The 57,671-nt window shown below is 61.2% G+C and carries 40 protein-coding genes and 2 pseudogenes (2 of these 42 cut by a window edge); 16 read left to right on the top strand and 26 right to left on the bottom strand.

What is annotated here, in order from left to right:
- Positions 1-75 carry the beginning of a cbb3-type cytochrome c oxidase subunit 3 gene (locus BK667_RS16505; RefSeq protein WP_123514936.1) on the bottom strand. Its footprint begins 147 nt before the window's first position, so only the first 75 of its 222 coding nucleotides appear in the window; it begins with the start codon at positions 73-75; its stop codon lies off the left edge, out of view.
- An 8-nt stretch (positions 76-83) separates the two neighbouring features.
- Entirely contained in the window at positions 84-1,511 is a 1,428-nt protein-coding gene (gene ccoN / locus BK667_RS16500; protein ID WP_123598402.1) for a cytochrome-c oxidase, cbb3-type subunit I, read from the bottom strand.
- A 378-nt stretch (positions 1,512-1,889) separates the two neighbouring features.
- Between ccoN and nirA the strand changes: the two are divergent.
- The 3 genes and pseudogenes from nirA (at position 1,890) to BK667_RS16480 (ending at position 5,295) form a co-directional block, all read left to right on the top strand.
- Positions 1,890-3,563 (top strand): annotated as a pseudogene (nirA, locus tag BK667_RS16490) (nitrite reductase NirA).
- Positions 3,560-4,039 carry a DUF934 domain-containing protein gene (locus BK667_RS16485; protein WP_123598272.1) on the top strand — a complete coding sequence of 160 codons (480 nt, stop codon included), beginning with the start codon at positions 3,560-3,562 and terminating at the stop codon, positions 4,037-4,039. The pseudogene nirA and the gene BK667_RS16485 overlap by 4 nt, the downstream one beginning before the upstream one ends.
- Positions 4,040-4,326: 287 nt before the next feature.
- The gene (locus BK667_RS16480) at positions 4,327-5,295 is read left to right on the top strand and encodes a hypothetical protein (RefSeq protein ID WP_123598271.1); all 969 of its coding nucleotides are present in this window, start codon (positions 4,327-4,329) and stop codon (positions 5,293-5,295) included.
- A 150-nt stretch (positions 5,296-5,445) separates the two neighbouring features.
- On the opposite strand, the gene BK667_RS16475 is transcribed toward BK667_RS16480, so the two are convergent.
- Entirely contained in the window at positions 5,446-7,800 is a 2,355-nt protein-coding gene (locus tag BK667_RS16475; RefSeq protein WP_123598270.1) for a tetratricopeptide repeat protein, read from the bottom strand.
- A 206-nt stretch (positions 7,801-8,006) separates the two neighbouring features.
- Between BK667_RS16475 and BK667_RS16470 the strand changes: the two genes are divergently transcribed.
- Entirely contained in the window at positions 8,007-8,678 is a 672-nt protein-coding gene (locus BK667_RS16470; RefSeq protein WP_123598269.1) for a DUF3313 domain-containing protein, read from the top strand.
- A gap of 163 nt (positions 8,679-8,841) precedes the next feature.
- On the opposite strand, the gene BK667_RS16465 is transcribed toward BK667_RS16470, so the two are convergent.
- The 14 genes from BK667_RS16465 to BK667_RS16400 form a co-directional block, all read right to left on the bottom strand.
- Positions 8,842-11,355, bottom strand: a complete 2,514-nt coding sequence (locus BK667_RS16465) for a fused MFS/spermidine synthase (RefSeq protein ID WP_123598268.1) — start codon at positions 11,353-11,355, stop codon at positions 8,842-8,844.
- A gap of 178 nt (positions 11,356-11,533) precedes the next feature.
- Positions 11,534-13,123 carry an arylsulfatase gene (locus tag BK667_RS16460; protein ID WP_123598267.1) on the bottom strand — a complete coding sequence of 530 codons (1,590 nt, stop codon included), beginning with the start codon at positions 13,121-13,123 and terminating at the stop codon, positions 11,534-11,536.
- 74 nt (positions 13,124-13,197) lie between these two features.
- Positions 13,198-14,220, bottom strand: a complete 1,023-nt coding sequence (locus BK667_RS16455) for an HAD family hydrolase (RefSeq protein ID WP_123598266.1) — start codon at positions 14,218-14,220, stop codon at positions 13,198-13,200.
- Positions 14,217-15,635: a BatD family protein gene (locus BK667_RS16450; protein WP_123598265.1), complete on the bottom strand. Its 1,419-nt coding sequence runs from the start codon at positions 15,633-15,635 to the stop codon at positions 14,217-14,219. The genes BK667_RS16455 and BK667_RS16450 overlap by 4 nt, the downstream gene beginning before the upstream one ends.
- Positions 15,632-17,200 carry a VWA domain-containing protein gene (locus BK667_RS16445; RefSeq protein ID WP_123598264.1) on the bottom strand — a complete coding sequence of 523 codons (1,569 nt, stop codon included), beginning with the start codon at positions 17,198-17,200 and terminating at the stop codon, positions 15,632-15,634. Before BK667_RS16445 ends, BK667_RS16450 begins: the two co-directional genes overlap by 4 nt.
- Position 17,201: 1 nt before the next feature.
- Complete coding sequence (locus BK667_RS16440) at positions 17,202-18,194, bottom strand: vWA domain-containing protein (protein ID WP_123598263.1); 993 nt, start codon at positions 18,192-18,194, stop codon at positions 17,202-17,204.
- Positions 18,181-18,756, bottom strand: coding sequence for a DUF4381 domain-containing protein (locus BK667_RS16435; RefSeq protein WP_123598262.1), 576 nt, complete (start codon positions 18,754-18,756; stop codon positions 18,181-18,183). Before BK667_RS16435 ends, BK667_RS16440 begins: the two co-directional genes overlap by 14 nt.
- Positions 18,753-19,688, bottom strand: coding sequence for a DUF58 domain-containing protein (locus BK667_RS16430; protein WP_123598261.1), 936 nt, complete (start codon positions 19,686-19,688; stop codon positions 18,753-18,755). Before BK667_RS16430 ends, BK667_RS16435 begins: the two co-directional genes overlap by 4 nt.
- Positions 19,685-20,665 carry an AAA family ATPase gene (locus BK667_RS16425; protein WP_123598260.1) on the bottom strand — a complete coding sequence of 327 codons (981 nt, stop codon included), beginning with the start codon at positions 20,663-20,665 and terminating at the stop codon, positions 19,685-19,687. Before BK667_RS16425 ends, BK667_RS16430 begins: the two co-directional genes overlap by 4 nt.
- A gap of 75 nt (positions 20,666-20,740) precedes the next feature.
- Entirely contained in the window at positions 20,741-21,640 is a 900-nt protein-coding gene (locus BK667_RS16420) for a transporter (RefSeq protein WP_123598259.1), read from the bottom strand.
- A gap of 39 nt (positions 21,641-21,679) precedes the next feature.
- Entirely contained in the window at positions 21,680-23,086 is a 1,407-nt protein-coding gene (locus BK667_RS16415) for a DUF1254 domain-containing protein (protein WP_123514966.1), read from the bottom strand.
- Between the two features lie 12 nt (positions 23,087-23,098).
- Positions 23,099-23,323, bottom strand: a complete 225-nt coding sequence (locus tag BK667_RS33280) for a hypothetical protein (RefSeq protein ID WP_185058225.1) — start codon at positions 23,321-23,323, stop codon at positions 23,099-23,101.
- Between the two features lie 10 nt (positions 23,324-23,333).
- Positions 23,334-24,125, bottom strand: coding sequence for a hypothetical protein (locus tag BK667_RS16405; RefSeq protein WP_123514968.1), 792 nt, complete (start codon positions 24,123-24,125; stop codon positions 23,334-23,336).
- A 401-nt stretch (positions 24,126-24,526) separates the two neighbouring features.
- Complete coding sequence (locus BK667_RS16400; protein WP_123509665.1) at positions 24,527-24,952, bottom strand: YciI family protein; 426 nt, start codon at positions 24,950-24,952, stop codon at positions 24,527-24,529.
- 106 nt (positions 24,953-25,058) lie between these two features.
- Between BK667_RS16400 and BK667_RS33580 the strand changes: the two are divergent.
- From BK667_RS33580 to BK667_RS16355, 8 genes and pseudogenes are all read left to right on the top strand, one after another.
- Positions 25,059-25,148, top strand: a pseudogene (locus BK667_RS33580) (polyketide cyclase); the annotation flags it as partial.
- A gap of 248 nt (positions 25,149-25,396) precedes the next feature.
- Positions 25,397-25,897 (top strand): thiol peroxidase, encoded by a 501-nt coding sequence (gene tpx, locus BK667_RS16390; RefSeq protein WP_008030203.1) that lies wholly within the window; start codon positions 25,397-25,399, stop codon positions 25,895-25,897.
- A gap of 176 nt (positions 25,898-26,073) precedes the next feature.
- Complete coding sequence (locus BK667_RS16385) at positions 26,074-27,384, top strand: MdtA/MuxA family multidrug efflux RND transporter periplasmic adaptor subunit (RefSeq protein WP_123509663.1); 1,311 nt, start codon at positions 26,074-26,076, stop codon at positions 27,382-27,384.
- Complete coding sequence (locus BK667_RS16380) at positions 27,381-30,476, top strand: MdtB/MuxB family multidrug efflux RND transporter permease subunit (protein WP_123598258.1); 3,096 nt, start codon at positions 27,381-27,383, stop codon at positions 30,474-30,476. Before BK667_RS16385 ends, BK667_RS16380 begins: the two co-directional genes overlap by 4 nt.
- A 157-nt stretch (positions 30,477-30,633) precedes the next feature.
- Complete coding sequence (locus BK667_RS16370) at positions 30,634-33,741, top strand: efflux RND transporter permease subunit (RefSeq protein WP_123598257.1); 3,108 nt, start codon at positions 30,634-30,636, stop codon at positions 33,739-33,741.
- Positions 33,738-35,219, top strand: a complete 1,482-nt coding sequence (locus BK667_RS16365) for an efflux transporter outer membrane subunit (RefSeq protein ID WP_123598256.1) — start codon at positions 33,738-33,740, stop codon at positions 35,217-35,219. Before BK667_RS16370 ends, BK667_RS16365 begins: the two co-directional genes overlap by 4 nt.
- 295 nt (positions 35,220-35,514) lie before the next feature.
- Positions 35,515-37,596 (top strand): putative bifunctional diguanylate cyclase/phosphodiesterase, encoded by a 2,082-nt coding sequence (locus tag BK667_RS16360; RefSeq protein ID WP_123598255.1) that lies wholly within the window; start codon positions 35,515-35,517, stop codon positions 37,594-37,596.
- Positions 37,597-37,699: 103 nt separating this feature from the next.
- The gene (locus BK667_RS16355; RefSeq protein WP_123598254.1) at positions 37,700-38,446 is read left to right on the top strand and encodes an SDR family oxidoreductase; all 747 of its coding nucleotides are present in this window, start codon (positions 37,700-37,702) and stop codon (positions 38,444-38,446) included.
- A 119-nt stretch (positions 38,447-38,565) separates the two neighbouring features.
- Here BK667_RS16355 and mapR read toward each other — a convergent pair whose 3' ends face one another.
- The 3 genes from mapR to BK667_RS16340 form a co-directional block, all read right to left on the bottom strand.
- Positions 38,566-39,975 (bottom strand): GntR family transcriptional regulator MpaR, encoded by a 1,410-nt coding sequence (gene mapR / locus BK667_RS16350; RefSeq protein ID WP_123509657.1) that lies wholly within the window; start codon positions 39,973-39,975, stop codon positions 38,566-38,568.
- Positions 39,976-40,106: 131 nt separating this feature from the next.
- Positions 40,107-41,519, bottom strand: a complete 1,413-nt coding sequence (gene ccoG / locus BK667_RS16345; RefSeq protein ID WP_123598253.1) for a cytochrome c oxidase accessory protein CcoG — start codon at positions 41,517-41,519, stop codon at positions 40,107-40,109.
- 195 nt (positions 41,520-41,714) lie between these two features.
- Positions 41,715-41,948, bottom strand: coding sequence for a DUF3203 family protein (locus BK667_RS16340; RefSeq protein ID WP_123509655.1), 234 nt, complete (start codon positions 41,946-41,948; stop codon positions 41,715-41,717).
- Positions 41,949-42,070: 122 nt separating this feature from the next.
- Between BK667_RS16340 and BK667_RS16335 the strand changes: the two genes are divergently transcribed.
- On the top strand, positions 42,071-42,577 hold the full coding sequence (locus tag BK667_RS16335) for an MgtC/SapB family protein (RefSeq protein WP_123598252.1): 507 nt from the start codon (positions 42,071-42,073) through the stop codon (positions 42,575-42,577).
- Positions 42,578-42,686: 109 nt separating this feature from the next.
- Here BK667_RS16335 and BK667_RS33275 read toward each other — a convergent pair whose 3' ends face one another.
- Complete coding sequence (locus tag BK667_RS33275; protein WP_185058224.1) at positions 42,687-42,854, bottom strand: hypothetical protein; 168 nt, start codon at positions 42,852-42,854, stop codon at positions 42,687-42,689.
- A gap of 216 nt (positions 42,855-43,070) precedes the next feature.
- Here BK667_RS33275 and BK667_RS16330 point away from each other — a divergent pair, with 216 nt between their 5' ends.
- The 3 genes from BK667_RS16330 (at position 43,071) to glgB (ending at position 50,778) form a co-directional block, all read left to right on the top strand.
- Positions 43,071-45,065, top strand: coding sequence for an alpha-1,4-glucan--maltose-1-phosphate maltosyltransferase (locus BK667_RS16330; protein WP_123598251.1), 1,995 nt, complete (start codon positions 43,071-43,073; stop codon positions 45,063-45,065).
- A gap of 137 nt (positions 45,066-45,202) precedes the next feature.
- Positions 45,203-48,544 carry a maltose alpha-D-glucosyltransferase gene (gene treS / locus BK667_RS16325; protein WP_123598250.1) on the top strand — a complete coding sequence of 1,114 codons (3,342 nt, stop codon included), beginning with the start codon at positions 45,203-45,205 and terminating at the stop codon, positions 48,542-48,544.
- A gap of 2 nt (positions 48,545-48,546) precedes the next feature.
- The gene (gene glgB / locus BK667_RS16320) at positions 48,547-50,778 is read left to right on the top strand and encodes a 1,4-alpha-glucan branching protein GlgB (RefSeq protein WP_123598249.1); all 2,232 of its coding nucleotides are present in this window, start codon (positions 48,547-48,549) and stop codon (positions 50,776-50,778) included.
- 113 nt (positions 50,779-50,891) lie between these two features.
- Here the strand turns inward: glgB and BK667_RS16315 are convergent, their stop codons facing one another.
- From BK667_RS16315 to BK667_RS16295, 5 genes are all read right to left on the bottom strand, one after another.
- Positions 50,892-51,959 (bottom strand): autotransporter domain-containing protein, encoded by a 1,068-nt coding sequence (locus BK667_RS16315; protein WP_123509650.1) that lies wholly within the window; start codon positions 51,957-51,959, stop codon positions 50,892-50,894.
- A 321-nt stretch (positions 51,960-52,280) separates the two neighbouring features.
- On the bottom strand, positions 52,281-54,986 hold the full coding sequence (locus BK667_RS16310; protein WP_123598248.1) for an autotransporter family protein: 2,706 nt from the start codon (positions 54,984-54,986) through the stop codon (positions 52,281-52,283).
- Between the two features lie 194 nt (positions 54,987-55,180).
- Positions 55,181-55,981 carry an endonuclease/exonuclease/phosphatase family protein gene (locus BK667_RS16305; protein ID WP_123598247.1) on the bottom strand — a complete coding sequence of 267 codons (801 nt, stop codon included), beginning with the start codon at positions 55,979-55,981 and terminating at the stop codon, positions 55,181-55,183.
- Between the two features lie 79 nt (positions 55,982-56,060).
- A complete protein-coding gene (locus BK667_RS16300; protein WP_123509647.1) occupies positions 56,061-57,095 on the bottom strand; it encodes a D-cysteine desulfhydrase family protein in 1,035 nt (344 codons plus the stop codon).
- 137 nt (positions 57,096-57,232) lie between these two features.
- Positions 57,233-57,671, bottom strand: the 3' portion of a protein-coding gene (locus BK667_RS16295) for an Lrp/AsnC family transcriptional regulator (RefSeq protein ID WP_123509646.1). 32 nt of this gene lie beyond the right edge of the window; the window shows 439 of its 471 coding nt (coding positions 33-471); its start codon lies off the right edge, out of view; it ends in the stop codon at positions 57,233-57,235.

The following is a 57,671-nucleotide window of genomic DNA, read 5'->3' as shown; positions in this document are numbered from 1 at the left end:
CTGATGCTTCAGGCAATACTCGATCGCCAGCCAAAACCCCACGACGCCAAACAGATTCAACAGCATCTCCATCATCCCGACCCTCACGCAATCTGCGCTTCGTGCTCAGCCATGGACACGTCCGCCACCCGCACGGTGCGCCAGGTGTTGTACGCCATCAGCAGCATGCCGCTGAGGAAGAACACGCCACCGGTAAACCGCACGACAAACCCCGGATGGCTGGCCTGCAAGGCTTCGACGAAGGAATAAGTCAGCGTGCCGTCGTCGTTGATCGCGCGCCACATCAGGCCTTGGGTGATGCCGTTGACCCACATCGACGCGATGTAGAGCACGGTGCCGATGGTCGCCAGCCAGAAGTGCGCGTTGATCAGGCCGACGCTGTGCATCTGCGGCCGGCCGAAGACTTTCGGCACCATGTGGTAGATCGCGCCGAAGGTGATCATCGCCACCCAACCGAGGGCGCCGGCGTGGACGTGGCCGATGGTCCAGTCGGTGTAGTGGGAGAGGGCGTTGACGGTTTTGATCGCCATCATCGGCCCCTCGAACGTGGACATGCCGTAGAACGCCAGGGACAGTACGAGGAAGCGCAGGATCGGGTCGGTGCGCAACTTATGCCACGCGCCCGAGAGCGTCATCATGCCGTTGATCATCCCGCCCCAGCTCGGCGCCAGCAGGATCAGCGACATCGCCATGCCGAGGGACTGCGCCCAGTCTGGCAGCGCCGTGTAGTGCAAGTGGTGCGGTCCGGCCCAGATGTACAGGGTGATCAGTGCCCAGAAATGCACGATCGACAACCGGTAGGAATACACCGGCCGCCCCACTTGTTTGGGCACGAAGTAATACATCATCCCGAGGAACCCGGTGGTCAGGAAGAAACCTACCGCGTTGTGCCCGTACCACCACTGCACCATGGCGTCGGTGGCCCCGGAATACACCGGGTACGACTTGAACCAGCCCACCGGAATCGACAGGTGATTGACCACGTGCAGCATGGCGATCACCACGATAAACGCGCCGAAGAACCAGTTGCCGACATAGATGTGCTTAGTCTTGCGCTGCACCACGGTGGTGAAGAACACGATGGCGTAAGCGACCCACACCACCGTCATCCACACCGCGCCGGAGAACTCGATCTCGGCGTATTCCTTGGTGGTGGTGTAGCCCAGCGGCAGGCTGATCAGCATGATCACGATCACCGATTGCCAGCCCCAGAAGGTGAACGCGGCGAGCGTGTCCGAGTACAGCCGCACCTGGCAGGTGCGCTGCACCGCGTAGTAACTGGCGGCGAATTGCGCGCTGCCGGCAAAGCCGAAAATCACCAGGCTGGTGTGCAGCGGGCGCAAGCGGCCGAAGGTGGTCCACGGCAGGTCGAGGTTCATCTCGGGCCACACCAGTTGCGAGGCGATCCACACGCCCATGGCCATGCCCACCACACCCCAGACAATGGTTGCCACGATGAATTGGCGGACGACCTTGTAGTTGTAGGCCTGTCCGATTGTTGCTGTGCTCATGGTCAGTTCATCCATGCAAAGTCTTGCCAGGCCACCCGGTCTGGCATGGGATGCACTGTAGGAACCTTGCCGGAAACAAAACAGACTCAGGAAAACTCGATTTATGCGGATCAGATATGGAGCATGCCTGCGGCCATCTGCCGCGCTCTGATACGGTTTTTTAGGTTTCAGGTGGGTCTGTAACGCGCTGCGCCGCAGGTTCATAGTCGCCCCATCGAAAACGGGCCGCAGAGCCCGACTCCCGGCGCAATCCCTGTGGGAGCGGGCTTGCTCGCGAAGAGGGCGGCACAGTCAACATGGATATCGCCTGACCCACCGCTTTCGCGAGCAAGCCCGCTCCCACAGGTTTTGTGCTCAACCCTGATGAGAGGCCACCACATGTATCAGTACGACGACTATGACCGGGCGCTGGTGTTCGAGCGGGTCGCGCAGTTTCGCGATCAGGTCGAGCGCTTCATGGCCGGTGAACTGAGCGAAGAAGAGTTCCTGCCCCTGCGCCTGCAAAACGGCCTCTATATGCAAAAACACGCCTACATGCTGCGGGTCGCCATCCCCTACGGCACCCTCGGCGCCGGGCAAATGCGCACCCTGGCGAGCATCGCCCGGGATTACGATCGCGGCTACGGCCACTTCACCACCCGGCAGAACATGCAGTTCAACTGGATCGCACTGGCCCAGGTGCCGGACATCCTCGAACGCCTGGCCCAGGTGGAAATGCACGCGATCCAGACCTCCGGCAACTGCGTGCGCAACATCACCACCGAAGCCTTCGCCGGGGTGGCGGCGGACGAGCTGATCGACCCGCGCCCCCTGGCGGAAATCCTCCGGCAGTGGTCGACCATCAACCCGGAATTCCTGTTCCTGCCGCGCAAGTTCAAGATCGCCATCTGTTCGGCGGAACAGGACCGCGCGGCGATCATGATGCACGACATCGGCCTCTATCTTTACCCCGGTGCCGACGGGCAAATGCTACTGCGGGTGATCGTCGGCGGTGGCCTGGGGCGCACACCGATCCTCGGCTTGCAGATTCGCGAAGGCTTGCCGTGGCAGCATTTGCTGTCCTACGTTGAGGCGGTGCTGCGGGTCTATAACCGCCACGGTCGGCGGGACAATAAGTACAAGGCGCGGATCAAGATCCTGGTCAAAGCCCTGGGCATCGACGCCTTCGCCTAGGAAGTGGAGGAGGAGTGGCAGCACCTCAAGGATGGCCCGGCGCAGCTGACCGACGTCGAGTACGAGCGGGTGGCGAGTGCCTTCGTTCCCCCGGTTTATCAGGCGTTGGCCGACACCGACCTGGATTTCGGCACGCGCCTGGCGCAGAACCCGGCGTTCGCCCGCTGGGTCGCGCGCAATGTGCAACCGCACAAAGTGCCGGGTTATGCCAGCGTCGTGCTGTCGACCAAACCGGGGCTAGCCTCGCCACCGGGGGACGTCACAGCCGAGCAGATGGACGCGGTGGCGGGTTGGTCCGAGCAGTTCGGTTTCGGCGAGATTCGCATCGCCCACGAGCAGAACATAGTGCTGCCAGACGTGACCAAAGCCGACCTGTACGCGCTGTGGTGCCTGGCCTGCGATCAAGGGCTGGGCAGCGCCAATATCGGCTTGCTGACCGACATCATCGCCTGCCCCGGTGGCGATTTTTGCGCACTGGCTAACGCCAAGTCGATCCCCATCGCCCAGGCCATTCAAGGGCGATTCGAAGACCTCGACTACCTGCATGACCTCGGCGACATCAGCCTCAATATCTCCGGCTGCATGAACGCCTGCGGCCATCACCACATCGGCAACATTGGCATTCTCGGCGTGGATAAGAACGGCAGCGAGTGGTACCAGATCACCCTCGGCGGCGCCCAGGGCAAGCGCAGCGCGTTGGGCAAAGTCATCGGCCCGTCCTTCAGCGCCGCCGAAGTGCCCGACGTGATCGAGGGCATCATCGGCACCTTCGTGCGTTACCGCGAGACTGAAGAACTGTTTGTCGATACGGTGCAGCGCATCGGGCTGGAACCCTTCAAGGAACGGATTTATCCGAAAGCGCTGGAGGTGTCGGCGTGAACAATCTATTGCGGCTGGAGGAGGGCGTGGCGCGGATTGATCTTGAGGATCCGTGGACGCTGGTGCGGGAGGTTGACGCTGAATTGCCTGCGGGACGATTGATTCTGCCGTTGGCCCGTTGGCTTGATCACCCGGCTCGGCACGGGGTGTGGCTTGGGCCGGACGATGAGGTTGAAAGCCTGCAATCCTGTTTCAACCTGTTGCCGTTGATCGCCCTGGATTTTCCGAGTTTTCGCGATGGTCGCGGGTACAGCCAGGCGTATCTGCTACGCACGCGGCTGGGTTGGGTCGGGGAGTTGCGGGCGATTGGGGATGTGCTGCGTGATCAACTGAGTCATATGCGCCAGTGCGGGTTTGATAGTTTCGCGGTGCGCGAGGACAAGTCGGCTGAAGATGCGCTCAAAGGGTTGGCGGGGATGAGCGTGTTGTATGGGCGGTCAGTGATCGAGCCGCGCCCATTATTCAGACGCCGCTGATTTTTGATGTGGGGAAGCTTTTGTGGCGAGGGGGCTTGTCGGAATGCCGCATCACCCCGTTCGGCTGCGAAGCAGGCGCAAAACCTGCACGCTCGGTGTAACTGAAAGAGTGCTGGGGCCGCTTCGCGCCCCAACGGGGTGATGCGGCATTCCGACAAGCCCCCTCGCCACAGGGATCTTCTTAGCCACCTCATTTTGCTTGGGCCAGTACTGGCCTTTTGGTAGAGTCCGCGCATTCAGCTGTTTTTCTGGCTACATGGACGAAATCAAGAAGGGAGTCTGGCGTTGTGAGTTTCGGCAAAAAGATTTTAGGGCTGACGGCATTTCTGCTGATGCTGACCCTGTGGGCTGGCTACTTTTACGTGTTCCAGGAAAACCGTGGCGGGCAGTTGGGGGGCGCTTACGACAGCACCGCCTGGTGTGGCACGCCACCGTCGGCCGACGCGCTGTCCCTGGGCAAGGATCAACTGACCCTGCGCGTCACCAACAACCTGCGCGGCGAGTTCATGCTGGGTGGTTCGGTCATCGTTTCCGAGCGCACCTTCAACCGCTACGACCTGGGCCGCAACGCATTGCGCCTGCGCCTGGAGCCGTTGCAATGGTCGTTCGGCGCCACGCCGATTTTCCTCGAACAGGTGCGGATCAAACCCCTGAGCCGCAACCTCGCCGCCGACAATAAAAGCGCCTACGCCGAACTGGAGCCGCGACCGATTGGCGTGCAGGGCCGGGCCACCGAGTTTCCCTTCGACACTTACCGCTACGGCTACAAACCGGTGCTGTATTACCTCAAGGGCAATGAGCGCATCGATCTGCGTTTTCGCCACGTCACCACCGTGATGGACATGTCGAACACCTTCACGCCGATCCAGAAATACAACCGCGCCGAGTACATCAACGAGAAAAGTCCGCTGGTGCGCGATGAGGATTACAAACCTTACGCCACCACTGAATGTGCGTTCAGCGTCGAGCGCAAAGGCTCGTTCAAGGTCATCGTCCTGCTGCTGTTGCTGGTGATTTGCCTGCCGCTGATGCATGTGTTTTATCGCGATGAACCGGGTATCGATTTCCTTGCGACGCTAGTGGGAATTGGTGCGGTTCGGGTGATGCTGGTGGGGCCGTTGCAGGATTTTCAGTTGTACAACATCGACTTCCTGTTTGGCGCGGCGATTCTGTTGGTGGGGACGGTGTCGTTGATCAAGGCGATGCGGGCCAATAGTCGGCGGGCGTTGGCGGCGCAGAGTGGGTCGTCCTGGTGATGATGGGTCCAGAGATTTGGGTTGGTTGAGCTGACGTCTTCGCGGGCAAGCCTCGCTCCTACAGGTCCGGGTCGTACGCATTAATTGTGTCCGACCACAATCCTGTAGGAGCGAGGCTTGCCCGCGAAGAAGCCCTCAGATCAGCCCCAATCATTTCAACGCCGGATCCCCCATGTTCATTTTCTTCCAACCCTGCAACAACACCTGGGCCTTCGTCTCCTGCCCGTTCTCCAGGTAGTACTGGATCAGCGACAACCGCGCATTACGATTCGCCGGTTGCACTTTCAATAGCCTTTCCAGTTCAAGGCACGCCTCATCCACCTTGCCGCTGTCATGCAACGCCACCGCCAGCACATACCCGTACTGCGCACTCTGGGGTTCGAGCGTGGCGGCTTTGCGCAGCAAGGGCATGGCTTGCGCGGTTTTTCCGGTCCGAATCAGCGACAGGCCCTGGGTATGCAGCAATAGCGCCGCGTCCGGGTGATCCTTGACGCTCTGTTCCAGCAGCGCTTGCGCCTCCTGAGCGCGGCCACTGGCCTCCAACCATTGCACCAACGTCACCAGCGCCGGGTAGAAGTCAGGGTCACGCTTGAGCGCGGTACGCAGCAGTGGCTCGACTTCCGCCGTGCGACCGCTGGCCTGATAGAGCATCGCCAGGTTGAGGTTGGCTTCGGCCCGTTCCGCCAGGCTTTTCTGCACATCCTCGTACTCGGCGATGGCCGCGTTCCAATTGGCCTGGGCGCTGCCAAAACCGTTGTGGGCCACGCTCAGCAGATCCCGGGCGGCGACGATCCGCACGGCTTTCACCGAGTCCCCGAGCAACGGCATCAGCAGCGGCGCGCGCTCCGCTGGCGGCAGGAATGCACTGATCGCCCGCACCGCGCTTTCGCGCACTTGTGGCGCCGGGTTGCTCAGGTCCTGGGTCGCCAGTTTCAGCGCTTGCTCGCTCGGGTACAGCGGCAGTTCGGCCAGCAGGGTCGCTCGTTGAATCGCCGGCAGGTTGCTGCGCTGCAACTGCTCGTACAAGGCGTGTGCCGCGCCCGGTTGACCATTGCGGATCAGCCACAGGCTTTCGTCGTAACGGGGCGCCTGAAGCGCGGTAGCAGTGTTCCAGAGCTTGAACTGCTCGGTGACCTTGTCCCCGGCCTTGCCCTGGTGACAGGTCAAACAGGCGTCCGGCGTGCCGAGCCTCGAAGCCCTCTCAGGGTTGGGAATGCTGAAGCTGTGGTCATGCCGGAAATCGTTGCCCATGTAGAACTTGCCCGGCATGTGGCAATCGACGCATTGCGAACCCGGCTGGCCCAGGGTGTGGCGGGTGTGTTCGATGGAATCGTAGTTCTTCGCTTGCAGGCCCTTGCCATCGACGCCTGCCACCGCCGTCTTGCCAGCGGTGTTGTGGCATTGCAGGCACACGCCATTGCCCGGGGCCTTGAGTTCGGTGCTGTGGGGGTTGTGGCAATTGCTGCAACGCACACCCTTGTCGAACATTTTGCTCTGGGCGAAAGAGCCGTGTTCGAACACTTCGTCCTTGATCTTGCCGTCCAGTGCATACAGTTCACGGGTGAGGGGGCTGGGCAGATAGTCGTCCATCATGCGCTTGCCAACGGTATAGCCATCGCCCAACGGTGCGCGGCGCGAATGGCAGCGGGCGCAGGTTTCCAGTTCGACGGTGGCGTTCTTGTCCTTGAGATCGACGGCAAAACCGGCGTGGATCAAGTCACCTTTTTTCGCCGTCCATTCCAGATGATTGGACGCTGGCCCGTGGCACGCCTGGCAGCCGACGCCGAGGCTGTTCCAGTGACTTTCAAAGCTGTTTTTCGCCGCATCGAAATTACGCTTGTAGCCCGTGGTGTGGCATTCGACGCACATGAAATTGGCATTCTGGCTCGGCTTGCTCCAGTGCAGCGGGTTCTTGAAGTTCACGCCCTGGCCCGGATACAGATGAAACCAGCGCTGCTTCTCGGTATCCCAGGCCACGCCCAGGGCTTGCAACCGACCTTCGCCGACCTCGATCAGGTATTGCTGCAGCGGCGCGATGCCGAAGGTGTAGGCGACCTTGAAATCTGCATTCTTGCCGTCGATCCCCGGCGTGTGGACCCAGAAGTCCTCACCCTTGCGCGAGAACACCGTGGTCTCTTTTTCGGCCTTGAACGTGACGTTGTTGAAGTCCCCGAGCATCGTCTCGGCGGTGGCCGGTTGCATCGCCAATTGATGATGGGAACCTTGCCAATCTTTGACTTGCTCGGTGTGGCAACCCTGGCATTGCTGCTCATCGACCATCGTTGCCGGTGCCGCGTTCACCATCGGTTTGGCCGGTTGAGCGATGGGCGTGCTGACGGGGGCAGGCTTCACAGACACCGGCGCGCTGCTACTGAACAGAAACCCGCCAATCGCCGCCACGGCCAGCAGCAATACACCGATGGTGACGGGAAACAGGTAGCGGTTAATCAGGGTCGGTTGCGCATCAGGGTTTAGGTTTACACCTTTATTTTTATGCTTCGGCATTGCGACTTCCGTAGTCCGAGTGCGTTGGCCGTTCAGGGCGCGCTTTGAAGCTCGATGCAGCTTTGCCGGATGGCAAGCGTCTGTCAAATAGGCGTTGTGCGCTGAGCCACCGGCTTGGATGAACCTTCGATGATGATGACGGCAAAATATGGATATTTGGCTATAACTACCTAGGCGCGTTTTCGACCTCTTACAGGAGTTACAGCATGAAGCTTGCGTTAATGATGAGCACTCTGTGCATCGCCTCGATCGGGGTGGTCGGCTGCTCCAGTAAAGTGGTCGAACCTGACCAGTATTCCGGGTTCCTCAAGGACTACAGCCAGCTCAAGGAAGCCAAGTCGCCGTCGGGCGCCGAAGTGATGCGCTGGATGGACCCCAAACTCAAGATCGATAAGTTCACCAGCGTCTACATCGAGCCGACCCAGCTCTATCCCAAGCCGCAACCGACCGTGAAAATCCCCCAGGCCACGCTTAACGGCATCACCGGTTACTACGACCAGGCGCTCAAGCGCGAACTGGGTAAATCCCTGCCATTGGCCACCGGTCCCGGGCCTGGTGTGATCGTGGTGCGTGCGGCCATTACTGCGGTCAGCAGCAAGACCGAAGGCCTCAAGCCTTATGAAGTGATCCCGATTGCGTTGGTGGCGGCGGCGGTCAGCACGGCCAGCGGGGTTCGTGATCAGGAAACCACGTTGGCGACGGAGGCGGTGTTTCTCGATGGCGGCAACAACAGCGTAGTGGCCCAAGTGGTGCGCAAAGGCACGGGCAAGCCGCTGGAAAATGATACTCAGGTGATGAAGGCCGATGACGTCAAAAGCGTGATCGATGGCTGGGCTTCGGATTTGCATCAGTCGTATCTGAAACTCAAGTCCAAGTAGCCCCCACCGATCGTTCCCACGCTCTGCGTGGGAATGTCTCAAGGGACGCTCCGCGTTCCAATGGGACGCAGAGCGTCCCGGGCTGCATTCCCACGCAGAGCGTGGGAACGATCAACCTGTAGGAGCGAGGCTTGCCCGCGATGGCGGGCTCACAAGCGCCACATCACTGCCCGACAAACCACCGGTAATACGGATTCCCCCCATCCCCACGCATCACCTCGCCAATATCCCGCGCCCAGGCATCCCGGTCCCCGTCATAGGCATGCAAACTCGCCCGATAAAACTGCATCAAGCGCTGGCGATGGGCGTTCATTCGCTCATTGAATCCCGCATCGGCATTCACCAGGGGTGGCGCGACATGCAAGTCCAGCAGCGCGGGTAATACGCGGCTGATTTCCTTGGCGCGTACCCACGGCGCGTACTCGATTCGCGGCTGATCGTCGGTCACCGGTTGTGCGTCCGCAGCAAAACGTTCAAGTCCTGCGCGATCAGTCACCCAGGTCGCAAGCAACGCCGCAGCCGAGCCAATCCCCACATCCTGCAAGGTGCTGCGAACGCTGTCCTGCTGGAAGCGTTGGGTGATTTTCGCCGCGTCCAGCTCAATCGGCTCCATCGAGCCCACCAGCAGCATTTCGTGGAACTCGCTGGTCCACAGGGTGGCGTAGGGGTAGACATCAAGGAAGCTGCGCACCAGCGAGCGCGAGTCGTCGATGTTCTGGGTCGGCAGCGGCAGCCATTGGGCGACCAGGCCATTTTTCTCCAGGCGACTGGCAGCTAATTGGTAGAAGTCCCGGGAATACAGATTCACCACCCCGGCGGCGGAGGGCGGTGGTGGTTCGAGGGTGATCAGGTCGTACGTCTGCGGGTTGCGCAGCAGTTCCTGGCGGCCATCGCGCAAGCGCACATCGACGCCCGGATCGCTGGCGGCATTGAAGTTGCCCTTGAACAGCGGCGCGGCTTTAACCACCGACGGCAGCAACTCGGCGACCACCCGGTGCTCCAGCCCCGGATAACGGGTCAGGGCGCCAGCGGTGATGCCGGTGCCGAAACCGATCACCAGCGCCGAGCGCGGTTCGCCGTTGTGGATCAGCAGCGGCAACAGCGCCTGGATGCGCATGTAGCGCAGGGACGGCATGGCGTCGCCGGTATTGGAGACGCCCTGGATGTACAAGCGCTGAAAGGCCTTCTCACCTTTGCCCTGGGTGACCACCGCCACGGTGCCGCCGCGTCCTTCTTCGTAGAAGGCCAGGGTCGCGTTGCGGGCGCCGGGAAGCAGGCTCGCGAGTTTGTTGACCGGGGTGAATATCGCCAATGCCACGGACAACAAACCAATCGCCACCACGCCCTGGCGCCGACCTTTCTTCACATGGTGACCTTTGCGCACCGCGAAATAACCGATCCCGGCGGCGACCATCGCCAGCAAACCGAGGGTCCGCACCAAGCCCAGCAACGGGATCAGCACGAAGCCGCAGAGCATCACCCCGACAATCCCGCCAAGGGTGTTGAACGCCACCACCGCGCCGACGTCCTGGCCAATGCGCTGGCGGCCAACGCTCAAGCGCAAGGCCAAGGGAAACGCCGCGCCCAGCAGCAGGGTCGGCACAAACACAATGCTCAGCGCCGCCACCGCAAACCGCGTGCTCATTCCCAGCAGTTCGCTGGCGCCCAACGACAACACCCAGGCTTCGGCCACGCTTTGAGCGACGATCAGCCAGCGGCCGAGCAGGGCGATTTCCAACAGGGCGATTAACCCGGCACCGGCAATCAGCAACCCGAACATGCCCCAGGGATCGCGAATGCGCTCGACCCGACGGGCCAGCAGCGCGCTACCGAAAAACAGCCCGGTGAGGTACGTCGCCAGCACCACGGCAAACGCGTAGGTGCGGGTACTCATGAACTGCACGATGGATTGCGACCAAACCACTTCGTAACCCAGGGCCACGCCGCCAGCGATGGAATACAGCCACAACGCCAGGCGATCCGGGGCTTTATCCGCGTGATGCTTCGCGGGTGCTGCGAGCGGTGTCGAACGGTGACGCTGAAACCACAGCGCACCGGCAGCGGCCAGCAGGTTCAGCATTGCCGCCGCCAGAGCACTGCCGCGCACGCCGAGGGTTGCGATCAGCACAAACGCGGCGAGCAGGGTGCCGGCGATGGCCCCGGCGGTGTTGGCGGCATACAACTGGCCGCCGGCCTTGCCCAATTGCTGCGGATCGGCGGCCAACGAGCGCACTAACACCGGCAACGTGCCGCCCATCAGCAACGCTGGAAGGCCCACCAGCGCAAACGGCAACACCCAGGCCAGCAGACCGACATGCTGATCCAGCCAGGCGAAGGGACTGGCGGCCAGGCTCATGGCAAACGTCGCGCCGACACCAATCACGGCCACCAACACTTCCAGCCCGGCATACAGCAACACCGGCTGCTGCAAACGATCCGCCCAGCGCCCGAACAACAAGCCACCCAAGGCCAGCCCGGCGAAAAACGCGCTGATGCCGGTGGTGATGGCATAGACCTCAACGCCGACTACCAGTGACAGTTGCTTGATCCAGAGCACCTGATACACCAGCGCGGCGGCGCCGGAGACGAACAGCAGCAGGGCAGGGATCAACAGCGCCGGGGCGGCTGTGTGAGGTGTGGGTATGGCCGACGACTTGCTGGCGACGCGTGAGGACATTGCGGGGTGCCTTGTGCATGATCGTTCCCACGCTCTGCGTGGGAATGCCTCTAGGGACGCTCTGCGTTCCATTGGGACGCGGAGCGACCCGGGCTGCATTCCTTTGCTGCGCGTGGGAACGATCAGATTCAAAAAAATAAGGCCGCCCGCCGATGAAGGCGAGCGGCGGTCCAGCGTCTTACTGTGCAGCCGGTGCCGCTTTCATTTTTTCTGCGATTTTGGCATCTACCGCAGCACGGATCTGGTCAATGCTGAAGCTCGCCGGTCTCTGGCTCGGTGGATACTCGATGAACGTCTGCAAGAACTCCGCAGATTTGGTCACCGCAACGCCAGCCAGGTAAACGTTTTTAGTGTTCCAGTCGTAGAACTGATCCGACACCACGTCGGCCCGTTCATACGGGTCCATCCGCAGGTTGAGGATTTTCGGTACTCGCAGGCACACGAACGGTTCGCTCCAGACCCTGAACCCACCCGGTTGGCGCTGCTCACAGAACACCACTTTCCAATTGTCGAAGCGCATGGAAACCAGCACCCCGTCATCGTTGAAGTAGTAGAACTCCTTGCGCTCGCCTTTAGGCTGTTGGCCGGTCAGGTACGGCAGTTGGTTATAGCCGTCGAGGTGCACTTTGAAGTTGGTGCCGCCAGCGGTCGGTGCCCAGCCTTTGAGCAGTTTGTCTTTGACCTGGGCGTCGCCAGCCGCCGCGAGCAGCGTCGGGAACCAGTCCATGCCCGAGAACATCTCGTTGGAGACTTCGCCGGCCTTGACCTTGCCCGGCCAACGAATAATCGCCGGCACGCGATAAGCGCCTTCCCAGTTGGAGTTTTTCTCGTTACGGAACGGCGTAGTCGCCGCGTCCGGCCAGGAGAACTGGTTCGGCCCGTTGTCGGTGGTGTAGACGACAATGGTGTTGTCGGCGATTTTCAGGTCGTCGAGGGTTTTCAGCAGTTTGCCGACGTCACCGTCGTGCTCAAGCATGCCGTCCGCGTATTCGTTGCCGGGCATGCCGCTCTGGCCCTTCATCGAATCACGCACGTGGGTGAACACGTGCATGCGCGTGGTGTTCATCCAGACGAAGAACGGTTTGTCCGCCTTGGCCTGTTTCTCGATGAACGCCTGCGCGGCCGCCGTGGTTTCGTCGTCGATGGTTTCCATGCGCTTGGTGGTCAGCGCGCCGGTGTCCTCGATCTTGCCGTCGGCGAAGCTGTGGATCACCCCGCGCGGGGTGTTCGACTTGACGAACTCAGGGTCATCCTTGGGCCAGTACGGGCGCTCCGGTTCTTCTTCGGCGTTGAGGTGGTACAGGTTGCCGAAGAACTCGTCGAAACCATGGTTGGTCGGCAGGTATTCATCCCGGTCGCCCAAGTGGTTCTTGCCGAACTGGCCGGTGTTATAGCCGAGGCCTTTCAGCGCCTGGGCGATGGTGATGTCGCGTTTTTGCAGGCCCACCGGGGCACCCGGAATGCCGACTTTCGACAGGCCGGTACGCAGTGGCGTCTGGCCGGTGATGAAGGATGACCGTCCTGCGGTGCAACTGTTCTCCGCGTAGTAGTCGGTGAACATCATGCCTTCCTTGGCAATCCGGTCGATGTTCGGAGTTTTGTACCCGACCACGCCCATGGAATAGGCGCTGATGTTGGTCTGGCCGATGTCGTCGCCGAAGATCACGAGAATGTTGGGTTTTTCAGCGGCCCCGGCAGTCGCCGAAATCGCCATGACCGAGGCTGCCACCAGGGCAAGTTTCGGTAGCCACTTGCGTATGCGAGTCATCTGACTTGCTCCTTTTGCTCACTTGCGTCGCCTCAAGCGACAAACGTTTGATTCAGTCCTTCGTCACGCTTTTGTTATTGCACTTGCTCGGCTGTGGCGGCCTCGAACGGGTAGACCCGGCGCCATTCGGCAGCCATGTCCACGATAGTCCAGCCACGGGATTTTGCTTCGTCGAGGGCCTTGTCGAGCTTGCCCACCGGGGATTGGCGGTCGTAGGCCCATTCGCGTTTGGCGTCGGTGTGATGCACCAGGCCCATGAAGCGCTTGCCGGTTCCGGCGGCGGTCCACTGCAGCATTTGCAGGTCGCCGTCGGAGTTGCCGAATGCGAGGATCGGGCGGCGGCCAATCGCCGCGTCGATGCTTTCCGGTTTGCCCGGGCCGTCATCGTTGTGCGCCAGTTTGGCGGTGCGCAGGATCGATGGCTGTCCGTCCTTGAGCTGGAACGCGGTGACGAATGTGGTGCCGATCACTTGCTCCGGCGGGATGCCATAGACCTGCTCGGCGAAGGCGCGCATGAACGCGGTGTCGCCACCGGAAACGATGTAGGTCTTGAATTGCTGGCTGCGCAGGTAGTCGAGCATTTCCAGCATCGGCTGGAAGATCATCTCGGTGTAGGGCTTGCCGGTTTTCGGATGTTTGGCCTGGCTCAGCCAGGTCTTGGCGTCGTCATCGAAGGCTGCGGTGGTCATGCCGGTGTGGGTGGCGCCGAAGATTTTCAGAATCCCATCCATACCGGCAGCGGCCAAGGCTTTGTGATCGTTTTCCAGCACGGCTTTGAAGGGCTGGGTGGTTGTCCATTCCGGGTGCTGCGGCGCGGTGCGCTTGACCTCGTCGAAGGCGAACAGCAACTCGAAATACGCCGGTTGTTCGCTCCACAAGGTGCCATCGTTGTCGAACACGGCGATGCGTTCGGCGGGTTTGACGAAGTCCTTGCTGCTTTGATCGGTGACGGCCTGGACGAATTCGATGATGCTGTTTTTCGCCGGGCCGTCGTTCCACGAAGGCAGCGGCTCGTTGGCCTGCACCAGTAGCGGCAGGGCCAGGGTCAGCAGCAGGATCAGCCCGTAGCGGTGGCGGATCAACAGCGGGTTCGTCATGGGAATTCCTTCTCGTGGACGGGGTTGAGTGGCCGTAACGCGGGAGGCGCCGGGGCCCGGTGATGCTGAGCCTGACTATGCAGAGTAGCCAAGGATTGCTTGAGCTGGCGCAGGGCCTGATCTTCGGTCGGTTGGCGGCCGTAACAGGCGCGCAACAGGGTTTGCAGGCGTGGCCCGAGGTGGGTCAGCTTCAGGCCCTGGTGGCTGCGCCGGAGCCACAGGTATAACGCGCTCAATTGCGCGGGTTTGCCGTCGATTTGTGCCGGGATTTGCTGCCAGGCGTAGTCGGCCGATTGCAGCCATGCGGCGTGTTTTGCCTGGCGCCGAGCTTGCCAGCGCAGTCTTGATTGCTGGATCAACGGGCGTGCGAAGTAGCCGAGCAGCGCCACGATCAACAGCAGCGCGATAAGCCCCAGCCAATGCCCTGAGAGGTGCACGCGGCTTTGTTGGCCGAGTTTCTTCAGGTCTTCTGTGATGGAGAACACCGGGCGATAAGCGCTGTTGGCCGTCGCTGCAAACGTAATGGCTGGCACTTGGGCGGTGCGGGTCTGTTGGCTGCTGGCATCCCACCATTTCACCTCGATGGCGGGTAGGGTGTGGTTGCCTTCGGTGTCGATCCGGTAAGTCACGGTGTCGATGCGCTGGCCACCGTTGAAGTTGCCGCGACCGTCGTCCAGGGAAGTGACCTGCGGGGCTTTCGGGTAACGGCTCAGACCCGTGACGTCGGCCAATGTCGGTACCGGCAGCGACATCGCCAGGGCACCGTCGGCTTGCAGGGTCAGTTGCCGGGTGAGGCTGTCGCCGACCTTCAACGGTGTTGCCGAGTTGAAAACCTGTTGGGTGAAACGCAGACCGCTGGCCACCAACACCGCTTCGCCGGCCTGGAACCCCGGCGGTTGGGCGGCGCTAAAGTGCAGCGGCTGGCTCTGGGCGCTCAGTTCCGCGCTGGCTTGCGCAGGCGTGGCGCGTACGGTCAGCGCCGGTATGTCGAAACCCTGGGCCAGGTTCGGGGCGATCAGGTAGCTGTAGCGCATGCCGCTGAAAGATTTGCCGTCGAGGGTCTGGTTCAGGTGCTGCGCGTGGCCGTTGGGGGGCATGACCAGAGCGCCGTTGAGCTTGAGGTCGGGCAGGGTTGGGGCGTCGGTGAACCAGGTGTCGGTGAGGATGTCGAGTTGGAGTTCGATGAGGCTGCCGACCATGATTGAATCGGTGGGTTGCAGGCGGGACTGGATCTGGAGTTCGGCGGCCAGGGTGTGGGTGCTGATCAGGCAGAGGAGCAGGGTGCAGAGTTTTTTGGTGACTGGGCGGGCCTCATCGCGAGCAAGCTCGCTCCCACAGGGGATTTGTGGTGTGCGCAGATCCAGTGTGGGAGCGAGCTTGCTCGCGATGGCCGCGACTCGGTTTCGAAGGGTCATGGCTGATCCTGCAAACTGAACTTCTGCCTCAAGAACTTCGCCGGCGATGTCGTCAGGTTCTGCAACCAAAGCTCATCCGACGCTGCCTGTTCGGTCTGCACCGCTTTGCTCTGGCCCTTGCCCGGGGCCTTGTCCATTTTGATGTCGTCCGGCTTGGTCTCCGGCGCGTTCTGCTCGGCGCTGTCGGTGTCTTTCTGCAAGGCAACGGCCAGCGCCAGGTTGGCCGTGGCTTCCGGGAATTGCGCCTGCAATTTCAACGCCTGGGTGTACGCCGCAATCGCCTGATCGAACTTGAAACGCTTCACATAAATGTTGCCCAGATAGAAATACGCTTGAGGCGTTTGCATCCGCGCAAAACTCGCCAGCGCCAGGTCGTAATCAGCGGCGTGATAGGCGGCGATGCCTTTCCAGTACGGGTCGACGAATAGCGCCGCTGCCTGGGGCAGATGCTCATGCTCGAAGGCCCAGCGACCTTGCTGGTCCTTGGTAAAAAACGCATCGGTCAGGGCATTGGCTTCGGCGGTGGTCGGTTGCAAACCGATGCCCAGCGCCAGCAGCAAACCGGCCATCCAGTTCAGGCTCCAACCCTTGCGCACGCTGAAAAAAGCGATCAGCAGTAATGGCCAGCACAGCCAATAACCGGCGTCTTTCCAGTGCAGTTCCCGTTGTTCGTCACTGGCGCTCTGGAAATGCTGCCGGGCGTGCAGCTCAACCCAGTCCAGATCATCGTTATTCAGCGTCAGGCTGCCCAATGGCGCATCCAGCGCCGAGGCCAATTGCTTGAGTGCGGCTTGATCGAAACTGCCCAGAGTCGGGCGACCGTTGCTGTCGGTGCGCGGCTGGCCGCTGGCATCGTGGATGATGCCGCCGTCTTCATTGCCGACGGCGAGGATCAGCACTTGCAACGGGCTGTCATCCAGCAGCTTGTCGAGACCGCTCAGTTGCGCGGTGTCGGCGCCGTCGGTGATCAGCAACAACGTGCCCGGAGTTTTTTCGGCGGCCAGCAGGCGTTTGGCTTGCTCGATCACCGCGCCGACGTTTTTCCCGGACTTGACGATCAGGTCAGTGCTCAGCGCCTGGATAAAGGTGTCGAGCAACGCCGGATCGTCGGTGGGCGGCAATACCAGATGCGCGCTGCCGGCATAGGCAATCAAACCACTGCGAGCCCCGGCGCGGCGCTGGATCAGGTCGTGGAGTTTGTGTTTCGCCGCTTCGAGGCGACTCGGCGGCACGTCGCTGGCGTCCATGGACGGCGACAGGTCGATGGCGATGATCAGCGGCGCGCGGTTTTCCAGAAAGTCCGGGCGATCCTGTTCCCAGGTCGGACCCGCAGCGGCAAGAGCACCAAGGATCAACAGCGCGCACAGCAGATGCGCCGGGCGCAGACGCTGTTGATCTTGCGGCGTAATCAGCAAATGCGGCAGCAAATGCTCGGCGATATTGCCACGCAAACGTCGCTGCAAGTCGTGGCTACGGCGCCACAGCAGCGGCAGCAACACGCCGAACAGCGCCAGCAACAGCCACAACGGGCGCAGGAAATGGAAGTCGCTGAGATTGATCTCCATCTCAGGCCTCCTGCCGCTGACGGGCTATCGACAGGCGCGGACGCAGCAGGGCGCCCAGGTGATAAAGCGCCAGCAATGCAAGCGCAGCCCCCAGCGGCCACCAGAACAGATCGCGTTTGGGCTGATGGCTGAGGGTTTTCACCTGGTGCGGGGTGAGTTTGTCGAGGGTGCTGTAGACCTGATCCAGCGCCGTGCGGTCCTCGGCGCGGAAGAACTGGCCACCGGTGGCCTCGGCGATTTGCTGCAAGCCTTGCAGGTTGACCTTGGCTTCGCCTTCGGCCGTCGGGTCGCCGATGCCGATTGTGTGAATCACCACGCCTTTGGCCGCCGCCATGGCCGCCGCGTGGTCCGGGGTGATGGCGCTGCTGGTGTCGTTGCCGTCGGTGAGCAGGATCAGCACTTTTTCTTGTTCGTGGGCCTGATCCAGCAGTTTCAGGCTCAGGCCGATGGCATCGCCGATGGCGGTGTTGGGCCCGGCCATGCCAATCCCGGTGTCGTCCAGCAACAGCGACAGGCTGGCGTGATCGAGGGTCAGCGGCGCTTGCAGATAAGCGCCGCTGCCGAACACGATCAGGCCCAGTCGATCTTCTTTGCGCTTGTCGATAAAGCCATGGACCACCTCTTTGACGGCGGCCAGGCGATTGATCTTCTGGCCGTTGGCATCGGTGAAGTCGGTGGTTTCCATGGACTGGGAAATGTCGATGGCGAGCATCAAGTCACGCACCGGTTGCTGGCGCTCGATGGGTTTTTCCACGAAGACCGGGCGCGCCACGGCTACCAGCAACAACGTCCAGACCAGCAGATTCAACAGCAATTGCCAGCCATTGCGGCGGCTACCCGGCGCACTCGGCGCCTGGCCGACCACGCGGCTCATCGCGGCGAAAAACGGTACGCGCACCGCGCTGCGGGCCTCGCGGTAGGCGGGCAGGTAGCGGTAACCGAACCATGGCAACGGCAGCAGGAGTAACAGCCAGGGGTAATCAAGCTGCCACATGATGATGCTCCACCCAGAGTTTGCAGGTGGCGAACAGGTGTTGGCGGTGTTCGTTCGGTAGCGCCAGCAATGTCGCGTCGGGGGCATAGGCCAATTGGGCGAGGTGTTGACTGAAATCTGCGGGTAAAGGTTTCGGGCTATGCCGCTCCAAAAAGGCTTGCCACTCCTCACCAGACAGCGCACCAACCCCCTGTAGGAGCAAGGCTTGCCCGCGATGAAGGATGACGCGGTTTTTCAGGGGGACCGCGTAACGGCCTTCGCGGGCAAGCCTCGCTCCTACGGGATTGGGGATGGATAGGGCCACTCTCTTCAGTAGTTCAGGCAGTTCGCGCAACGCACTGAGGTCATCACTACGCCGCTGCAATTCCGCCAACCGCACCAACCCATCCCGCCGATACCGATCCCGCCGCCATTGCCAAACCTTGCGCGCACTCACCAGCAACACCGCCACCCCCAGCAATCCGAGCAACACCCACCAACCCCAGGTCTGCGGGGCGTAACTGACAGGTGCGGGCAATCCCAACTCCTTGAGTTGATCAATGCTCGGGATATTCGGATTCATCTGCGTCCGCCGCTGAGCTTGCCCAGTTCTGCGCGCAATTGTTCGTGGGCTGGTGTGGCGGTGCTGAACATCATCAGCGGCACCTGGCTGCGGCGCAGCAGGGTGGCGACATCCTTGAGCCGGCCACTCAGGAAATCCCCCAGCGGCTCATGCACCCGCCGCTGTTCCACCGCCAGTTCCACCTGCAATTGGCCTTGGGTCACCAGCAAGCGCCCGTTCTTCGGCAGGTTCAGTGCCAACGGGTCGTAAACCTGCATGGCGATCACATCGTTGTGAGCCGCCAGTTGCCGCATCAGTTTCAAGGTGCGTTCGCCGGCCCCGGCAAAGTCACTGACGATGCAGATCAAATGATCGTGACCAGCCACCGCGAGGCAATGCTGCAAGACTTTATCGAGCTGGTCTTCATCCTCAAAGTCGGGGTTGGCGGCGTTCAATTCCTGATTCTGCCGGGCGATGCGGCTGCACAGCGCTTCGATGCGTTTGCGACTGCGCAGCGGGGCGATGCTGTCGATGCGTTGATCGTTGAACACCAGACCACCGACCCGATCCCCCGCGTTGAACACCATCCACGCTGCCAACGTACCGAGCTCAGCGGCAATGGCGGATTTGAAGCTGCGTTGCGAGCCAAAGAACATTGACATGCGCTGATCCACCAGAATCAGTGCCGGGCGGTCGCGCTCTTCGGTAAACGTGCGCACCACCGGTTTGCCAGTGCGCAGGGACGCGCGCCAATCGAGGTGGCGCAAGTCGTCGCCCGGCTGATAGCGGCGCAGCTCATCGAAATTCAAGCCACGGCCACGCAGGCGCGAGGCGTGGTTGCCGGCGAGGATGCTGCCCTGGGGCTGGCGCGCGAGAGAACTCAGGTCACGGGCCTTGAACTCCAGCGCCATCAACTGCGCGAGAGAGACATAGACCAGCCCGTCCTCGTTCATGCAGGAATCGCCACTTTATCGAGCAAACGGTCGAGCACTTGATCCGCCGTCACGCCGTCAGCCACCGCGTCATAGCTCAATTGCAGGCGATGACGCAGCACCGGGTGCACCACCGCGCGCACGTTGTCCGGCGAGACGAAATCCTGCCCTTGCAGCCAAGCGTCGGCGCGGGCGCAACGGTCCAGGCCAATGCCGCCGCGAGGGCTGGCGCCGATGGCGATCCAGCGTCCGAGGTCGGCGTCGTAATCCGCCGGGTGGCGGGTGGCGTTGATCAGGTCGATCAGGTAGGTGTCGATGGCAGGGGACACATGAATGCCGCTGACCTCACGACGTGCCGCAAAGATCACCTCTTGCGACAGCGCAAAACCCGGCACCGCAGCGGTTTTGGCGCCCAGGGCAAACTCCTCTTCGCGCAGCAGTCGCAGCACTTGGCTTTCATTTTCTGCACTGGGGTAATCCAGCAGCACTTTCATCAGGAAACGGTCCATCTGCGCTTCCGGCAGCGGGTAAGTACCTTCCTGTTCAATCGGGTTTTGCGTCGCCACCACGATGAACAATTCGGGCAGCACATGGCTGTTGCCGGCCACGGTGATCTGCCGTTCTTCCATGGCTTCCAGCAAGGCCGCCTGAACCTTGGCCGGGGCGCGGTTGATCTCATCGGCGAGGATCAAATTGCCGAACAGCGGCCCGGGCTGGAAGCGGATTTCATGCTGGCCTTCGACCTGGTGCAGCACCTCGGCGCCGGTGATGTCTGACGGCAGCAGGTCCGGGGTGAACTGGATGCGACTCATCTTCGCGTCCAGGTGCTTGGCCAAGGCCTTGACCGTGCGGGTCTTGGCCAGGCCGGGCAGGCTTTCCAGGAGCAAATGGCCGTTGGCTAAGAGACCCAGGAGAATCTGGCGGATCACCTGATCCTGGCCGAGCACGGCTTCGGCGATGCTGGCTTGCAGGGCGTTCAAATCAGTGAGTGCGGTCATGGCTGTCCCTCGCTCAAAACATAAAGGTCGGAATGACCGGAATGAATGACAAACGGAAATTCCAATGGCGCTCGGTTACCAGGCGTATTGCAGGCGCAAGGTCCAGGTGTTCACGTCCGGCGAGCCGGTGCGCTCCGACACCGTGTCCGAGTAAGCGAGCATCCCGCCGAACTGCGGCGACAACATGAAGCCGAGGCTGGCGCCGAACAGGCCGTTTTCCTGTTTGTTGTCCTGCCAGTCGCCATTGATTTTGGTTTCGCCGCCGCGGTTATAGGTGGCGTCCAACGAGGCCCATAACGCGCGGTTGATGGTGTAGCTGTAGTGGGTTTCGATGGCGTAAAGCGGTTTTTGCTCGAGCTTGCCGTCGCCGTGGTAGTCGTTGTTGTCGCCGTACATCGACACGTAGGTGTTGAACTCCAACCAGGTCGGGCCGATGGGCGTGCCGAAGGCGATTTCCGGTTTGAACGCCCAGCGGTTGGAACCGATGTTGATGATCCGGTCCTTGTCGTAATCCCCGGTGGGCGCGGTGATCCACAAGGCGCCGGTGAGAAAGGTTTCCGGGGTCCAGTTGGCGAACTCTTCCTTGGTCAGCGCCGGGCCGCCGAACAGGTTGTGCACCAGCACGAACTGGGTGTCAGCCATGCCGCCGTTGTGCTTGGTGCCATCGAAGAACTGCGCGTTATCGAACGACGCGGAGATGTCGGCGTAGGGTTGCAGGATCTGGATCGCGCTGTTGCGCCCGTCCACCGCGAACGAGCGGGCGTAACGGGCGATGTACAGGTCGGCGTTCAAGGACAGGCCATCAATCGGCAGCGCGGTGTCGATCGGCGTGTTGGTGTCGATGCGGTTGTAATAGCCGAACACCATGTTCAGGTCGGTCGGCAGGTTCTGCCAGTCCCGGGCGTTATCCGCCTGCGCCAGCAACGGTGTCGCGGCCAGCGTCAGTGCCGTCATCCTTGATTTTTTCAAACGCATTTTTCTACTCCTGCAATAGTCGGTATGACGGCTGATGAGTTACTGACCGATGGGCGTCAGCAACGGAATCTGCCATTGGCCGCTGACCATTTCCGGTTTCGGCAGATACACCCGCAGCACGGCATAGAACGGGCCGTGGGGCGCGGGCAGCCAGTTGCTTTTGTTGCCGTCCACCGGTTCCGAATGCTGCACGTACAGGGTCAAGCCGCCGTCGGCGTCACGCTTGAGTTTGGGCAACATCCGCGAGTTGATCAGGTAGCGTTTCATGTGATTGGCCACCAGCAACTTGGTCTTGCCGTCGTACATCGTCAGCGACCAGAAGGCGTCGGCCGGCGGCAGTTCGTCCTTGTTGAAATGCAGGGTGTAGCTGTGGCGCGCACCGTTGACCGGTTTGCCCTGGTTGTCGACGAAGTAGCCGATGTAGTTCGCCTCTTCGGCGGAGTTGCCGAAGATCCCCATGTTGGCGCCGGCGTAGCGGTACAGGTAGTTGCCGTTCAGGTGCTCGCGGGTGCCGAAGAAGTCGCCGCTGGTGACTTGGTGGGTGTCAACCTTGTCCTTCTTGAACTGAGCGAATTCGGCTTTGGCGTCGCTGATGCCATCCTCCAGGGCCTTGCGTTGTTCGGCGGTGAGGCTGGTGAGTTTGAACGGCTGCCCGCCGACGATGCCGATTTTGGCGAAGCGTGCCAGCAGGTCTTTTTCCGCGTCCTGGGGCGGGGCGAAACCGAGCATGAAACTCAGGTAGCGAAACAGGTCCGGGGTGTCGCTCATGTCAGCGGTGGGCTTGGGCCAATCGACCTTCGGCGCGGCAGCGGGCGCCGGTTGCTTGAGGTATTGGCTCAGGGTCTGAACCTTGTAGGCGTTCTGGATCAGCTTGACCTTGGCCAGGTCGGTATTGTTGAACAGCTGCGTGCGATACAACGCGTAGGCGATGTTGCTTTCGCTGCGCACCAGACGATCAATGTTCACCGGTTGCTGGCCTTGCCAGTCCGGGCCGGCGACCATGAACGTGCCGCCCTTGTTGCCAGTGCTACGGGTGCCGAGGTAGGCGAAGTTCTGGGTGTAGAGGTCGATCAGTTGCACCGAGTAGTAACGGTTTTCCGCGATGGGTGGCAGGGTCAGCACCACCGGTTCGGCGCGCAGGTCCATCCACACGAAGGAGTAGGGCGTGTCGGAATTCGGCGTGACAAACGCGGTGTCAGCCGGGGTGAAGACCTTGGCGGTGTTGCCGATCTTGTTGAATGGCGCCTTGAAATTTGCCCCGGCCTTGTCCACGGCTTGGGTGTAGAGGGTTTTGTACATCTCCACTACCGGGAAGCCGTACAGGTAGGCCTCCTTGGCAATGCCCCGGGCTTCTTCCGGAGTGGCGCTGAAGTCGGCCCAGGCGCTGCAACTCAGCAGGAGCGAGAGGCTGGCGAGGATCAGGCGTGGGGCTTTTTCAAAACGCATGGGGTGTCCTTTTTAATGGTTACTGCGCAAACCCTGTGGGAGCGGGCTTGCTCGCGAAGGCGTCGGCACTTTCACCGCAGATGTCGTCTGATACACCGCTTTCGCGAGCAGGCTCGCTCCCACAGGTTGTTCAGTGATGGCAGGCTGCGTGTCGATTTCCTGGGCCTGGACGCCGACGCCGCAACTGACGAACGTCGCCATGATGCTGAAACCAGCGGCTCGAAGTGCAATGTGCATATCAATCTCCTTACTTGCCGAACGTGACGTTGATCCCGGCGAACAGCGTGAATTGCGGCAGGCCATCGCCTTTGCGTTCCACGGTCCATTGGGGCTCTACGAAGGCGTTGAAAATGTTGGTCCCGGATTTCCAGACCTTGCCGCCACCGAAACCGATGGGGATGTAATGGGTGTCGTTCTTCAGGTCGAAGGTCCAGGTACCGGTGGAGCGCAGGTACCAGCCTTTGGCCAGGTTATGAATGATGAACGGCTGCATCGTCGCGGTTTCGACGTGGGCGCGATCGTGGTCGCCGGCGAACGAACTCTGATACTGCACCAGCGCGCCCAACAGGCCCCGGGGGGAAGAGTCGATGGCGACAGCAGCCAGGCCGGCCTGCCATTTGCCGGTGCCCAATTCGTCCTGCTCGGCGGTGGGCGCGGTGATCTGAGGGCCGATGCCCAACTGCACGCCGTCGGTCTTGAGCAGGAAAATATCGAACAGGTTCAGGTCACCGATGCCGGTGCTATAGCCGTTGTGCGGGTCGGGTCGGGTGCTGATCGGCAGGGTCGCGCGCAACAACTGCGGGACGCCGATGAAATCGTTGGGCGCCACCGGCAAGGTGCCGCGCAGCAACGCGTCATTGGTGTGGACGTTGGTATCAAAGAGTTTGGGCGTGTAGTAATCCTGCAGATTCGCGCCCGGCGCGAGGTTCAGCGGGTTGTTACTTTTGTTGGCTTCCTCGGCATTATCGGCGTGAGCACAAAAGGCAGACGCCAGGAGTGCCGCCAACAAAAAGGCGTGCTTTCCCTGAGTTTTCGACATGATTCCCCGGTTCCTTGGTGGCTCAGTGGACGAACTCAGCCATATTTTTGGCCGTTACTGCGTAGTCTTTTTCCTAATCAAGCCTGTAGGACACGTCTTCTGACGCTAGCAGCTAACCGCGAGTTATCCAGTCGAAAGGGTTAACTCTTTGGTTTTATGCGCGGATTTGGGTTTTTTCTGTGTACTAAAAAGTTAATAAGAATCAACGGGTTGGTGACGGGGTGTGAGGGAGTTTGTGAGGTTTTACTAACTGTGTCGGGCACAAATGCCATGCCCACTGAAGATTCCCTGTGGGAGCGAGCCTGCTCGCGAAAGCGTCAGTCCAGCCACTCGATGTGGTGACTGACACTGCGCTTTCGCGAGCAGGCTCGCTCCCACAATGGATTGTCTATCCAGGGCTTTCAGTTCTTTTTCGCCTGCTCCCGCACCCGATCTTCCTGTTCCCGCAACTGCGGCGTGAACTCGGCACCGAAATCCTCTGCCGCGAACACCTGACGAATCTCGATCTCGGCCTCGGTCCCCGGCATCGGGTTCGGGCAGCGCTTGACCCATTCGATGGCTTCTTCTTTCGACTTCACGTCCCACAACCAATACCCGGCGATCAATTCCTTGGTTTCGGCAAACGGCCCGTCGATCACCGTGCGTTTTTCGCCCGAAAACCGCACGCGGGCACCTTTGCTGCTGGGTTGCAGGCCATCGCACGACAGGAGAATGCCGGCCTTGGCCAGTTCCTCGTTGTAATTGCCCATCGCGGTCAGCAGTTCCTCGGTAGGCATGACACCAGCCTCGGAATCCGCGCTGGCTTTGACAATGATCATGAATTGCATGGTGTTATCTCCGCTGGAGGTGAGTGATTCACTGATTAGTCGAATAGGCATTTGCTGAATCGACAGTGCGGCTGAAAAAAAAGCCGCCTTGTTAGCGTAGGAGCTGCTGGCTGCCTTTCGTCATGAACACCGGGTGGCGGCGGGAGAGGGCGGTACGCTATATACCGACCGGGTGACCTACGCGGCCGTTGCTGGCCTGAACACAGACCTGTAGGAGCGAGGCTTGCCCGCGAAGAACGATGATGCGGTCTGCCTGATACACCGCAGTGTGGCCTTCGCGGGCAAGCCTCGCGCCTACAGGGTTTTTGTGTCGCGTGTAAGAGTTGTATCCAATTTGTGCGCTGGCACATCACAATTTGTATCCGGGCATAGGTCGGCGGACCATTTCGTGGTTAACTTCGGCCTCTTCAGATTTCCAACAACACCATCAGAAGGACTCCGTTCATGGCTCAAGTCACTCTTAAAGGCAACCCGGTTCAAGTCAACGGCCAACTGCCACAAGCCGGTTCCAAGGCGCCAGCCTTTTCCCTGGTTGCCGGCAATCTGTCGGACGTGACCCTGGCGAGCTTCGCCGGCAAGCGCAAAGTGCTGAATATCTTCCCAAGCGTCGACACCCCGACCTGCGCGACTTCGGTTCGCAAGTTCAACGCTCAGGCCAATGACGTCGCCAACACTGTCGTGCTGTGCATCTCCGCTGACCTGCCATTCGCTCAAGCCCGTTTCTGCGGCGCCGAAGGCCTGGAAAACGTGCAGAACCTGTCGACCCTGCGTGGCGCCGAGTTCATTGAAAACTACGGCGTGGCCATTGCTGACGGCCCGCTCAAAGGCCTGACCGCCCGTGCTGTCGTCGTGCTGGATGAAAATGACAACGTGCTGCACAGCGAATTGGTAAAAGAAATCGCAGAAGAGCCTAACTACGAAGCGGCGCTCGCCGTTCTTAAGTAAGCGCTTTTACAATTGTTAACGGCCTGGCACTCGCTAGGCCGTTTTCATTTGTGGTTCAGTGTTTTAGACAAACATCCTGTTACGTAAGCCGAAGGTAAATTGCCGGTAAAGCCGCTTTGCTTAATGCGCGCCAGTGCTTATCGTTCAGCCTCCCGTAGAAGAAGCCCACGCGCCCAATGGTTGATCATTCAATGCAATCCTCCTCCCGTAGTCCCCGTCGCTGGCTGTTCGGCCTGCTTGTCCTGTTGGTCGTCGCTGCGGTGTGCTGGAAATTCTGGCCGGCCGGTACTGACCATAAAACGGGCGAAAAGCCGAAAGCCGTCGCCGGGCATACGGGCAAGTCCGGGGGCATGCGTCCGGGCTTTGGTGGCGCGACCGGGCCGATCCCGGTGCGGGTGGCCCCGGCGGTCAAGGGGGACTTCCCGCTGTATTACAAGGCGCTGGGCACGGTCACGGCGCTGAACACCATCAATGTGCGCAGCCGGGTGGCGGGTGAGTTGATGAAGATTGCCTTCGAGGAAGGGCAGATGGTCAAGGCCGGGGACTTGTTGGCCGAGATCGACCCGCGCCCTTACCAGAACGCCTTGCTCCAGGCCGAAGGCACCTTGCTGCAAAACCAGGCACAACTGAAAAACGCCCAGGTCGATGTCGAGCGCTATCGCGGTCTGTTTAAAGAAGACAGCATCGCCAAACAGACCCTCGACACCGCCGAAGCGCTGGTCGGCCAATACCTGGGCACGGTAAAGACCAACCAGGCGGCGGTCAACGACGCCAAGCTCAATCTCGAATTCACCAAAATCCGCGCACCGATCACCGGGCGTGTCGGCCTGCGCCAGCTCGACGTCGGCAACCTCGTCGCGGCCAATGACACCACGGCCCTGGCGATCATCACCCAGACTCAGCCGATCAGCGTCGTCTTCACCTTGCCGGAAAACAGCCTCGACACCGTGCTCGCCCGTTACCACACCGGCGCCAAGTTGCCAGTTGAAGCCTGGGATCGTGGCGATATGAAAATCCAGGCCAGCGGCGTGTTGCAGAGCCTGGACAACCAGATCGACGTCACCACCGGCACCCTGAAATTCAAGGCGCGCTACGATAACCGCGATCAGGCGTTGTTCCCCAACCAGTTCGTCAACGTGCACCTGCTGGCCGACACCCTCAAAGACGTAGTGCTCGCGCCCTCGGCGGCGATTCAGTTCGGCACCAACGGCACCTTCGTCTATGCCATGGACGGGGACAACAAGGTCAAGATTCGTCAACTGAAAGTCGGCGCCAGTGACGGCGACAACACCGTGATCACTGAAGGTCTGGCCGTGGGTGATCGCGTGGTTCTGGAAGGCACCGACCGCCTCAAGGAAGGCAGCGAAGTGGAAGTGGTCAACGACAGCCAGGACGTGCCGACCACGCCGACCGAACACCTGCAAGGCAAATCCGCGGCGAAAACCACTGAAGCGACCGCCAACGACAAGGTGAAGAAGGGCGCATGAACATCTCGCGGCTGTTCATCCTTCGCCCGGTCGCCACGACCCTGAGCATGCTGGCCATTATCCTGGCCGGCATCATCGCCTACCGGTTGCTGCCGGTGTCGGCATTGCCTCAGGTCGATTACCCGACCATCCGCGTCATGACGCTCTATCCCGGCGCCAGCCCGGACGTGATGACCAGTGCGGTGACCGCGCCCCTTGAGCGCCAGTTCGGGCAAATGCCCGGCCTGACGCAAATGGCGTCCACCAGTTCGGGCGGTGCCTCGGTGCTGACCTTGCGTTTCAGCCTCGACATCAACATGGACGTCGCCGAGCAACAGGTACAAGCCGCGATCAACGCCGCGACCAATTTGCTGCCCAAGGATCTGCCGGCGCCGCCGGTGTACAACAAGGTCAACCCGGCGGACACCCCGGTGCTGACCCTGGCCATCACCTCCAAGACCATGCTGCTGCCCAAACTCAATGATTTGGTCGATACCCGCATGGCGCAGAAAATTGCCCAGATCAGCGGCGTCGGTATGGTCAGCATCGCCGGCGGCCAGCGTCAGGCGGTGCGGATCAAGGTCAATCCGGAAGCCCTGGCGGCCAATGGTTTGAACCTGTCCGACGTGCGCACCCTGATCGGTGCGTCCAACGTCAACCAGCCCAAGGGTAACTTCGACGGCCCGACCCGGGTGTCGATGCTCGATGCCAACGACCAACTGACGTCGCCCAAGGACTACGCCAACCTGATCCTCGCCTACGCCAACGGCGCGCCGTTGCGGCTCAAGGACGTGGCGCAAATCGTCGACGGTGCCGAGAACGAACGACTGGCGGCGTGGGCCAATGAAAACCAGGCGGTGTTGCTGAACATCCAGCGTCAGCCCGGTGCCAACGTCATCGAAGTGGTGGACCGGATCAAGGCCTTGTTGCCGAGCATCACCGACAACCTGCCGGCCGGCCTTGAAGTGACCGTCCTGACCGACCGCACCCAGACCATCCGCGCCTCGGTCACCGACGTGCAACACGAACTGCTGATCGCCATCGCCCTGGTGGTGATGGTGACGTTCCTGTTCTTGCGCCGGGCCAGTGCGACCATCATTCCATCGGTCGCGGTGCCGTTGTCGCTGATCGGCACGTTCGGCGTGATGTACCTCGCGGGGTTCTCGGTCAATAACCTGACCTTGATGGCCCTGACCATCGCCACCGGTTTCGTGGTGGACGATGCCATCGTGATGCTGGAGAACATTTCCCGGTTTATCGAAGAAGGCGACACGCCGCTGAACGCCGCGCTCAAGGGCGCCAAACAAATCGGCTTCACCCTGATTTCCCTGACCCTGTCGTTGATCGCGGTGCTGATTCCGCTGCTGTTCATGGCCGACGTGGTGGGGCGGCTGTTCCGTGAATTCGCCATCACCCTGGCGGTGGCGATCCTGATTTCCCTGGTGGTGTCCCTGACCCTGACGCCGATGATGTGCGCGCGGCTGCTCAAGCGTGAACCCAAGGAGGAAGAACAGGGCCGTTTCTACCGGGCCAGCGGCGCGACCATCGACTGGATGATCGCCGCTTACGGGCGCAAGTTGCAGTGGGTGCTCAAGCATCAGCCGCTGACCTTGCTGGTGGCCATCGCGACTCTCGGGTTGACGGTGTTTCTTTATATGGTGGTGCCCAAGGGCTTCTTCCCGGTGCAGGACACCGGGGTCATCCAGGGCATTTCCGAGGCGCCGCAGTCGATTTCCTTTGCGGCGATGAGCGAGCGTCAGCAGGAACTGGCCAAAGTGATCCTGGCTGATCCGGCAGTAGAGAGTCTGTCGTCCTACATCGGCGTTGACGGCGACAACTCGACGCTCAACAGCGGACGCATGCTGATCAACCTCAAGCCCCACAGTGCGAGGGACCTCAGCGCGACCAAGATCATTGCGCGCCTGCAACCGGAAGTGGACAAACTGGTGGGCATTCGCCTGTTTATGCAGCCGGTGCAGGACCTGACCATCGAAGACCGGGTCAGCCGCACCCAGTACCAATTCAGCATGTCGTCCCCGGACTCGGAGCTGCTGAGCCTGTGGAGCGGGCGTCTGGTGGAAGCCCTGGCCCAACGGCCGGAACTGACCGACGTCGCCAGCGATTTGCAGGACAAGGGTTTGCAGGTGTACCTGGTGATCGACCGCGATGCGGCGTCACGGGTCGGGGTGTCGGTGTCGAACATCACCGATGCGCTGTACGACGCTTTCGGCCAGCGGCAGATTTCCACGATTTACACCCAGGCCAGCCAGTATCGCGTGGTGCTGCAATCCCAGTCCGGCGAGAAAATCGGCCCGGATGCGCTGAACCAGATTCACGTCAAGACCACCGATGGCGGTCAGGTGCGCCTGTCCAGTCTGGCCCATGTCGAGCAACGGCAGACGCAATTGGCGATCACCCACATCGGCCAGTTCCCGGCGGTGATGATGTCGTTCAACCTGGCGCCCGGCGTGGCGCTGGGGCATGCGGTTGAAGTCATCGATCAAGTGCAGAAAGACATCGGCATGCCGATTGGCGTGCAGACCCAGTTCCAGGGCGCGGCCGAAGCGTTCCAGGCGTCGTTGTCGAGCACCTTGCTGCTGATCCTCGCGGCGGTGGTGACCATGTACATCGTGCTCGGCGTGCTCTACGAGAGTTACATTCACCCGATCACCATCCTGTCGACCTTGCCCTCGGCGGCGGTCGGCGCCTTGCTGGCGCTGCTGCTGACCGGCAATGACCTGGGGATGATCGCGATCATCGGCATCATTTTGCTGATCGGCATCGTGAAAAAGAACGCGATCATGATGATCGACTTCGCCCTCGACGCCGAGCGCAATCAGGGCATGGCGCCGGAACAGGCGATCTATCAAGCGGCGCTGCTGCGCTTCCGGCCGATTTTGATGACGACACTGGCCGCATTGTTCGGCGCGGTGCCGTTGATGCTGGCCACCGGGTCGGGCGCGGAGTTGCGTCAACCGCTGGGTCTGGTGATGGTCGGTGGGTTGCTGGTGAGTCAGGTGTTGACCTTGTTCACCACGCCCGTGATTTACCTGTATTTCGATCGGTTGGGGCGCCGCTTTGGCAAGACTGATTCGAAAGAGGTCGCGGTATGACGGCTTGGAATGGCACATCTGTACCTGCAAGGCGCGCCCCTTGTGGGAGCGAGCTTGCTCGCGATAGCGGTGTGTCGGTGAGCATCGATGTTGCCTGTGCCGGCCTCATCGCGAGCAAGCTCGCTCCCACAGGGATCGATGTCCGGAGCTGTCGTCCATGAACCTGTCCGGTCCTTTCATCAAGCGCCCGGTCGCGACCATGTTGCTGAGCCTGGCAATCATGCTGCTGGGCGGCGTGAGTTTCGGCCTGTTGCCGGTGTCGCCGTTGCCGCAGATGGATTTCCCGGTGATCGTGGTTCAGGCCAGTCTGCCGGGGGCGAGTCCCGAAGTGATGGCCTCGACCGTGGCCACGCCGCTTGAGCGTTCCTTCGGCGCCATCGCCGGGGTTAACACCATGAGCAGCCGCTCCAGCCAGGGTTCGACCCGGGTGATTTTGCAGTTCGACCTCGACCGCGACATCAACGGCGCTGCGCGGGAAGTGCAAGCGGCGATCAACGCCTCGCGCAACCTGCTGCCGAGCGGGATGCGCAGCATGCCGACGTATAAGAAGGTCAACCCGTCGCAAGCGCCGATCATGGTGTTGTCGCTGACTTCGGATGTGCTGGAGAAAGGTCAGCTCTACGATTTGGCCTCGACGATCCTGTCCCAGAGCCTGTCCCAGGTGCAGGGCGTGGGTGAAGTGCAGATCGGCGGCAGCTCCCTGCCGGCGGTGCGCATCGAGCTCGAACCCCAGGCGCTCAACCAATACGGCGTGGCCCTGGACGATGTGCGCAACACCATTGCCAACGCCAACGTGCGCCGGCCGAAAGGCTCGGTCGAGGACGACCAGCGCCTGTGGCAGGTGCAGGCCAACGATCAACTGGAAAAGGCCAAGGACTACGAGTCGCTGATCATCCACTACAACAACGGCGCGGCCCTGCGCCTGAAGGATGTGGCCACGGTCAGCGACGGCGTCGAGGACCGCTACAACAGCGGTTTTTTCAACGACGACGCGGCGGTGCTGCTGGTGATCAACCGTCAGGCCGGCGCCAACATCATCGAGACAGTCAACGAGATCAAGGCGCAGTTACCGGCGCTGCAAGCGGTGTTGCCGGCCAGCGTCAAGCTGAACCTGGCCATGGACCGTTCGCCGGTGATCAAGGCCACGTTGCATGAAGCGGAAATGACCCTGCTGATCGCCGTGGCCCTGGTGATTCTGGTGGTGTTCCTGTTCCTGGGTAACTTCCGTGCCTCCCTGATCCCGACGCTGGCGGTGCCGGTATCGCTGGTCGGCACCTTCGCGGTGATGTACCTGTATGGGTTTTCCCTGAACAACCTGTCGCTGATGGCGTTGATCCTGGCCACCGGGCTGGTGGTGGACGATGCCATCGTGGTGCTGGAGAACATTACCCGGCACATCGACGAAGGCGTGCCGCCGATGAAGGCCGCGTACCTCGGTGCGCAGGAAGTCGGGTTTACGCTGCTGTCGATGAACGTTTCGCTGGTAGCGGTGTTCCTGTCGATCCTGTTTATGGGCGGCATCATCGAAAGCCTGTTCCGCGAGTTTTCCATCACCCTGGCGGCGTCCATCGTCGTTTCGCTGATTGTGTCCCTGACCTTGACGCCGATGCTCTGCGCCCGTTGGCTCAAGCCGCACACCCCGGGCCAGGAAAACCGCTTGCAGCGCTGGAGCCAGCGGGCCAACGAATGGATGGTCGGCAAATACGCCACCAGCCTCGACTGGGTGCTGCGTCACCGACGCCTGACGTTGCTTAGCCTGATCATCACCGTCGGCGTCAACGTTGCGTTGTACGTGGTGGTGCCGAAAACCTTTATGCCGCAGCAGGACACCGGTCAGTTGATCGGCTTCGTTCGCGGCGACGATGGCCTGTCGTTCAGCGTGATGCAGCCGAAGATGGAAATCTTCCGCCGTGCGGTGCTCAAGGACGAGGCGGTGCAAAGCGTGGCCGGGTTCATTGGCGGCACCAACGGCACCAACAACGCCTTCATGCTGGTGCGCTTGAAACCGATCAAGGAACGCAACGTTTCGGCGCAAAAAGTCATCGAACGCTTGCGCAAGGAAATGCCCAAGGTTGCCGGTGCGCAGTTGATGTTGATGGCGGATCAGGACCTGCAATTTGGCGGTGGCCGTGAACAGACCACTTCGCAGTATTCCTACATCCTGCAAAGCGCCGACCTGGGCTCATTGCGCGAGTGGTATCCGAAAGTCGTCACCGCGCTGCGGGCCTTGCCGGAGCTGACCGCGATTGACGCCCGTGAAGGACGTGGCGCGCAACAGGTGACGCTGATTGTTGACCGCGACCAGGCCAAGCGCCTGGGTGTGGACATGGACATGGTCACGGCGGTGTTGAACAACGCCTACAGCCAGCGGCAGATTTCGACGATCTACGACAGCCTCAACCAGTATCAGGTGGTGATGGAGGTCAATCCGAAATATGCCCAGGACCCGATTACGTTGAAGCAGGTCCAGGTGATCACGTCCACGGGCGCACGGATTCCGTTGTCCACCATCGCTCACTACGAAAATAGCCTGGAAGACGACCGCGTCAGCCACGAAGGCCAGTTTGCTTCCGAAAGCATCTCCTTCGACATGGCCGAAGGCGTCACGGTGGAGCAGGGCACGGCGGCCATCGAGCGGGCGATTGCCAAGCTGGGTATGCCGGAAGACGTCATTGTGAAAATGGCCGGCACCGCCGACGCCTTTGCCGCGACCCAGAAGAGCCAGCCGTTCATGATTCTCGGCGCGCTGGTGGCGGTGTACCTGGTGTTGGGCGTGTTGTATGAAAGTTACATTCACCCGCTGACGATTCTGTCGACCTTGCCGTCGGCCGGGGTCGGCGCATTGCTGTCGATCTATGCCCTGGGCGGGGAGTTCAGCCTGATTTCGCTGTTGGGGCTGTTCCTGCTGATCGGGGTGGTGAAGAAAAACGCCATCCTGATGATCGATCTCGCGTTGCAGTTGGAGCGGCATCAAGGCATGACGCCGCTGGATTCGATTCGCAGCGCTTGCTTGCAACGTCTGCGACCGATTCTGATGACCACCCTGGCGGCGATCCTCGGCGCGTTGCCGCTGTTGCTCAGCCGTGCCGAAGGTGCGGAAATGCGCCAGCCGTTGGGCCTGACCATCATCGGCGGACTTATTTTCAGCCAGGTGCTGACCCTCTACACCACCCCGGTGGTTTACCTCTATCTCGACAAACTGCGCCATCGATTCAATAAATGGCGTGGGGTACGTACCGATGCAGCTCTGGAAACTCCGCTATGACTGACCGTTCGCTTATCACTCTGGCTGCACCGATCGCCATGGCCCGGGGCTCGCGCCTGTTGAGTCTGGCGCTGTGCATGGCGCTGATCAGCGCTTGCGCCGTCGGCCCGGACTATCAGCGTCCGCAAACCGCCGAGCCGGCGCAGTACAAGGAAGCCGAGGGCTGGCGTCAGGCCAGTCCGAGCGATTCCCTGGCCCGGGGTGCCTGGTGGGAGTTGTATGGTGACCGGCAGCTCGACGGCTTGATCGAGCGACTGAACAGCGCCAACCAGACTGTGGCCCAGGCCGACGCCCGCTATCGTCAATCCCAAGCCTTGGTGAAAAGCGCCCGTGCGGCGTTTTACCCCACGGTTGACTTGAGCGCGGGTAAAACCCGCTCCAGTCAAGGGGCCGGCAGCAGCAGTTCAAGCCTGAGCAGCTCCGCCAGCGGTATTCGCAATACCTACACCACGGAACTGGGGGTCAGTTGGGAAGCGGATATCTGGGGCAAGCTGCGTCGCGGCCTGGAAGCCGACACCGCCAGCGCACAGGCCAGTTTCGCCGATCTGGCGGCGATGCGCCTGAGTCAGCAGTCGGAGCTGGTGCAGAACTACTTGCAGTTGCGGGTGATTGATCAGCAGAAACGCTTGCTGGAATCGACGGTCGTGGCGTACCAGCGCTCGCTGCAAATGACGCAGAATCAGTACCGCGCCGGCGTGTCCGGGCGTGATGCGGTGGCCCAGGCCCAGGCGCAGTTGAAAAGCACCCAGGCCGATCTGGTGGACCTGATCTGGCAACGTGCGCAGTTCGAAAACGCGATTGCGGTGCTGATCGGCAAGGCACCGGCGGAGTTCAACCTGGCGCAAACCCAGGACATTCCGAAACTGCCGCAGATTCCCCTGAGCCTGCCGTCGCAATTGCTCGAACGCCGGCCGGACATTGCCTCTGCCGAACGTTCGGTGATTGCCGCCAACGCCAATATCGGCGTGGCGAAAGCCGCTTACTACCCGGATTTGAGCTTGAGCTTGAGCGGCGGCTACAGCAGCAGTACGTCCAGCAACCTGATCAGCTTGCCGAACCGTTTCTGGTCGGTGGGGCCGAAACTGGACTTGCCTTTGTTCGACGGCGGCGCGCGCTCGGCGGAAGTGGATCGCAACGAAGCGCTCTACGATGAAACCGTGGCCAAGTACCGCCAGACCGTGCTGGATGGTTTCCGCGAGGTGGAAAACTACCTGGTGCAGCTCAAGGTGTATGAGAACGAAGCAGCGGTGCGCCAGGAAGCCCTCGACGCCGCCCGGGATTCCTTGCGCCTGACCGAGAACCAGTACAAGGCCGGGTTGATTGCTTATCTGGATGTGGTGGTGGTGCAAGCCACGGCATTGAGTAATGAACAAAGCGTGTTGAACGTGTTGCAGAGCCGGTTGATTGCCAGTGTGCAGTTGATTGCGGCGCTGGGCGGCGGGTGGGATGGGCAATTGCAGGTGAGCGACAAGGAATAACCTGGCTGGCACCGATCGTTCCCACGCTTGCTGATCGTTCCCACGCTCTGCGTGGGAATGCAGCCAAGGACGCTCCGCGTCCCGGACGCAGAGCGTCCGATGAGGCATTCCCACGCAGAGCGTGGGAACGATCACCGGCGTTGTCATGACGATTTAAAAGTGTCAAACAAGCGTTTCATCGGGTTGATGGCCATTTGATAATTTTGTCAGTGCGTTCTTCTGCGCAATCAGTACAATCGCCGACTTTGCCCCCCGAGAACGGACGCAGTACGGTGGGCAGGCCTCGGAAAATCCCATGCTCATCGGCACCTATTCCCCCACGTTGGTTTTCATCTCGCTGTGCGTGGCGATTCTTGCGTCCTATACCGCCCTGGACCTGACTGGCCGGATCGCCACCACCCAGGGCCGGGCCGTTCACCTGTGGACTGCCGGCGGGGCGGTGGCCATGGGCATTGGCGTGTGGTCGATGCATTTCATCGGCATGCTCGCCTTCAAATTACCGATTGATCTGGGCTACGACCTCGGCCTCACCGTGCTGTCGCTGGCGATCGCGATCTTGTCCTGCGGCTTTGCCCTGTGGCTGGTCAGCCAGCCGAAGCTGCCGGTGTGGCAGTTGGCATTTGGCGCGCTGATCATGGGCGGCGGCATCAGCGCCATGCATTACACCGGCATGGCGGCCATGCTCATGCAGCCGGGCATCGACTACGACCCGACGCTGTTTAGCGCCTCGTTGCTGATTGCTGTCGGTGCGTCGGCAGCCGCCTTGTGGATCGCTTTCCGCCTGCGCCAGCACACCCCCTACGTGGGCCTGATCCGTGGCGGTGCCGCCGTGATCATGGGCTTCGCCATCGTCGGCATGCATTACACCGGCATGGCGGCGGCGCGGTTTCCTGACGGCAGCTTCTGCGGCGCCGCCCTCAATGGCTTGAGCGGTAAGGGCCTGGACAACCTGGTGTTGATCACCACGTTGGCGGTATTGAGCATCGCCTTGCTAACCTCGATTCTTGACGCACGCCTGGAAGCGCGTACCGCCGACCTCGCGCACTCGTTGACCGAAGCCAACCGCGAACTGACCCAACTGGCCCTGCACGACACCCTGACCGGCCTGCCGAACCGCACGCTGCTGGCGGACCGCATCGAACTGGCCATGTCCAAGGTGCAGGAGCAGGGCGGTTGTTTTGCGCTGATGTTCATCGATCTGGATGGTTTCAAACCAGTCAACGACGCCTTCGGCCACCACATGGGCGACCAGTTGTTGCGTGAGGTCGGCTTGCGACTGCGCGAGGACTTGCGCAGCCAGGACACCCTGGCGCGGATCGGCGGTGACGAATTCGTGTTGCTGGTGCGCTTGAGTGAGCCCAACGATGCGCTGAACCTGGCAGCGCGTCAGGTCAGCCTGATCGCGCGCTCGTTCAGGGTGGCCGAACATGATCTGCAGATTTCCGCCAGCGTCGGCATCGCGCTCTATCCAGGCAACGGCCAGACCGCGCAAGAGCTGCTGATGAACGCCGACGCCGCGATGTACCACGCCAAGGGCGCGGGGAAAAACGGCCACAGCTTTTTCGACGCCTCGATGAACAGCAACGCTCGCAAACAGCTGCAATTGTTGCAAGACCTGCGCGCCGCTCTCGACCAGCAACAATTCAGCTTGTATTACCAACCCAAATTCGACGCCAGCAACGGCCGCCCGGTCGGCGCCGAGGCGCTGCTGCGCTGGGTGCACCCGACCCAGGGCATGTTGCTGCCGGACAAGTTCATCGATCTGGCGGAAAAGACCGGGCTGATCATTCCCATCGGCGAATGGGTGTTGAACGAAGCCTGCCGGCAAATGCGCGAATGGTACGTGCTCGGCTACACCGACTGGCGTATCGCGGTGAACCTGTCCGCCTTGCAGTTCTGCCACGTCGGCCTGGTCCAGAGCGTGGCCAAGGCCCTGGCTACGCACCATTTGCCGGCCAACAGCCTTACCCTGGAAATCACCGAAACCACCGCCATGAGCGACGCCGATGCAAGCATGACGGTGCTGCAGGAGCTGTCGGACATGGGCGTCGATTTGTCCATTGATGACTTCGGCACCGGTTATTCGAGCTTGATGTACCTCAAGCGTTTGCCGGCCAATGAGTTGAAGATCGACCGTGGCTTCGTCCGCGACCTGGAGCACGACAGCGATGACGCCGCCATCGTCTCGGCGATTGTCGCGCTCGGCCAGGCGTTGGGTTTGCGGATTGTGGCGGAAGGTGTCGAGACCGGTGTGCAGCAGGATTTCCTGACGAAATTGGGGTGTGATTCGTTGCAGGGTTATCTGCTGGGGCATCCGCTGCCGGCGGAGCGATTCATGCACGACATTCATCGGGGTGAGCAATTGGCTGCCGGTTGACCCCTGTAGCAGCCATGACAATTGATGCAGGCCCATGCAAAACCCGCCAATGGCGGTTATTCTTGCCCCCGACTGCTTAAGCTTGAAACGGGGGAACGTCAGCATGGAAAAAGTCATCGTCATCACCGGGGGCAGCCGTGGCATCGGCGCCGCCACGGCGTTGTTAGCCGCCCAGCAGGGCTATCGGATCTGTATCAACTATCTGGCTGACGAACAGGCTGCGCAAAGTGTGCTGGAGCAAGTCCGTGCACTGGGCGCCCAAGCCATTGCAGTGCGGGCCGATGTCAGCATCGAAGACGAAGTGATCGCCATGTTCCACCGCGTCGACACCGAGCTGGGACGGGTCACGGCGCTGGTGAACAACGCCGGCACCGTCGGGCACAAGTCCCGGGTCGACGAAATGTCCGAATTCCGCATTCTCAAAATCCTCAAGACCAACGTCCTGGCGCCGATTCTCTGCGCCAAGCACGCGATCCTGCGCATGTCGCCCAAACATGGCGGGCAGGGTGGCAGCATCGTCAATGTGTCTTCGGTCGCTTCGCGCCTGGGCTCGCCCAACGAGTACGTGGATTACGCCGCGTCAAAAGGCGCGCTGGACAGCTTCACCATCGGCCTGTCGAAGGAAGTGGCGGGCGAGGGGATTCGTGTCAACGCCGTGCGACCCGGTTTTATCTACACCGATTTCCACGCGCTGAGCGGTGATCCGGATCGGGTCAGCAAGCTCGAATCGGCGATCCCGATGGCCCGTGGCGGCCGGCCGGATGAAGTGGCGGAGGCGATTGTGTGGTTGCTGTCGGATAAGGCTTCGTATGCGACCGGGACTTTCGTTGATCTTGGGGGCGGGCGCTGACCCTGATCGTTCCCACGCTCCGCGTGGGAATGCATCCCGTGACGCTCTGCGTCACATCCGAAGCCGAACGCGGAGCGTCCGTGGCTGCATTCCCACGCGGAGCGTGGGAACGATCACTGTCAGAACGACCTGACGATCCGCCCCAACGTCTCCATCGCCTTCTCCGCCGCTTCATTCCACGGGCTGCCATAGTTCAAGCGAATGCAATTCCTGAAGCGCTGGGTCGGTGAAAAGATCGGCCCCGGCGCGATGCTGATGCCTTGGGCCAGGGCCATCTGGAACAACTTCAACGAATCCATCTGCGGTGGCAGTTCCAGCCACAGGAAGTAGCCGCCGGCCGGTTGGCTGACGCGGGTCTGCGCAGGGAAGTAGCGGGCGATGGCGGCAAGCATGGCGCTTTGCTGTTCTTCCAGGGCGTAGCGCAGTTTGCGCAGGTGGCGGTCATAGCCGCCGTGTTGCAGGTAGTCGGCAATCGCGGCCTGGGCCGGCATCGAGGCGCAAAGTGAGGTCATAAGCTTCAGGCGTTCGATTTTCTGCGCATAACGCCCGGCGGCGACCCAGCCAATGCGATAGCCGGGGGCCAGGCTCTTGGCGAACGAACCGCAATGCATCACCAGGCCTTCGGTATCAAATGCCTTGGCCGGTTTCGGCGCTTGCTGGCCGTAATAGAGTTCGGCGTAGACGTCGTCCTCGATCAGTGGCACCTGGTGGCTGCGCAACAATTCCACCAATTCCTGTTTCTTTGCCTCGGGCATGGTCGCGCCCATCGGGTTCTGAAAACTGGTCATGCACCAGCAGGCCTTGATTGGATACCGTTCCAGGGTTTGTGCCAACACGCCGAGGTCGATGCCGTCCCGTGGATGCACCGGGATTTCCACCGCTTTGAGCTTCAAGCGTTCCAGCACTTGCAGGCTGGCGTAGAACGCCGGGGCTTCGATGGCCACCAGGTCACCGGGTTCGGTGACGGCTTGCAGGCACAGGTTCAGCGCTTCGAGGGCACCGTTGGTGATCAGCAGTTCTTCCATCGGCAGCATCAGCCCGCCGACCATGTAGCGCAGGGCGATTTGCCGACGCAGCTGCGGGTTGCCCGGCGACATGTCGGTGACGACCATGCGCGGGTCCATCTCCCGGGCGGCACTGGCCAGGGAGCGGGACAGGCGTTGCAGCGGGAACAGGGTCGGGCTGGGGAAGGCCGAGCCGAACGGCACGGTGTTGGGGTCCTTGATCGAGTCGAGGACGGAAAAAACCAGTTCGCTGACATCGACTTCGGTGGATTCGTTGACCTGGTTGCTGATCACGGGCTCCGAGAACGGGCTCGGGGCGTGGGTGTTGACGAAGTAACCGGAACGCGGCCGGGCGCGGATCAGGCCGCGACGTTCCAGCAGGTAATACGCCTGGAATACCGTGGACGGGCTGACCCCGTAGGTCTGGCTGGCGTAGCGCACCGACGGTACGCGCTGGCCGGGGCCAAGGACCCCGGAGCGGATCAGTTCAGCGATGTCATCGGCGAATTTTTCGTAGCGTTTCATCGAATGCCTGGGTTGGTGTCAGTCAGGGAAATCGGCGGTGACTTCTTCGCGGGCAAGCCTCGCTCCTACAGTACGCAGGTGTCTGTAGGAGCGAGGCTTGCCCGCGAATGGCCGCACCGCAGTCTAAGGGATCAGCGATTCATCGGCGCAACAAACCGGCTCTGGGCCACGCTGTAGATCTCCGGTTCATCGCTGTCGACAATCTTGAAACTGATGGTCTGGGAGCTGCTGCTCGGCCGTTCCGTGGTCATCGCCACCGACACCGGCACGTCGACAATCTCACCCGGCGCCAGGCTCAACTCCGTCTTGCCTTGCAACTGGAAGCCCTCGCCATCCACCAGGCTCAGGCGGTAATCCTGACGCTGCTGGGTTTTGTTGATGACTTTCAGGCTGTAGATGTTCTCGATCAGACCTTCGCTGTTTTCACGGTACATGCCACGGTCCTTGGTGACGTCCAGGGACACCATCGGCCGTTCCACCAGCGCCAGGGCCAGTGCGCCAATCATGATCAGCAGCACCGCCGTGTAGCCAATCAACCGTGGCCGCAGCAGGTGGGTCTTGCCGCCCTGCAACTCATGCTCGGAGGTGTAACTGATCAGCCCGCGAGCGTAGCCCATTTTGTCCATGATCGAATCGCAGGCGTCGATGCACGCCGCGCAGCCGATGCATTCCATTTGCAAACCGTCGCGGATGTCGATGCCGGTGGGGCAGACCTGCACGCAGACCTGGCAGTCGATGCAATCACCGAGGCCGACATCGGCCGGTTTCACTTCGCGCTTGCGCGGGCCACGGTTTTCGCCGCGTGCCACGTCGTAGGAAATGGTCAGGGTGTCCTTGTCGAACATCACGCTCTGGAACCGCGCATACGGGCACATGTGCATGCACACCGCTTCACGCAGCCAACCGGCATTGATGTAGGTGGCGCCAGTGAAGAAGATCACCCAGAACAGACTGACGCCGGCCATTTGCAGGGTCAGCAGTTCTTCGGCCAACGGCCGGATCGGCGTGAAGTAGCCAACAAAGGTCAGGCCGGTGAGCAGGCTGATACCCAGCCATAGCGTGTGCTTGGCCGAGCGCCGCAGCAGTTTGTTCACGCTCCACGGCGCGGCTTGCAGCTTGATCCGCTGGTTGCGCTCGCCTTCGGTGATTTTCTCGCACCACATGAAGATCCAGGTCCAGGAGCTTTGCGGGCAGGTGTAACCGCACCAGACCCGGCCGGCGAACACCGTGATCGCAAACAGGCCGAACGCAGCAATGATCAGCAACGCCGAGAGCAGGATGAAATCCTGCGGCCAGAAGGTCGCGCCAAAAATGTGGAATTTGCTTTCGGACAGGTCCCACAGCACCGCTTGGCGACCGCCCCAGTTCAGCCATACCGTGCCGAAGAAAGCGAGGAACAGAAAACCGGCGCCGCTCATGCGCAAGGTGCGGTACAGGCCGGTGAAGCTGCGGGTGTGGATCAGGTTATCGCTGGATTTGACCTTCATCTTCGGGCGTGAAGGTTCATAGGTTTCAACGGTTCGGACGGGGATTCTCTCGCTCATGGTCGTTCGCTCATCAGCCTCCATCAGGCCGGGGCACTATGAGCGTCGATCTGTTTGCATAACAGACTCAGGTATTGCAATAAAAAGCGGATCAGATGGTTTCGCGGCGAGTGCCTGCGACAACTTGTTACACCTGCGAACGCAGGGCACAGGCGCCTATCCCAGGCGCCTGCATGCGTTGTTGATCCGGGTCAGTCAAATCACCGAATCACTGTCCGTGGCCTTCAAATGCTTACGACCGTCCACGGCACCTGCTACGGTCAATGCGTCGGCTTCTGCTTCGGTGATGTAGACGCGCTGGCCGTTGATCTCCACCGCCGACATGGCTTTTTCCGAGTCGGTGATGATGGTGACGTCGGGGCAGAGGCGAATTTCTTCGCCGTTTTCGGTGATGAAAAAGCAGGTCTGGTTTTCGATGCGCACGGTCATGGGATTGTCCTTTTTTCAGCGGAGACTAAAACGTTAGGTCGCCAGGGCTGGCTATCGTTCTGTGCAACCGATTAATGGTCGGCGCGGTCCACCTTCTATCGATTCATACAAAGGACTGCGCCATGAACGCCTGGTGGCATGAGGTTTGGGTGACGTTGCAAGCAGAGTTCGCCGACGTTGGCGACGCTTCACAATTGACACGCATTACCGTGCGCCTGCTGATGGCCGCGGTGCTGGGGGGCATTCTCGGTTTCGAGCGCGAGCACAAGGGCAAGGCTGCCGGGGTGCGCACGCATATGTTGGTAGCGTTGGGGGCGGCGCTGTTCGTGCTGGTGCCGCAGATGTCCGGCTCCCAGGCCGATGCCATGAGCCGGGTGGTGCAAGGGGTGATCGCCGGGATTGGTTTCCTTGGCGCCGGGACGATTCTGAAAAACACCGAGGGCGATGAGGGTCATGTAAAAGGCCTGACCACCGCCGCCGGGTTGTGGATGACCGCGGCCATTGGCGTATCGGCCGGGTTGGGCCGCGAAGCGACAGCGGTGCTCAGTACGTTGCTGGCATTGGCGATATTCAGCGTGATGCCGATGGTGGTGCGGATGCTCGACAAGAATAACAACCGCGAACCGTAAGATCGTTCCCACGCTCTGCGTGGGAATGCCTCAAGGGACGCTCCGCGTTCCACTGGGACGCAGAGCGTCCCGGGCTGCATTCCCACGCGGAGCATGGGAACGATCACCGCTACTCGGGACTGACGATCACCGGTGGTATGGTGTCCGGCGGGTCTTCCCGAGGTGGCGGGGTGGTGCCCGGTGGCTCTTGCTCGGGCACCGGTTCCGGCTCGGTGGGCGGAATGGTCGGGTTGTCGATGTTCGGATCTGGCGTTTCAGCGGGGATCGGTATGCTCATCGTGAAGCCTCCTTGTGGCACATGGCGTAACTCGTGCTTAAGTTTGTTGACCACCGCGCAGAGGATTTGATTCCCACCAACACTCTGGCAAATCCCCGTGAACTTTTACCGGCGCCTGTCGCTCGGAACCTAAGTGAGTTCATTCCGGGCGGATCGCCCCATGTGGATGAATATCAGGCACAAGAGCGTCCTTGGGGCGTAAAGGAGAGATGCTCGATGATCGCTGAAAAACCGACCGAACTCAGTTACAACCCGCATATGCCGCTGTCGCAGGCGTTATTGCTGCCGCGCATCGCCATTGAAAGCGTCATGCCGACCCTCGATGGCGGGCTGTTTGCCGTCAAAGCCGTGGTGGGGCAGGAGGTGCTGGTCACCGGCAAAGTGTTTGCCGATGGCCACGACAAAATGGCCGTACGCATCCGTTGGCGCGGCGAGGGCGAAGAGTCCTGGCACAGCGAAACCATGCATGAGCTGGGCAACAACGGCTGGCAAGGCCGGTTTCGCGTTGAGCGCCAGGGCCGCCATGTGTTTTGCATCGAAGCCTGGATCGATCAGTTCGCCAGCTTCTGTTATGAACTGGAAAAGAAACACACGGCGCGCGTGCCGGTGAGCCTGGAGTTGCAGGAAGGCCGGACGCTGGTCCAGCAAGCCGCCGAACGTAGCGAAGGACAACTCAGCGAGCAACTGGCCGGGCTGCACCATGAATTGTCCGGGCTGCTCGAAGCCGAGCAGGTCGCGCTATTTCTGCACCAGCGTAGCGCCGATCTGATGGCCCAGGCCGATCATCGCGCCTACCTGAGCCTCAGCCAGGAATTCCCGCTGGATGTGGAGCGAGAGATCGCCCAATTTGCCAGTTGGTACGAGCTGTTTCCACGCTCGATCACCGACGATCCCGCGCGCCACGGCACGTTCAACGATGTGCACTCGCGGCTGCCGATGATCCAGGACATGGGTTTCGACGTGCTGTACTTCCCGCCGATCCACCCGATCGGCCGCAGCTATCGCAAAGGCCCGAATAACTCCCTGACCGCCGGCCCCAATGATCCGGGCAGCCCGTACGCCATCGGCAGCGCCGAGGGCGGGCATGAGGCGATTCACTCCGAACTCGGTACGCGCGAAGACTTCCGCAGACTGGTGGTGGCGGCAGCGGACCATGGGCTGGAAATCGCCCTCGACTTCGCCATCCAGTGTTCCCAGGATCACCCGTGGCTGGAGCAGCATCCGGGCTGGTTCAACTGGCGCCCCGACGGCACGATCAAATACGCCGAGAACCCGCCGAAGAAATACCAGGACATCGTCAACGTCGATTTCTACGCCGCCGACGCGATCCCCAGCCTCTGGGTTGAATTGCGTGACATCGTGGTCGGTTGGGTCGAGGAGGGCGTGAAGATCTTTCGCGTCGACAACCCGCACACCAAGCCGCTGCCGTTCTGGCAATGGCTGATCGCCGACGTGCGAGCGTTGCACCCGGAAGTGATCTTCCTCGCCGAAGCCTTTACCACCCCGGCGATGATGGCGCGCCTGGGCAAGGTCGGTTACTCCCAGAGCTACACCTACTTCACCTGGCGCAATACCAAGTACGAATTGTCGACCTATTTCAGTGAACTCAATGAGTCGCCCTGGAGTGAATGCTTCCGGCCGAACTTCTTTGTGAATACCCCGGACATCAACCCGGCGTTTTTGCATGAGTCCGGGCGCGCGGGTTTTCTGATTCGCGCGGCGTTGGCGACCATGGGCTCTGGCTTGTGGGGCATGTATTCGGGCTTTGAGTTGTGCGAAGCCGCGCCGATCCCGGGCAAGGAGGAATACCTCAACTCCGAGAAGTACGAGATCCGCCCGCGAGACTTCAATGCGTCGGGCAACATCATTGCCGAGATCGCCCAGCTCAACCGCATCCGCCGCCAGAACCCGGCGTTGCACACGCATTTGGGGCTGAAGATCTACAACGCCTGGAACGACAACATCCTGTATTTCGGCAAACGCAGCGCCGACGGCAGCAACTTCATTCTGGTGGCCGTCAGCCTGGATCCGCATAACGTCCAGGAAGCGAATTTCGAATTGCCGCTGTGGGAAATGGGCCTGCCCGACGACGCCCACACCCAGGGCGAAGACTTGATGAGCGGCCATCGCTGGACGTGGTACGGCAAGTACCAATTCATGCGAATCGACCCGGCCCATCAGCCGTTCGGGATTTGGCGCATAACCGTCTAGCACGCCGCTGATCGTTCCCACGCTCTGCGTGGGAATGCAGCCCGGGACGCTCCGCGTCTCCTCCAGAGCCGAACGCGGAGCGTCCGTCGAGGCATTCCCACGCAGAGCGTGGGAACGATCATCAACAGGAGTTTCAAATGGCGAAGAAACCCAAGACCACACCCTTCACCAAGGACCCGCTCTGGTACAAGGACGCGGTCATCTACCAAGTTCACGTCAAGTCTTTTTTCGACTCCAATAATGACGGGATCGGCGACTTTCCCGGACTTATCGCCAAACTCGATTACATTGCCGATCTGGGCGTCAACACCATTTGGCTGTTGCCGTTCTATCCGTCGCCACGCCGCGATGACGGGTACGACATCGCCGAATACCGTGGCGTGCATTCCGACTACGGCACCATGGCCGATGCCAAGCGCTTTATCGCCGAGGCGCACAAGCGCGGTCTGCGGGTGATCACCGAACTGGTCATCAACCACACCTCCGACCAGCACGCCTGGTTCCAGCGCGCGCGCAAGGCCAAGAAAGGCTCGGCGGCACGGGACTTTTACGTCTGGTCCGATGACGACCAAAAGTACGACGGCACCCGGATCATTTTCCTCGACACCGAAAAATCCAACTGGACCTGGGACCCGGTCGCCGGCCAGTACTTCTGGCACCGCTTCTATTCCCACCAGCCGGACCTGAATTTCGATAACCCGCAAGTCATGAAAGCGGTGCTGTCGGTGATGCGCTATTGGCTGGACATGGGCATCGACGGCCTGCGCCTGGATGCGATCCCGTACCTGATCGAGCGTGACGGCACCAACAACGAAAACCTGCCCGAGACCCACGACGTCCTCAAGCAGATCCGTGCCGAAATCGATGCCAATTACCCGGATCGCATGCTGCTGGCCGAAGCCAATCAATGGCCGGAAGACACTCAGCTGTACTTCGGCGATACCGATAAAAAAGGCCTGAATGGCGACGAATGCCACATGGCGTTCCACTTCCCGCTGATGCCGCGCATGTACATGGCGCTGGCCCAGGAAGACCGGTTCCCGATCACCGACATCCTGCGCCAGACCCCGGCGATCCCGGCCAACTGCCAGTGGGCGATTTTCCTGCGCAACCACGATGAGCTGACCCTGGAAATGGTCACCGACAAGGAGCGCGATTACCTGTGGAATTACTACGCGGCCGACCGTCGGGCGCGGATCAACCTGGGGATTCGCCGCCGTCTCGCGCCGCTGATGGAGCGTGATCGTCGCCGTGTGGAACTGCTCAACAGCCTGCTGCTGTCGATGCCCGGCACGCCGACGATGTATTACGGCGATGAAATCGGCATGGGCGACAACATCTACCTCGGCGACCGCGATGGCGTGCGCACACCGATGCAATGGTCGATCGACCGTAACGGCGGCTTCTCCCGCGCCGACCCGGCCAGCCTGGTGCTGCCGCCGATCATGGACCCGCAATACGGTTACCTGTCGGTCAACGTCGAAACCCAGGCCGGCGACCCGCATTCGCTGCTGAACTGGACCCGACGCATGCTCGCCGTGCGCAAGCAGTCCAAGGCCTTCGGGCGTGGCACGCTGAACATGCTTTCGCCGAGCAACCGCCGGATCCTGGCCTACACCCGTGAATTCACCGGCACCGATGGCAAGCACGAAATCATCCTGTGCGTGGCCAACGTGTCTCGCAGTGCGCAAGCGGCGGAACTCGACCTGTCGGCCTACGTCGGCATGGTCCCGGTGGAGATGCTCGGCGGTAACGCCTTCCCACCCATTGGTCAGTTGAACTTCCTGCTGACCCTGGCGCCGTACGGCTTCTATTGGTTCGTATTGGCTGCGGAGAATCAAATGCCGAGCTGGCACGTGGAACCGGCGCAGAGCCTGCCGGACTTCACCACCCTGGTGCTGAAGAAACGCATGGAAGAACTGCTCGAAGCGCCATCTCGCGGCACCCTGGAGCAAGGCATCCTGCCGAACTGGCTGCAAAACCGTCGCTGGTTTGCCGGCAAGGACGCGGTGATCGAGAAGGTCAACCTCGCCTATGGCGTGCGCTTCGGCGATCCGCAGCATCCGGTGCTGTTGAGCGAAATCGAAGTCACCAGCGGCGGCCAGACCAGCCGTTATCAACTGCCGTTCGGCTTTATTGCCGAAGATCAGGTTGGCGCGCCGTTGCCGCAACAACTGGCGTTGTCGCGGGTTCGACGCGGGCCGCAGGTCGGTTTGATCACCGATGCGTTTGCCCTGGAAAACTTTATCCGCACCGTAGTGGAGGGCATGCAGAGCAACACCGTGTTGCCGTCCGATGGCGGTGAAATTCGTTTCGAACCGACCGCGCAACTGGCGAAGCTCGGCCTGACGGCGGAGTCCGAAGTGCGTTACCTGTCCGCCGAACAGTCCAACAGTTCGGTGGTGGTCGGCAAAAGCATGGTGCTCAAGCTGATCCGCAAAATTGCCTCGGGCGTGCACCCGGAGCTGGAGATGAGCGCCTACCTGACCGACGCCGGGTTCGCCAACATTTCCCCGTTGCTGGGTTCGGTGATTCGTCGCGATGCCCAAGGCGAAGACAACCTGCTGATGATTGCCCAGGGCTACTTGAGCAATCAGGGCGACGCCTGGGAATGGACCCAGAACAACCTCGAGCGTGCGCTGCGCGATGAACTGGCCGATGCCATGTCCGAGCAAGAGCAGCACTACAACGCCTTGGGTGAACTGAAAGATTTCGCCGGCATGCTCGGCCAGCGCCTGGGGGAAATGCACGTGGTGCTGGCCGCGACCACCGACAACCCGGACTTCGCGCCGCAGGTCACCACGGAGAAACAAGCCCTGGCCTCGGCCAAGGACGTGGCGGCGCAACTGGAGCACGCGCTGAAGTTGCTCAAGCAACATCAAAACGAATTGAACCCGGCGGACAAAGCACTGGTCACTCGCTTGCTGGATAACAAAAAAATCATCCTCGGGCATGTCCAGGAACTGGGCAAAAAAGCCGCGGGTGGTTTGCGCATTCGGGTCCATGGCGATTTGCATTTGGGCCAGGTGCTGGTGATCAAGGGCGACGCTTACCTGATCGACTTCGAAGGCGAGCCGGCACGGCCGCTCAGCGAACGTCGCGGCAAGCACAGCCCGTATAAAGATGTCAGCGGTGTATTGCGATCCTTCGACTACGCCGCCGCGATGGCGATCAACGTGCACAACGTTGATAACACCGCCGATGCCCAAGCGGCGCGGCAACGGGTCGCTGATCGCTATTTAAATGAAGCGCAACAGGCATTTATCGACGCTTATCGGCTGGCGGCAGCTAGTCTTGCTCATGCGTGGCAAGATCCTGAAGGCGAGGACGCTGCACTGGCGTTGTTCGGCCTGGAGAAGGCGGCCTATGAAGTGGCTTATGAGGCGGAAAACCGCCCCACTTGGCTGCCGGTGCCGTTGCACGGTTTGTATGGGTTATTGAGTGGGCTCAAACCCTTTTCCGATCTTGGTGGAGAGTAGTCATGAGTTTCTCGAACAAGGAACAGGGGCATCACAAAGAAGCGTTGCTGCCCAGGGCGCGGGACATTGACGCGCTGGTACGCGCCGAACACCACGATCCGTTTGCCATCCTCGGCCCCCACGGCGATGAGCATGGCGGGCAATTCATTCGTGCCTATTTGCCGGACGCGCTGAGCGTCCAGGTGTTGGCCAAGGATTCCGGGGAAGAACTCGGCAACCTTGAAGCCACCCAGACACCGGGGCTGTTTGTCGGCCACTTCGACCGTGCCCAGCCCTATCTACTGCGCACCCGCTGGGCCGGCGGCGAGCAAGTCGCCGAAGATCCCTACAGTTTCGGGCCGCTGCTCGGTGAGATGGACTTGTACCTTTTCGCCGAAGGCAATCACCGCGACCTCAGCGCCTGCCTTGGCGCGCAACTGAAGAACGTCGATGGCGTGGACGGCGTGCGTTTCGCCGTGTGGGCGCCGAATGCCAAACGGGTTTCCGTCGTGGGCGATTTCAACGTGTGGGACGGTCGCCGGCATCCGATGCGTTTACGCCATCCGACCGGGGTCTGGGAGTTGTTTATCCCGCGTCTGCAAGCGGGGGAGGCGTACAAGTACGAAGTCCTCGGTGCCCAGGGCATTTTGCCGCTCAAGGCCGACCCGATGGCCCTGGCCACGCAACTGCCGCCGGATACCGCGTCGAAAGTCGCTTCACCGCTCAGCATCGACTGGCAAGACCATGAGTGGATGCAGGCTCGCGCTGACAAACATAAACCGAGCGCACCCCTGTCGATCTACGAATTGCACGCCGGCTCGTGGCAATGCGAGCTGGATGATCTGGGTGAAGTCGCCCGCCAGTACACCTGGCATGAGTTGGGCGACCGACTGATTCCTTACGTGAAGGAATTGGGCTTCACCCACATCGAACTGATGCCGATCATGGAACACCCGTTCGGCGGTTCCTGGGGTTATCAGTTGCTGTCGCAATTCGCCCCGAGCGCCCGTTACGGCACGCCGGATGACTTCGCTGCATTCGTCAATGCCTGCCACCAGGCCGATATCGGCGTGATCCTCGACTGGGTGCCGGCGCATTTTCCGACCGATACCCACGGCTTGGCGCAGTTCGACGGTACGGCGTTGTATGAGTACGCCAATCCGATGGAAGGCTTTCACCAGGATTGGGACACCCTGATCTACAACCTGGGCCGCACCGAAGTGCACGGCTACATGCTGGCGTCGGCGCTGCACTGGCTCAAGCATTTCCATGTCGATGGCCTGCGGGTCGATGCCGTGGCGTCCATGTTGTATCGCGACTACTCGCGCAAGGCCGGTGAGTGGGTGCCGAACCGCCATGGCGGTCGCGAGAACCTGGAAGCCATCGATTTCCTGCGCCACCTCAATGACGTGGTCGATCTCGAAGCGCCGGGCGCGCTGGTGATCGCCGAAGAATCCACGGCGTGGCCGGGTGTCAGCCAGAACACCCAACAGGGTGGCCTCGGTTTCGATTACAAATGGAACATGGGCTGGATGCACGATTCGCTGCATTACATCCAGCAGGATCCGGTGTACCGCGCTCATCATCACAACGAACTGAGTTTCGGCCTGGTGTACGCCTGGTCCGAGCGCTTTATCCTGCCGATTTCCCACGATGAAGTGGTGCACGGCAAGCACTCGCTGATCGACAAGATGCCGGGCGATCGCTGGCAGAAATTCGCGAATCTGCGGGCTTATCTGAGTTTCATGTGGGCGCATCCGGGCAAGAAGCTGCTGTTCATGGGCTGCGAGTTCGGCCAGTGGCGCGAGTGGAATCACGATCAGCAACTCGATTGGTACCTGTTGCAGTACTCCGAGCACAAAGGTGTGCAGAAACTGGTCGGCGACCTCAACCGCTTGTACCGCGAAGAACCGGCGCTGCACGATCAGGACGACGCGCCGCAAGGCTTCCAGTGGTTGATCGGCGATGATGCGGTTAACAGCGTCTATGCCTTTATGCGCTGGAGCAAGGACGGTCGGCCGGCGCTGGTGGTGGCCAACTTCACTCCGGTGCCGCGTCCGGCCTATCGCATCGGCGTGCCGTTTGCCGGGCGCTGGGCCGAGGTGATCAACAGCGATGCCGACACCTATGCCGGTTCCAACTACGGCAATGGTGGCGGGGCGTTTACCGAGGAAGAGCCGAGCCATGGCCAGGCATTGTCGCTGGTGTTGAACCTGCCGCCGTTGGCGGTGTTGATCTTGCGGCCGGAGGGCTAGCTCCTGATCGTTCCCACGCTCCGCGTGGGAATGCAGCCCGGGACGCTCCGCGTCCCATTGGAACGCGGAGCGTCCCTTGAGGCATTCCCACGCGGAGCGTGGGAACGATCACCTCACCACCGCATCCGAATCCCCAGACTCCCGATCAACCCATTCAAATCATTGTCATCCACGTTACTGCTGTAATCGGCGCTGACGTACAGGCTCACTGTGGGCGAAACCCTGGCCACCAGGCCCAGACCCAAATCCACGGTCGATGAATTGCGGCTGCTGCTGATCTTGTCCACCTGGTCCAGCGTCACAGTGGTGCCGGTGTACACCGTGTGCCACAAGTTGGTCCGCACATAGGGTTCGACCGGCAGGCCGTTGATGTCGTAACTGCCTTTCAACCGCGCACCGACCCGGCCGCTCCAGGACGACAAGTCGCTGGAGGTCCCGTTGTTGGCGCCAGCATAGGGTGTGTCCAGGGTAATGCGTTGATTGATCAACTGCGCCTGGGGTTCCACCACCCAGTTATCGCCCAGGCCGATAGGAAAGCCACCTTCCACCGACACGGTCATTGCGCTGCCTTCGGCGGTTTGCCGCATGCCCTGGGCATCACGGCTGTAGCCATTGACCCGGCCACCGCTGGCGGTCAAGTCCACGTGCCAGCCTTGGGGGCCGGTCAGGCTCCAGTAGGCGCCGAGGCTCTGGCCTTGCAGGTTGAGGGTGTCATTGCCGGGGTCGACCATCGCGCGGCTATTCAACAGGCCGTTGCTGTTGCCCTGGTATTGGCTGGTACCACCGAGCAGCCCGACCCGTTGCACATGACCGCTGCTGCTCTGCAGGGTCAGGATGGCCGGTCCTTTGAAATCGTCTGAGCCGGGGATCGCAAAACCCTCGGACTGAACATCGGTTTCGGCCTGGCGTGACGCCTGCCCGTAGAGTTGATCCCAGGCAACGGGGGCGGCGTCTTCGGTGGTCAGGTGTGAACTTCGCAAGTCCGGGTTGAAGGTGTAGCGACCCGGGTAGGTGGCGGCGACGTTGGGCAAGGTCAGTGACGGCACCTCTTGGCGATACCAAGGGCTGGCGTCATCCTCGGCAGGACCGGCCTTCACCTCCATGGATGAACACAGCAGGAGTGTGCTCGAGACTGTGCAAACAGTGATTTTGATCTCTTGTGGGGTGAATGAGGTTTTCATGGAGGTCTACCTTGCACACGCATGCCGTTCTCGCTTTGGCGTCTCTCCTACCCCGAATGAGGGGCGACCGAATGGAGTGAGGCAAGCCTGAGGCGCCCGTTTTAACGGGTGTCTGAAGGTTTGCCCCTGGTGGTATTTCCGGGGGTAGTAAGGTGTAGCTAAGAAGACCACTGGCCTTGCGTCAAGAAAATGGCCGATAAGTGGTATGGCTATTTTAGCGATTGCAAGTGTCTGTTTTCTGGCGTGTCCATAAGTGATTGTTTGTACAAAAAATCATCAAAAAACTGTCCGGTCAGGCGTGTTTGATAGTTGGCTAAACACCTACCAGCTCATCCTGATCCCCACGTTACCGACCACGCCACGCAACTGATTGCTGTCAATATTGCTGGTGTAATCGGCACTGGCGTACACACTCACGGAGGAATCGAGGCTCAGCACCACCCCGACCCCGAGATCGGCGCTGGAGGATTTCTGTTCGCTCTCGATCCGGTCAACGTGATCGAACGTCACCGTGTCGGTGCCGGAGAAGGTGTGCCACAGATTGGCCCGCAGATACGGCTCCAGCGGTCGGCCGCTGACTTCGTAGCGACCCTTGAGGCGTGCGCCGAGACGACTGGTCCAGGCGCCATCGGAGTCGAAGGACACCCGGGAAATGCCGTCGTCCTGGCTGTCCAGGGAAATCTTCTGGTGGATCACTTGCGCCTGGGGTTCCACCACCCAGTTGCCGGCCAGCGCAATCGGGTAGCCGGCCTCCGCCGAAAGCGTCAGGGCATGGCCACGGTTGTCGAGCTTGAGGCCTCGTTCGGAACGGTTGTCGCCGTCAAATCGGGTGCCCATGACCACCGTATCGACGTACCAACCCTTGGGATCGGTCAGCGTCCAGTACAGGCCGTAACTGTCGCCTTCCAGTTCGACGCTGCCGGCGCGTTTGCCCTCGAAGCCTTCGTTGAAACCATCGACATCGCCCTGCAAACGGGTGTGGCCGACAAAGAACCCGGTGCGCTGGGTTTGTCCGCGGTCGGTTTGTGAGCTGTACAGATCGTTGCCCACCTGAAAACCGTTGAGTGAACCGTTGAGCCGTGGCGTCACGGTGCCGGCCCAGGTCTGGTCGAAGTTCTTGCCATAGACCCGGGCCCAACCCGCGCTGAAGGCACCGGTTTCTGTGAGCAAACGCTGATCGCCTTGTCGGTCATGGAAGGTGCCGAGGGCGCTCAAGGTCAATTGTGCGGCGGCGGGTGGCAGCACCGACCAGGTCGGAACTTCGGGGCGGTACAACGGAATCGGCGCCGCACCGGGTATGGCGGCGGGCAGCACCGGCAGCGGCGAACTGCCGACCGCCGCTGCGGGCACCGTGACGAGGGTCGGTGGCAGCGTTGGGTCGGCGTTGGGAATGCTGATGACCGTCGGCGTCGCGGCTGCGGCCACGAGGATTGGTGGCAAGGCTGGATCGGGGTTGGGAATGCTGACGATCGTTGGCGTGGCCGCCGCCACCGGTGTCGCGGCTGCCGCCACGAGTGTCGGCGGCAAGGCCGGATCGGGATTGGGAATGCTCAAGATCGCCGGCGCGACCACCGCCGAACGCAGGTACCAACTGTTCTCGGTACCCGCGGTCACGCCACCCTTGAACAGACGGTAATCGTAGGCACCCGCCGATATCGGGCCACTGAGGACAAACGCGCTGTTGTCGCTGACGGCCGTGCCCTGGGCCTGGACCAATTGAATGCCGTTTTGCTGAGTCAGACCGCCGACGCCGCCTAGGTTACTGACGCTGATCACCGTGCTGCCGGTCAAGGTGCCGTCATTGACCACCAGTTTGTCGCTGGGGGAAGTGTCGTCACCCACCACGCTTTGCAGCAGCAGTTGGCCGCTGTTGCCGACGTAGTTGCCTTGCACCGTCAGGGTGTCGCTGGTGCGGCTGTTGCCGCTGGTGAGGTCGATCACCCCGGCGTTGTTCAGGGTCGCAAACCGCCCGGCGGTGAACGGGGTGATGCTGCCTTGGGCAGAGGTCAGGGTGCTGCTGCTATCGATGTTGAACACGCCGGTGCCGCTGGCGCTGTCGCCAAGCACGAAGTTGCCGTCGAGGTTGAATTGCGCGCCGTTGCTCAGGTTGAGCGTTTCCCAGTTGATGTAGCGGGCGGCGGTGGAGGTTGTGGTGTGATCGAAGGTCAGCAGGTCGTTGCCGGGACCGCCATCGAGGCTCGGGGTGAGGGCGAGGGTGCTTTCGTCGAGATTGCTCAGGGTTGCGCGGTCATTGCCCTCGGCCATCAGGATCGCCGAACGGATGATGCCGCCGCCATTCCATAGCAATGTGTCGTCACCGACGCTGGCGCGGATTTCACCGACGATCTCGCCGCCGGTCACGGTGATGCTGTCGTTGCCGCCGCTGACACTGATGTTGCCGCCGATTCGTCCCCCCGACACGATGATGGTGTCGGTGCCGAACCCGGTCACCAGGTTGCCGAGGATCTGCCCGCCGGACAGGTCGAAAATATTGTTATCGAGCTTCATGTCGACCCGGCCGATGGTGCCGCCGGTCATCCTCGCCACATCACCGTCCTCGAATGCACCGGTGATCGTGCCGCCGGTCATCAGGAAGGTGTCGCGGCCATCGCCCTGGGCGAGGGACTGGATCGTGCCGCCGCTCATGACGAAATCATCGATGCCATTGCCCTGGCTCACGGCCCCGGTGATTTGCCCGGCGCTGATACGCAGGCTGTCGTTGCCGTTGCCCTGATCGAGCGCGCCGGCAAGGGTGCCGGAGTCCATCTGCACCGAGTCGATACCGGCGCCGAACGTCACGTTGCCGTTGATGCGTCCGCTGCCGTTGACCGGAAAGGTCAGGCTGTTATTGCCCGCCAGATCGGTCAATGGACCGCTGGTGGCGCTGTCGCAGATGAAGGAATCGTTGCCAGGACCGGCAATCAACGTGCAGGCACCGGAAGCGGGAGGGCTGACGAAAATCAGCAGTGAGGCGGGTACAACGAAGACCTGCGGCACTGACCGCAGCAGTCGGGCGTAACGCGTCATGGCGAATCCCTTCTCGAGTTTCGGGATGTCATCCTTGGTGGTTCGCCGGACTGCGTATTAACCCTAATTCATGAACTGCGTGAGGCCCATGCCCTAACGAATTGAATGCGCTGCTCCTTAGCTTTTTTAAGGTGTAGTCGCATTTTCTGGTGGCGGGTAGGGCTGCTGACGAATGGTTCTGCCAGATGTGCGATTCACAGATGCACTTCCACCGCCAATGGCAGATGGTCCGAGAGGTGCGTCCAGGGCCGGGTGCCGAGGATTGTCGGGTGATGGCTGCTGGCATTGCGCAGGTAGATGCGGTCCAGGCGCAGCAACGGAAAGCGCGCCGGATAGGTCTTCGCGGGGCGGCCGTGATGGCGTTCGAAGGCTTCGTGCAGGTAGTCACGCCGGGCGAGGGCGGCATTCCCTTGCAGCTGCCAGTCGTTGAAATCCCCGGCGATGATCACCGGCGCATCGTCGGGCAGGGATTCCAGCAACTGGCAGAGCAACTGCAGCTGCAATTGGCGGTGGCTTTCGAGCAGGCTCAGGTGCACGCAGATCGCATGGACTTCGGCGTGGCCCGGCACGTCCAGTACGCAGTGCAGCAAGCCGCGACGCTCGGGGCCGGTGATCGACACGTCGAGGTTGCGGAATTCACGGATCGGGTACTTCGACAGCAGCGCGTTGCCGTGGTGACCGTCGGGGTACACCGCGTTACGGCCATAGGCGAAATCACTCCACATGCTGTCGGCCAGGAACTCGTATTGCGACATCTGCGGCCATTCGTTGTAGCGGGAAGAATGCCGCTCGTGTTCGCCAACCACTTCCTGGAGGAACACCAGGTCCGCCGAGGTACTGCGCACCGCCTCGCGCAACTCCGGCAGGATGAACCGCCGATTGAGCGCGGTGAAGCCTTTGTGGGTGTTGACCGTCAGCACCCGCAGTCGATGAATCGCCGGGGGTGTGTTCAGGGGGACTGATGCGGCGGCCTGCCCCTTGGGATCACTGGTCACGTTCGCTCCTCTGAATCAGGGTTACTTATGCATGCGACTCGTGAGGGGGGCGGGCAGTTCAGTCCAAATGGCTCATGCGTCACTCGGTGTCGAATGTCTCCCGATAGGCATACAGGCCCGGTGTTCCGCCGGTCATGACAAACAGCACGTTGTCGCCGGCGCGGTAGCGTCCTTGTCGAAGGTTGGCCACCAGCCCGGCGAAGGCTTTGCCGGAATACACCGGATCGACCAGCAGACCTTCGCAACGAGCCATCAGCCGCACGGCCTCCAGCATGGCTTGAGTGGGCAGGCCGTAACCTTCTCCCAATTGACCGCCATCGACATCGATGGCTTGCGCCTGGAGATCGGTCGGACTGCCCAGCAGCGCCAACACCTCTTGGGTCAGCTGCAGGGTCCTGGCAGCGGAGGTATCCCGATCAGACAGCACCGACCAGGACTGCACGGTCGCCGCGCCGCGCCCCAGCAGTTCGAACCCGGCGGCGAGCCCGGCATGGGTGCCTGCGCTGCCATTCGGGACGATGACCTGCGTGAACTGCACGCCCGATTCAGCCTCTTGTTGCGCAATCTCCGCGGCGCAACGGGCATAACCCAGACTGCCCAGTGGCGTCGATCCGCCCGTGGGAATCACCAGTACCTTGCGCCCCGACTGCCGCAGATGAGTGGCCCGTGCCTCAGCCATCGCCAGGGAATCCGTGCCTTTGGCCAGCACATTCAGTGCGGCGCCAAAGAGCTGGTCCAGCAAAACGTTGCCATTGAGCTCGTAATCAACCTCGGACTTGGGCACCGAGCGGGTCAGGAACAATTCGCAGGCGATGCCCAGGCGGGCGCACACGGCGGCGGTGAGTCGAGCGTGGTTGGACTGAATACCGCCCACGGTAATCACGGTATCGACACCGTCCTGCAATGCCGCGCCAAGGTGAAATTCCAGCTTGCGCAACTTGTTGCCGCCCCCGCCGATGAGCATGTGGTCATCGCGTTTGAGAAAGAGCCTGACACCTTGGGCCCGCAGGTTCAGTTGCTGTTCCAGACGCTCGGCGCGTTGAATCGGGGTAGCGCCTTGCAGTAGCTCGGCCCGGGCGAATGCATTCAGCGCCTTGTCCAGTACGGTTGGCATTTGATAAGACCTCTTCCTTCACTGTATTCACGATGACTCTATGGATAACGCCGCCGGTAATAAACCCACTCAAGGTTAGTAGTTATAAAACCTCAAGTTTGTAATGCAGACCTGCGTGATCAATCACCCATTGCCGCTCAGTGTTCTTTGCCTAACGGCAGGGCGGTTTTGTAACGCACCTGTTTTAGCGAAAGACTGGAACGGATCTTCTCCACTTCCGGCATCGGCGACAGCCGTTCGATGATGAAATGTTCCAGCGCCTGCATGTCCGGCATGACCACGCGGATCAAATAGTCGGCATCACCGGTCATCAAATAACATTCCATGACTTCGTCGCACTCGCAGATAGCGCGCTCGAAATTCTGCAGTGACTCCCGGCCCTGCTGCTTCAGGCTGATGGAGATAAACACGTTCAAGCGCAAACCCAGATGCTCTGGCGCCAGCAATGCCACGTACTCGCGAATGCACCCGGACGCTTCCAGCGCCTTGACCCGGGTCAGGCACGGCGACGGTGAAAGATGAACGCGCTTGGCCAACTCGACATTGGACAGGCTGCTGTCGCGTTGCAGTTCTCTG

The sequence above is a fragment of the Pseudomonas frederiksbergensis genome, assembly GCF_003732705.1.
GTDB classification, from domain to species: Bacteria; Pseudomonadota; Gammaproteobacteria; order Pseudomonadales; family Pseudomonadaceae; genus Aquipseudomonas; species Aquipseudomonas frederiksbergensis_F.
This window is presented reverse-complemented; position numbering and strand designations above follow the sequence as displayed.

Bases quoted from the DNA above. Each gene is read 5' to 3' on its own strand.
- treS (WP_123598250.1), top strand. From the start codon at position 45,203: ATGGCGAAGAAACCCAAGACCACACCCTTCACCAAGGACCCGCTCTGG.
- BK667_RS16450 (WP_123598265.1), bottom strand. From the start codon at position 15,635: ATGACCCTTCGAAACCGAGTCGCGGCCATCGCGAGCAAGCTCGCTCCC.
- BK667_RS16405 (WP_123514968.1), bottom strand. From the start codon at position 24,125: ATGTCGAAAACTCAGGGAAAGCACGCCTTTTTGTTGGCGGCACTCCTG.
- tpx (WP_008030203.1), top strand. From the start codon at position 25,397: ATGGCTCAAGTCACTCTTAAAGGCAACCCGGTTCAAGTCAACGGCCAA.
- glgB (WP_123598249.1), top strand. From the start codon at position 48,547: ATGAGTTTCTCGAACAAGGAACAGGGGCATCACAAAGAAGCGTTGCTG.
- BK667_RS16365 (WP_123598256.1), top strand. From the start codon at position 33,738: ATGACTGACCGTTCGCTTATCACTCTGGCTGCACCGATCGCCATGGCC.
- BK667_RS16330 (WP_123598251.1), top strand. From the start codon at position 43,071: ATGATCGCTGAAAAACCGACCGAACTCAGTTACAACCCGCATATGCCG.
- BK667_RS16400 (WP_123509665.1), bottom strand. From the start codon at position 24,952: ATGCAATTCATGATCATTGTCAAAGCCAGCGCGGATTCCGAGGCTGGT.
- BK667_RS16435 (WP_123598262.1), bottom strand. From the start codon at position 18,756: ATGAATCCGAATATCCCGAGCATTGATCAACTCAAGGAGTTGGGATTG.
- BK667_RS16385 (WP_123509663.1), top strand. From the start codon at position 26,074: ATGGTTGATCATTCAATGCAATCCTCCTCCCGTAGTCCCCGTCGCTGG.
- BK667_RS16430 (WP_123598261.1), bottom strand. From the start codon at position 19,688: ATGAACGAGGACGGGCTGGTCTATGTCTCTCTCGCGCAGTTGATGGCG.
- BK667_RS16355 (WP_123598254.1), top strand. From the start codon at position 37,700: ATGGAAAAAGTCATCGTCATCACCGGGGGCAGCCGTGGCATCGGCGCC.
- BK667_RS16470 (WP_123598269.1), top strand. From the start codon at position 8,007: ATGAAGCTTGCGTTAATGATGAGCACTCTGTGCATCGCCTCGATCGGG.
- BK667_RS16370 (WP_123598257.1), top strand. From the start codon at position 30,634: ATGAACCTGTCCGGTCCTTTCATCAAGCGCCCGGTCGCGACCATGTTG.
- BK667_RS16360 (WP_123598255.1), top strand. From the start codon at position 35,515: ATGCTCATCGGCACCTATTCCCCCACGTTGGTTTTCATCTCGCTGTGC.
- BK667_RS16380 (WP_123598258.1), top strand. From the start codon at position 27,381: ATGAACATCTCGCGGCTGTTCATCCTTCGCCCGGTCGCCACGACCCTG.
- BK667_RS16420 (WP_123598259.1), bottom strand. From the start codon at position 21,640: ATGCGTTTGAAAAAATCAAGGATGACGGCACTGACGCTGGCCGCGACA.
- BK667_RS16465 (WP_123598268.1), bottom strand. From the start codon at position 11,355: ATGTCCTCACGCGTCGCCAGCAAGTCGTCGGCCATACCCACACCTCAC.
- BK667_RS16440 (WP_123598263.1), bottom strand. From the start codon at position 18,194: ATGTGGCAGCTTGATTACCCCTGGCTGTTACTCCTGCTGCCGTTGCCA.
- BK667_RS16310 (WP_123598248.1), bottom strand. From the start codon at position 54,986: ATGACGCGTTACGCCCGACTGCTGCGGTCAGTGCCGCAGGTCTTCGTT.
- BK667_RS16460 (WP_123598267.1), bottom strand. From the start codon at position 13,123: ATGACTCGCATACGCAAGTGGCTACCGAAACTTGCCCTGGTGGCAGCC.
- BK667_RS16315 (WP_123509650.1), bottom strand. From the start codon at position 51,959: ATGAAAACCTCATTCACCCCACAAGAGATCAAAATCACTGTTTGCACA.
- BK667_RS16335 (WP_123598252.1), top strand. From the start codon at position 42,071: ATGAACGCCTGGTGGCATGAGGTTTGGGTGACGTTGCAAGCAGAGTTC.
- mapR (WP_123509657.1), bottom strand. From the start codon at position 39,975: ATGAAACGCTACGAAAAATTCGCCGATGACATCGCTGAACTGATCCGC.
- BK667_RS16425 (WP_123598260.1), bottom strand. From the start codon at position 20,665: ATGACCGCACTCACTGATTTGAACGCCCTGCAAGCCAGCATCGCCGAA.
- BK667_RS33275 (WP_185058224.1), bottom strand. From the start codon at position 42,854: ATGAGCATACCGATCCCCGCTGAAACGCCAGATCCGAACATCGACAAC.
- BK667_RS16340 (WP_123509655.1), bottom strand. From the start codon at position 41,948: ATGACCGTGCGCATCGAAAACCAGACCTGCTTTTTCATCACCGAAAAC.
- BK667_RS16415 (WP_123514966.1), bottom strand. From the start codon at position 23,086: ATGCGTTTTGAAAAAGCCCCACGCCTGATCCTCGCCAGCCTCTCGCTC.
- BK667_RS16475 (WP_123598270.1), bottom strand. From the start codon at position 7,800: ATGCCGAAGCATAAAAATAAAGGTGTAAACCTAAACCCTGATGCGCAA.
- ccoN (WP_123598402.1), bottom strand. From the start codon at position 1,511: ATGAGCACAGCAACAATCGGACAGGCCTACAACTACAAGGTCGTCCGC.
- BK667_RS16445 (WP_123598264.1), bottom strand. From the start codon at position 17,200: ATGGAGATCAATCTCAGCGACTTCCATTTCCTGCGCCCGTTGTGGCTG.
- BK667_RS33280 (WP_185058225.1), bottom strand. From the start codon at position 23,323: ATGCACATTGCACTTCGAGCCGCTGGTTTCAGCATCATGGCGACGTTC.
- ccoG (WP_123598253.1), bottom strand. From the start codon at position 41,519: ATGAGCGAGAGAATCCCCGTCCGAACCGTTGAAACCTATGAACCTTCA.
- BK667_RS16455 (WP_123598266.1), bottom strand. From the start codon at position 14,220: ATGACGAACCCGCTGTTGATCCGCCACCGCTACGGGCTGATCCTGCTG.
- BK667_RS16300 (WP_123509647.1), bottom strand. From the start codon at position 57,095: ATGCCAACCGTACTGGACAAGGCGCTGAATGCATTCGCCCGGGCCGAG.